Consider the following 57671-nt stretch of genomic DNA (forward strand, 5'->3'; position numbering starts at 1 on the left):
CTTGCAAAATTGTAACCTAACGCACAATCACGGACGCGTGAATGGCAGCGACAGGTCGCAGATTTGGCACAAATGCAGCGCCGACTTTGGTGTTTTGCCGCAATCCGGGCCGATGACTGGAATAAAAGCAGAACATGCTCTATGGCCTTGTCCTCCCGGAATCATTAGATTGACCTGATGACGAACAGTTTCGACGACATTCCGTTCTTCGATGAAGAACCGGATCACGCTCCGCGCATGAAGCCCGGCCAGGTACCTGCGGCTGCGACCCAACCTGCGCCTTCCGGGCTTGGTATTGCCGCCCGCGCCATGGCCGCCCGCGACCAGCATCGCGCCCCCGATTATCTCTCCGGCCTCAACCCGGAACAGCGCGACGCCGTGGAAAGCATGGATGGCCCTGTTCTGGTTCTGGCTGGCGCCGGCACCGGCAAGACGCGTGTGCTGACCACCCGCATTGCCCATATTCTGGCAACGAACCGCGCCTTCCCCAGCCAGATCCTGGCGGTGACCTTTACCAACAAGGCAGCCCGCGAGATGAAGGAGCGCATCGGCGTGCTCGTCGGTGGCGCCGTCGAAGGCATGCCCTGGCTCGGCACCTTCCACTCGATCGGCGTCAAGCTTCTGCGCCGCCACGCCGAACTGGTTGGTCTTCGCTCGGATTTCACCATTCTCGACACCGATGACGTGACACGGCTGATCAAGCAGCTGATCCAGGCGGAAGGTCTGGACGACAAGCGCTGGCCCGCCCGCCAGTTCGCCGGCATGATCGACACCTGGAAGAACAAGGGGCTAACGCCGAAGGACATTCCCGAAGGCGATGCCCGTGCCTTTGCCAATGGCAAGGGTCGCGAGCTTTACGCCGCCTATCAGGCACGGCTAAAAAGCCTCAATGCCTGCGATTTCGGCGACCTACTTCTCCACCCGATAGACCTCTTCCGTCGCCACCCGGATATCCTGCGCGATTACCACCAGAAGTTCCGCTATATTCTCGTGGACGAATATCAGGACACAAATACCGCACAGTATATGTGGCTGCGGCTTCTGGCCCAGCGGCCGAAGGATGTGCCGCAGAATGTCTGTTGTGTGGGCGATGACGACCAGTCGATCTATGGCTGGCGCGGCGCAGAAGTCGACAATATCCTTCGATTTGAAAAAGATTTCGTCGGCGCCAAGGTCATTCGGCTGGAGCGCAACTACCGCTCGACCGAGCATATTCTGGGAACCGCAGGCCACCTCATTGCCCATAATGAAGGACGCCTGGGCAAGACGCTGTTTACCGAACGCCGTGAACCGGATGACGAAAAGGTGATCGTGCATGCCGCCTGGGATTCCGAAGAGGAAGCCCGCGCGGTGGGCGAGGAAATCGAACAGCTACAGCGCAAGGAGCACAAGCTGAACGATATGGCGATCCTCGTGCGCGCCTCCTTCCAGATGCGCGAGTTCGAGGATCGCTTCGTGACGCTCGGCCTTAACTACCGCGTCGTCGGTGGTCCACGATTCTACGAGCGGCTCGAAATACGCGATGCGATGGCTTACTTCCGCCTCACCTGCCAGGCGGCCGACGATCTCGCCTTCGAGCGGATCGTCAATACGCCAAAGCGCGGCCTTGGCGATACGACCGTGCGTGCGCTGCATGACTATGCCCGCGCCCGCAACATACCGATGCTGGCGGCCTCCTCCGACATCATCGAGACCGACGAGTTGAAGCCCAAGGCCCGCAAGGCGCTGTTTGACGTGGTGCAAAATTTCCGGCGCTGGAGCGAGCTGCTGGAGACCACACCGCATACCGAGCTTGCCGAACAGATCCTCGAGGAGTCCGGCTATACGGACATGTGGAAGAACGACAAATCGGCGGAAGCGCCGGGCCGGCTGGAAAACCTGAAGGAACTCATCCGCTCCATGGAGGCGTTCGAGTCCCTGCGTGGCTTCCTTGAACATGTGTCGCTGGTCATGGATGCCGAGCAGAACGAAAATATGGACGCCGTGTCGATCATGACGCTGCATTCCGCCAAGGGCCTGGAATTCGAAACCGTGTTCCTGCCCGGCTGGGAGGAAGGCCTGTTTCCGCACCAGCGGGCGCTGGATGAAGGCGGCCGCTCCGGCCTTGAGGAAGAACGCCGGCTCGCCTATGTCGGCATTACCCGCGCAAAGCGGCGCTGCCATATCTGGTTCGTCTCCAACCGGCGTATCCATGGGCTCTGGCAATCCACCATGCCGTCGCGCTTCCTCGAAGAGCTGCCGCCGGCCCATGTGGATGTCGCAGCCTCCGACCAGGGATATGGCGGCTATGGCGGGCGCGGCGGTTATGGCCAGTCGCGCTTCGACAAGACCGAACCCTTCCAGAACTCCTATTCGACGCCCGGCTGGAAACGTGCCCAGGCCAACAAGACCGATGCGACCCGCGACAACTGGGGCACCCGTTCCGGCCATGCGGTGGACCGCATCGGCTATGGCGAAAGCGGGCCGAAGAGCCGCACCATCGATGGGGAGCTGGTGGCGAAATCCGTGGCTGACACGCCCTCGAAATTCACGCTGGGTGAGCGCGTCTTCCACATCAAATTCGGCAATGGCAAAATCGCCTCCATCGAAGGCAACAAGCTGACCATAGACTTCGACAAGGCGGGCCAGAAACGCGTGCTCGACGGTTTCGTCGAGAAGACATGAGGGACTTGCGCAGCCACGAGCGCCTGCCTGACGCTGCGCAGCCCTCGCCGCCAAATTCCACTGCGCCTTATCTTGCCGGAACCATCGAAATTGAATAAACCCATGCACATTGACGTCCGGACCAAGATCTTATCGTGCTTCATGAATTGTAAGCATGTGTAGTTTTATCGGCGTCGCAAACATGTTTACATGGCGACTTCGATGAACAACACAGTTGACCACATCAAAACACTGCAACAGGCCCGGCCAAGTGACGAAATATACGATACGTCACTTCCGCAAGGCATACATCTCTCGGGTGCACGTCGCGCTAAACTTCAAGTCTATCTGATCAATCTCGATCGTGCGGAGCGACGTCTGGAACTGATGGCGGCAAAATTGAACGCCCTGGGCATAGCCTATCAGCGCATTGCCGGCGTCGATGGGCAGAAGTTGACCTTTCCCGTCCCGGAATTCAGCGAAATCTCCTATCGCATGCTGCATGGCCGGCGCTTTCTGCCTGCCGAGGTCGGCTGTTATCTCAGCCACATCAACTGTGCGAAGCAGTTGCTGGATACGGACGCCGATTTTGCGCTCATTCTCGAAGACGACGTCACCTTTGCAGAGGATGCGATGGACAGTATCGGCCGAGCCATCGACCAGTCTGATTGCTGGGACATCCTGCGTCTGACGACCGTGAATTCGGGCCACAAATTCGCGATCCGCCCGCTCGGCAACGGGCGCAATCTTGCCATGTGCCTGACGCGCGAAAAGGGTGCCGGCGCCTATGTCGTCAACAGGAAGGCTGCCAAGTGGATGATCCAGCGGCTTTTACCCATCCGACTTGCCTATGACATCGCCTTCGATCTGGAATTCATGAATGGCCTGAACGCCGCCTTCATCCATCCGCTGATCGCCTCGCAGTTCACGCGCGAACCAACCCAGATCCAGACGACCATCCACAAACTACCCACCTGGCGCTATTTTTCAGTCCTGCCCTATCGCAGCTATCTGGAAGTGGCGCGGGTGGTGCTGCGCACCGCAAAGCTTGCACGCCATCTGCTGCAACGCTCAATGAGAGATCTCAACCACACAACGGCTAAGAGACAGAGATAAGGTCGAGCACCGCGCCCATAGCCGAGGATGATCCTTAGCCGTCGTTCTTCAGATAGTCCACCAGTGTACGGCGGCCCTCGTTTTCAGCCGTCACCGGTGTGGACTGAGACCCGGAAGAGCCACCGCCACGCGGATTGATCTTGCGAAGCGCCATGGCAGGAATACTGCCCGTGTGGCGTTCGACGATGATCATATGGGTGATATCGCCACGCTGGAAGGCTTTCAGGAAGCGGTCATATTCGGCAAAGGCCACGCAGCCATGCGAATCGCCGCGCACCCGCAAGAGATAGCTATGCGCCAGAAGACCGGTGCGGCCGAGCGGCGCCACGCCGTCGGTCGGCGTCAGACGAATGGCAGCAACCCCATGGAACAGTTTCTCGCGCATGGATAGTTTGTAAGTGCCGGGAGGCGTTGGGCCGCGCATCTTCACATGAGTGTATTTCGGATTGTCGCGCATTTCGCCGATGCCCGAATGGGCTTCGAGCTTCTCGCCGTTCGGCATGTGAACCACGCCATTGGTGATGTCATAGACAGCGATCTTGGTACCACGGTCAGGCCACGGAACCGAAGGCGTCATGCTCTTCATCGGGTTTTCGGGACGGGCAAAGGCAAGCGCCTTGGGTGCCTCTTCCTCTTCGTCTTCGGCAATCACAGGCGCCGATGCGCGTGCAGCGGGCTTTGACACAACAGGCCTGGCGGCAGATGGCGCAAGGGCAAGGGCTACTGCATTGGCAGGCGGCCGGCGCATCGGCAAGGGACCGGCTTCCGGCAGGTCATCATCCGTAGAAGGGCCGATGGCTTCGGCCACGGCGAGTTCCGCCGGGCTCTGCAGATCGGCCACTTCCACCTCACCACCCTCGGCATTGCCGGCAAGTGCTGCATCCCATGCGGTTTCGGTGGGCGGGGCAATCAGCACGGTTTCATGCAAAGCGGCCGAAAGCGTCGTCTTCCAGGCATCTTCTGCCGGGCGCTTCTGCGACAGCGCGGCAAACTGGCGATCGATTTCCGCCTGCGCCAGTGCCGCGGAAAGGCTGTCCTTCACATGCGGATCAGCCGGGCGGCGGGTGCTCAGATGCGCAAAATCGGCATCCTCGAGCCGGCCGGACTTTTCGGTGGCGCCGCTGGAAAGGCGCGAGAATTTGGCGATCTTCAAGGATCGTTCAGCGCGGGGAGACACAGCAATCGGTTTCAGATCGAGCGCGGCGCGCATCTGGTAGCCATAATCAAGGGGCTTTGCGCTGCCCATGGTCTGCATGGTGACAAGTGCGCCAAGCATCCAGCCGCCGACGGCCAGTGCGACACCGAGCGCAACGCCGCCCTTCAGAAATCCATGCGACGCGCTGGCTTTTGGCTGGCGCCGGACATTTTTCGAGACGGATGTTTCCGCCGTAAAGACCAGTGCCATGAACGCGTCACCCTTTACCCACTACTCGTACACCCAACGGGAACACAACCGCGCCGGAACACATATGCCGACAGGAGAAGGCTGGCCGCCTTTGCAATTGGCAGGTTCCTGTCGATGAGCAGTCAGGATGACAAATTATGGTAACCAATGTGTTTACAAGCCCCCCTGTTATTTCAGGTGCCCATTATATGCCGATGCCGCCGGAAGTTTAGTGGAAATATGGCAAAGGCGCGACATTGACGGCAAAATGTCGCGCCTTTACACCCAAAAGTAGTCCTTCGGCCTTGCTAGCCGTCCTGGCGACGCGGTGCAGACCGCTCGAAAAAGAACCAGGGACGCAGGCGAACGCCAATCACGTTTCCGGCAAAAGCCGCAACGACCCACAGATAGCCGTGCAGGCTGCCGGAGGCGATACCGGAGAAATAGGCGCCGATATTGCAGCCATAGGCGATGCGGGCGCCATAGCCGAGCAGCAGACCACCGGCAACGGCTGCCAGCACGGAGCGCAGCGGGATATCGAGCGAGGGTGCGAATCGCCCGGCAAGGGAAGCCGCCAGCATGGCGCCGGCAATGATGCCGAAATCCATGATCGAAGTGACATCGGCAAACACACTGCCGGCCAGCGCCTTGGCATTGCCCGGCATCTGCCAATAGGCCCATTGCATGGGATCTATCCCGATCGCCTGCGCGCCCTTGGCGCCCCAGAGCGCAAAGGCCGAGGTGATGCCCCAAGGCCGACCGGCAATGGCCAGCGTCAGGAAATTGAGGATGACCAGGGCGACGGCGCCGGCCACCAGCGGCCAGGGACCGCGCAGATAGCGTTGCAGGCCGGTGCGTGGCGAAGCGAGTTCCTGTTCAAGACTGCCATGCCTGCGCCGTTCGATGACGATGGTGATGGCGGTAATGGCGGCAAAGATGGCGAGCGACACGGCAATGCCGCCCAGCATGCCAAAGCTCTGGTAAAGCGCTATCGGCGGCAGCGCCGGCAGGCTCAGCCACCAGTCGAAATGGATGGTGCCAAGCACGGAGCCAACAATGAAGAAGAACAGCGTGACCAGCATGCGGGCATTGCCGCCGCCGGCGGTAAACAGCGTGCCCGACGCGCATCCGCCCCCCAGCTGCATACCGATACCGAACATGAAGGCGCCCGCAATGACGCCGAGGCCGGCCGGCGAAACATTGCCGCGTACCTCATTGCCAAACAGCGTACCGCTGGACAAAGCCGGGAAAAATAGGATGACGGCAAGCGCCAGAAGCAGCATCTGGACGCGCAGGCCGCGTCCCCTGCCCTCGACGATGAAGACACGCCAGGCGGAAGTAAAGCCGAAGGACGCATGATAGAGCGAAATGCCGAGCGCCCCGCCGACGAGAAACAGAGCACCCTGCGCACTGCCATAGATCGCGCCCAGCGTAAGCGTGCCAAGAACGAGAACCACAAGGGCCGTCACGCCGGACGCTCCCAATGGCGGGATGCTCGACGCACTGCCTGTGGTCGAGGATTGGACAAAGGCCATGATCAATCTCCTAGAGTAATGTTTTTCAAGATAGGGCGCAATACCGGGTCCTTCGAGGCAATCGCTGCCATTTCTGTGGGTTTTATTGGAAACCTGTACTGCCAGCCGGCTTTTCCTGGGCGCTGCGAACGAGGCGGCTTGCCGCAAGGGGCGCAGCTTGGCATCCTGTCACAAAACAAGCCGATAGGTCGAACACCGGAGACACACCATGAAGGCGCTGCTGCTCATCGATATTCAGAACGGCTTTTGCCCCGGCGGCAACCTGCCAGTGCCGGACGGCGACACCGTGGTGCCGGTCATCAACCAGCTGATCGAGGAAGGCTCCTATGATCTGGTGGTCGCCTCGCAGGATTGGCATCCGGCCGATCATGGCAGCTTTGCCTCCCAGCATTTAGGCGCAAAACCCTTTGATATGGGGGAATTGTCCGGCCAGAAGCAGGTTCTCTGGCCCGATCATTGCGTGCAGGGCACGCCCGATGCCGATTTCCATCCGGATCTCAATATCGAAGCCATCGACTATATCCAGCAGAAGGGCGAGAACCCGGCTGTCGACAGCTATTCCGCCTTTCGCGACAATGACCAGGCAGCCGTGACCGGTCTTGCCGGCTATCTGCGCGCCCAGCAGGTGACGGAGCTGGATATCTGCGGCCTGGCCACCGATTATTGCGTCAGGTTTTCTGCGCTCGACGCACGCGACATGCTGCCGGACGTCAAGATCTGCTTTATCGAGGATGCCAGCCGCGGCATTGATCCGCAGGGCGTCAAGGACGCCATTGCCGAGATGCGCGCGCGCGGCGTCGCCATCATCACCAGCGCCGAGATATTCGCCGACTGATAGGGTGTTGCGACCGCAGCCTTGCCGGCGGCGGTCGCAAGACAGGAATCAAAGCGGCTGCGTTGCCTGCTCAAGCCAGGACAGAACATCCGCATCGGTGACCAGCGGCGACAGCTTTTCACGCACTGTCGCATGATAGCGGTCGATCCAATCCTGTTCCTCTACCGTCAGCAGCTCGGTCAGGATCAACCGCCGGTCGATCGGGCACCAGGTCAGCGTCTCGAACCCCATCATCGGCAGGTCGCCGCCCTCGATCATATCGAGCGGCGTCACATAGATCAGGTTTTCGATACGGATGCCGAAGGCGCCGGGCCGGTAATAGCCGGGCTCGTTAGACAGGATCATGCCGGGCAGCAATTCTTGCGTCGAAAGCCGTGCAATGCGCTGCGGCCCCTCATGCACAGAAAGATAAGAGCCGACGCCGTGGCCTGTACCATGCGCAAAGTCGGCACCGGCCTTCCACAGCGCAATGCGCGCCAGCGGATCGAGATCGCAGCCGCGTGATCCCTTGGGAAAACGCGCGGTGGAAATGGCAATCATGCCCTTCAGCACCAGCGTAAAGAACCGCTTCTGCTCTTGCGGTACAGAACCGATCGCCACCGTGCGGGTGATATCCGTCGTGCCATTCACATATTGCGCGCCCGAATCGATGAGGAAGAGTTCGCCCGGCTGCAGCAGCCGGTCGCTCTCGGTGGTCACGCGGTAATGCATGATGGCGCCATGCTCGCCGGCGCCCGAGATCGTATCGAAAGAAACATCCTTCAGCGGGTTCTGCAGGCTCTGGCCGATCCGCGCCCGGCAGGCTTCCAGCACCTTCACCGCTGCGATTTCCGTCAGGCTGCCCGGCGGCTGCGCATCGAGCCAGGCAAGGAAGGTGACCATGGCAACGCCATCCTGCACATGCGCCTCGGCAGAGCCGCGCAGTTCGACGGCATTCTTCACCGCACGCGGCAGGCGGGCCGGATCGGTCGCCTCGACAACAACACCGCCGGCATCCTCGATCACCTTGGTGAGCGCAACCGACGTGGCATCGGCATCGACAAGGATCCTTGCACCATCGGCTGCATGGTGCGCCAGGCGCGCAAGCAGGCTTTCCGGCGCATGGATCGTGCAGAGCGGCGCCAGATGCGCTGCCGCATCCGCGCCGACCTTGCCCTGGTGGAGAAAGAGTTCAGCCCGCCCATCGGCCGTCAGAATGGCGCGTGCCAGCGGATGCGGCGTGTGCGGCACATCGGCGCCGCGAATATTGAAGATCCAGGCAATGGAAGACGGATCGGCGATCAGCACGGCGGCGGCCTTTTTCTGCGCAAGGCCTTCGGCAATCTCGGCAATTTTGTCGGATGCCGCTTTGCCCGCATGGCTCTCCAACTGCACGACCACCTGCCCCATGGGTTCGGCAGGACGATCCTGCCACAGTGCATCGAGCGGATTGGCATCAAGCATTACCAGGCTTCCGCCGCGCGCTGACACGGCCGCCGCGAGACGCTTCACCTCGGCGCCGCTATGCAGCCAGGGATCAAGGCCCAGCTTGAAGCCGCTCGGGCCGTGGGCCGCAATCCAACTATGCGGCGGCTCGCCCACAAGATCGCCCGGCGTGAAGGTTTGCGCATCCACCTGCTGCACAAGCTGCGTCGTATAGCGTCCATCGACGAAGACCACGGCTTGCGACTGCGTCACCAGCGCCATGCCGGCCGAACCGGTAAAGCCGGTCAGCCAGGACAGCCGCTCGGCAGACGCCGGCACATACTCCCCCTGGAATTCGTCAGCGCGCGGCACGAGGAAGCCATCAATCCCAAGCGCGTCGAACTGGGCTCGCAGCTGCGCCACGCGTGACGGGCCAAACTGCGGGGTTGAGGTGGTCTCGAAGGATTGGAACATAGGCATGCTTTCGATGAGGACGATTCCGATGACCGGCATTGTGACCGGAAAAATGCTGCCGGACCAGATTGACAGAGAAATGATATCAGATTGTGCAACTGCGAAAGCACGCTGACCCACGTTGAGCCACCCATGCAATGAATGCATGACACCCGTGTAGCAGAGCCTCTGACTGAACAGCAAATGAGCGACTATATTCAACTCATCGGGTGAGTGGACAAACGCTCACCACACAAAAGGACCGCACCGATGGCAAATTCCTTCTTCCGCAATGCCTTTGATCGCGTCGTCGCCGCTCGCGAGCGTCAGGCCACCCGTTATGTCAACGGCGCCCTGATGTATCTCGATGACGAGCACCTGACGGCGCTCGGCACAAGCCGCGAAGAACTGCGCCGCAAGGGCGCAACCCGCTACGTGTTCTGATGGAAATGGGACGGCGGGTCTCCTCCCAAGCCGCCGTTCCGCTCAGAACACGCGGAAGTCCCGCTTGAGCGCTTTGCCTCCAGGCGCTCGCGGGCTGGATCTGCCGCTTGCGGTATGGTCCTAAAAAAGGCGACACTTTCGGGTGTCGCCTTTTTTTGTTCCGCCCGAACCCATACCTTAAATGCAATGCTGCGCTGCGGGATAAGCAACGCTATCAGCGACCATGGCGCAGGTGGATGGTCACCCAGCCATTGCGCCAAAGCGTGCGCACATGCGAGAGGCCTGCGCCATTATAGGCCGCAATCACCTTCCAGCGCTGTGAAGCCAGAATGCCGGACAGGATGACATCACCGCCGGGGCTCAAATGCGTCGCCAGCTGCGGCGCAATCTTGATCAATGGACGTGCCAGGATATTGGCGATGATGAGGTCGAACGGCCCATGACGGCGAAAGGCGGAGGAATGGAAGCCAGGCGCCGTTTCCAGCGCGATACCGCCGGAAATACGGTTGAGCCGGACATTCTCGGCTGCCACCTTCACCGCGACCGGATCGATATCGGTGGCAAGAACCGGGATTTTCTTCAGCTTGGCCACCGCAATCGCCAAAACGCCGCTGCCCGTGCCCAGGTCCAGCGCATTGCGCGGCGGATGGGCGCGCATCACGCGCTCGATCATTTCCAGGCATCCAGCCGTCGTGCCATGATGTCCGGTACCGAAGGCCTGGCCGGCATCGATCTCGATGGGCACGTCGCCGCTGCGTACCTTGTCGCGATCATGCGATCCGTGCACGAGAAAGCGCCCTGCCCGTACCGGCTTCAGACCTTCCAGGGACTTGGCGATCCAGTCGATGTCCGGCAGAACTTCGCGCTCAATGACGAGATCCGGATAGGCCTCGGCAATGGTTTCGGCAAAGCGAGCGCGCACCTCGTCTTCGTCGGAGAACATCATATAGACGGAGGCTTCCCAGCGGTCTGTCTTCTCGTCCACTTCCGTGGTGCCGATGGCAAAATCCTCTTCGCCGAAGCAGAATGACAGGAGATCGAGAATGTCCTCGGATTCCTGCTCGGTAACGGTGACGTAGAGGCGCATCTCGCTCAAGGCTGTGTTCTTTCTGCGGCTATCTGTGTTGGCGCATGCTTTGCCACAAAACCGAGCGCACCAGCAAGCGCGCAGAGCCGCCATAAAGCGACCCGGTGATCAGCCCTTGATGAGGTTCTGAAGCTTCGTCTTGGCCGTATCGGGGTTTTCGCCATAGGAGATCGTGCCGGCAAATCGACCGCCCTTGTCGAGAAGGAAGACGGATGCCGTGTGGTCCATGGTGTAATCGCCGTTCGGATCCTTTTCGTCCACCGGCACCTTACGGGCATAAACGCGGAAACCCTTGACCATTTCGCCGATCTTGTCCGGCGCACCGGAAATGCCGATGATGCGGTCACTGACATTGGACACATAGCGCCCAAGCAGTTCCGGCGGATCGCGCTCCGGGTCCACCGTCACAAAATAGGCATTCAGCCTGGTGCCATCCGGGTCCACGGTATGCAGCCAGCCGTTCAGCTCGAACAGCGTTGTCGGGCAAACTTCCGGGCAATGGGTAAAGCCGAAGAACAGCGCGGTCGGTTTTTCCTGGAAGGCTTTTTCCGTGATCGGCTGACCGGTCTGGGCAACAAGCTGGAAGGGCACGCCGAACGGAGCTTCGGCAATCTGCTTTTGCGTGCCGGTCACCTCATAGGTGAGCCATCCCAGCACGCCCGCCATGACGGCAACGGCGGCCCAAAGAACGATGCGGACGGTCTTCATGATGGCGTAACAGCTCCTGCAAGGCGATAGATCATCCCATACGCTCTAGGCCGGTGCGCTGCAATTCACGATCACGCCGAAATGACAAGGCGCGCGCATTTGTCCCGCCCCGACAACCACTTGCTCCGCGTGATCCATCACATGCACCAGGCAGCAAGACTATCCTGCATCGCAAGCAACAAGGCCGGGCCATGAACAATCCAGCCATAGAAGGCAAGCACCAGCAATATGGCCGCAAAAAATGCCGCCAGAAGCGAAATAGCCGCGCCGGAGTGCCATCTGGGTAACGTCATAGCAACCTTCTACGCCGACAGTGAAGAAGAACCAAGCTTTCCCTAGAATATCAGGATTAGCGAATGTTTAACACCTGTTTGAGACAGTTTTGACGAGTCGAGGGGCTCCACCCAACATAATGCGGCTATTCATTCGACAGCCGGCGCCAGGTGGAACGACTTTTTGCGTGCATGACAAGCCAAAAGGTTTCAACGGGGTCCGGCAACAATTATGGCGAGCGGTAACGGTAAGACAATGTCGATCGGGAACAGACTCATGACGCTGGGCATCGCTGCCTTTGCGGGCATGGGCACGATCGTGGGCGTGGGTTGGTACCAGCAAACTGAGGCAGAACAGGGGCTCATGAAGGCCATCGCCATTCGCGAGCAGGTCGATCAGTTGAATGCTTTGAAGAGCGCCAACCTGGAAATGATCCTCGCCGCCATGGATACGATCGTCGACAAGGACGAACGCAAGGTCCAGCCCGAACGGCTCGTGATGATTGCCGAAACCGCAAAGGCACTGACCGATGGCGGACCAACCGTTTCAACACTTGCCGCTGCAGTGGGCAATCCAGGCCTTGCGTCCAGCTATCCGGCCGAGGTTGCGACCGTCGCAAAGCTCATCCAGGTGGATCTGAAGACCCTGGTCGAAAGCGGCGGAGCCGACGAACAATTCGACGCCATTGATGACGGCATCGACGGCGGTGGCGAGAAAATCAGCGACACACTGAACAAACTGTCAGAGCTTGGCGGCAAACTGGCGACCGACAGCATCACCCATGCACAGGCTCTGTCGAACGAATCCATCTATATGCAGTTCATCTGCGGACTGGTTGCAATGCTGGTCGTCGCCGTCCTGCAGTTCATTCACGCCGGTACGATCCGCCGCAATATCAAGAATATTCGCAACAGCATGCGTCAGATCGTCGAAGGCGACTATCAGACGCCCGTCCAGGGAACCGAAGCCAGCGACGAGATCGGCGACATGGCGCGTGCCACCGAGATCTTCCGCAAGGCTGGACTAGAAAAGCAGCAGCTGGAACAACAGACCAGCGAAGAACGGAGCCGCAACGAAGAGGAAAACCGCCTGCGTGACGCGACGGCGCGTGCCGATGCAGACGCCGTCAACACCGCAACCAAGGCCCTGGCCGCAGCATTGACCCGCCTTTCCGAAGGCGATCTCAATTCTTCCATAGAGCGCCCCTTCCGCGAGGACCTTGAGCCGGTGCGCGCCGATTTCAATCGTCTGACGGAGAAACTGCGGGTGATCATGCATGAGATCACCGGCAATGCCAGTTCCATCCAGGCCAATGCCCAGCAGATGCGCTCTGCCGCAGACGATCTTGCCAAGCGCACCGAACAGCAGGCCGCATCGCTTGAGGAAACGTCTGCGGCGCTGGAACAGATCACCCGCACCGTGCGCACCGCCACAGACCGCGCCGAGGGTGCGAGCCAGATGGTCAGCAATGCCAAGGATTTTGCCGAAAGCTCGTCCAAGGTGGTCACCGATGCCATGTCGGCCATGGGCCGCATCGAGGCAGCCACTGGCGAGATCGGCAAGATCATCAATGTGGTTGAAGAAATCGCCTTCCAGACCAATCTTCTGGCGCTGAACGCCGGCGTTGAAGCCGCCCGAGCAGGCGAAGCCGGCAAGGGTTTCGCCGTGGTTGCCCAGGAAGTGCGTGAACTGGCCGGCCGTGCCGCCGGTGCCGCCAAGGATATCAAGGCCCTCGTTACGCGCTCCAGCGCCGAAGTCCAGACCGGTGTCGAACTGGTCAAGGCCACCGGCGATGCGCTGCACCGAATCGGCAATGATGTCTTGATGATCAATGATGATGTCAGCGCGATCGTCACCTCGGCACGCGAACAGTTCGTCGGCCTGTCGGAAATCAACTCCGCCATTGGCCAGATGGACCAGACGACCCAGCAGAATGCGGCGATGGTGGAGGAAACCAATGCCTCCAGCCACACGCTAGCCAGCGATGCTGATAATCTGACCCGCCTGATGGGTCAGTTCAACATGGCCGGCAACAGACCCCGCAGCGTGGACATGGCAATGTCTGCACCCGCGGCCCGCCCCTCTCCCGCCCGCAACCTGATGAACAGGGTTGCGAGCGCCGTTACCAGCAGCAGCTCCGCCGCAAGGTCACTTGCGACGGCCACCAATGAAAAATGGGAAGAGTTCTAATATGAGCAACGCAATCAAAAAGACCGGCGCCTATCTCGAAATCGTGTCCTTCCATCTCGGCGAACAGGAATTCTGCATCGACATCATGGCCATCCGCGAAATCCGCGGCTGGGCACCGGTTACGCCGATGCCGCACACCCCACCTTACGTGCTGGGTCTGATCAACCTGCGCGGCGCGGTGATCCCGGTCATCGACATGGCCTGCCGCCTGGGCATGAAGATGACCGAGCCGTCGGAACGCGCCGCCATCATCGTCACCGACATTGCCGGCAAGTTGGTTGGCCTTCTGGTCGAGCAGGTCTCCGACATGATGACGATCAAGAGCGAAGACCTGCAGCCTGCGCCGGAAATCATTCCGGAAGCCCAGCGCGCCTTCTGCCGCGGCATCGTGGCGCTGGAAAAGACGATGGTCTGCTTCCTGAACCTCGACACCGTGATTGCAGACGAGCTCGCCCAGGCCGCCTGATCCATCACCACTGCTGCTGATATTGGCAATTGACCCCGGTTTCCCACCGGGGCTTTTGGCGTTTCTGGCAGGCCGGCGACAATGCCCTGCCTCCTTATTTCGGCGCGCCCTTGGTCCAGGTGACCTTCTGGTTGAACAGCGGCACGGTGGAAATCGCCATCTTGGCAGATCCATCGGTCAGTTCGCGGGTATGAACGAGATAGACCAGCGTGTTGTTCGGCTTGTCGTAGATCCGGTTGACGACCATCTTCTTCCAGATCAGCGACATGCCCTGTTTGAAGACTTCCTCGCCCTCCTTCGATAGATCGATATCACCGATCTCGATATCGCCGGTCTGACGGCAGGCGATGGAATTGTTGGACGGGTCCTCGAACCAGTTGCCGTTCTTCAACCGGTCCAGCACGCCGCGATCAAAATAGGTGACATGGCAGGTGATGCCCTTCACCTTGGGATCATTCAGTGCATCGACGATGATATCATTGCCCATCCAGTCAACGCCGACCTCACCCACGACCTCGGCATGTAAAGTGGATGGCAGGCTGACAGCCAGAAGCGAGGCGGCAAGGGCGGAAAAGGCAAAGGCGCGCATGGAGATCTCCAGTCAACAGAACGTGATCAAGAGATAAGGCCCGCCACCTGTTTTACAAGACGGCCGGGTATACCGGTCAGCGCTTGCGCAGCGTGCAGGCCGTATAGCCGCCGGCATAAAGCCGCCCGACCGTCATTCCGATGCGCTCCGGAATATCGCGGGGATGCGCCGCCCCGACAGCGTGCGCCATGGCAAGCGTGGCTTGCGCGCAGACAGCCGCATCTTCCGCCGCATTGTGATGAACAAACCGCAGGCCAAGATGGGTGGCAAGAACATTGAGCTTGTGCGAAGACAACTGCGGCCAGACATGTCTCGCGATCTTGACGCTGCAGAGATAGGATAATTCCGGATAGGACTGCCGGTAGAGATCAAGGCAGGCACGCCAGACGCTGAAATCAAACGCCGCATTATGGGCGATCATCGTCGCTCCGACAAAATCGTCGATGAACTCGTCCATGACCTCGGGAAACTCGCCGGCATCCTCCACCTGTTCGGGGCGAATGCCATGCACGGCGATGTTGAACGAGGAAAACCGCATGTCACGCGGGCGGATCAGCCGCTCCTCGACCCGCACAACCCGACCGTCCTCGATCCAGGCCAACCCAACCGAACAGGCACTGCCGCGCTGCTCATTGGCGGTCTCGAAATCGATGGCAATGGTCTTCAAGGGCAAGGGTCCTCGGCTGCTGCTGGCATGGCTTCTATCGGGGCCGGGCTGATTCGGCAAAGATGTCTTGACGTCGCAAACCCCATCTGAGACCTTAACTCTATGATCAGTGTGCGCAGCCATCTTGTGATGACCCTTACCATCCGCCCAGCAGGGCGTGTGGATGGTCGGCGCTTGGCCTGATCAATCCACATAACCCTGCCGGAAAAGGCAGGGTTACATCAGGTAGCTCGGCCTCGGCTTTCACTAGAACCCGAGAGAGCATGATGCAAAACGAACCACCAGCACAACGGTTGCAACCCTATCCCGACATTGTCATCCGCGCCGCACGACAATCTGATGCCGAGGCAATTACGACGCTCGTCAACTTGCCGGGCTTCCGCTATGGAACTTTGCGCATGCCCTTTCAGAGCATTGCGGAAACTACCCGCCGCTTCAACGAAGCCAATGCGAGCACGCATTCGCTCGTGGCGGAGTTAAGCGGCGAGATTATCGGCGAAATCGGCCTCATGCGCCAAGGTGGCCGGCGCGCGCATGCAGCATCGATGGGCATGGGCGTTCATGATGCGCATGCCGGGCGGGGCGTCGGATCGGCCCTGATATCAGCCGTTATTGACCTGGCCGACAATTGGCTCAACCTGCGTCGACTGGAATTGACTGTCTATACCGACAACAAGCCAGCGCTGGCGCTCTATCGTAAATTCGGATTCGCGGTGGAAGGGACTTTGCACGACTATGCCTTCCGCGATGGCGTGTTCGTCGATGCCTATGCGATGGCTCGCCTTAGATGACAGCGCCGGTTAAACCAAGGGGGACTTCAGAAAGCCCTCACCCACCAATCAGCGCCAGCCACTCGTCCTCGTCCATGGTCTGCACGCCAAGCTCGCGGGCCTTGTCGAGCTTGGAGCCGGCGCCCGGACCGGCGACCAGAATGTCCGTCTTCTTGGAAACAGAGCCCGCCACCTTGGCGCCAAGTCCTTCGGCGCGCGCCTTTGCCTCGTCGCGGGTGAATTTCTCAAGCGATCCGGTAAACACCACAGTCTTGCCGGCCACCGGGCTGCCGGTTGATGCCACCTGCTCCATTGCCTGCGGTCGAACCTCCGAAAGCAGGCTGTCGATCACCTCGACATTGCGCGGCTCCTTGAAGAATTCAACGATGGCGCGGGCCATGATTTCGCCAATGCCTTCGATGGCGTTCAGGTCCTCCCAGGCCTCGCCGGACAACGACGCCGCGTCCTTCATCGCCGCCTCGAAGGCTCCGTAGCTGCCATAGGCACGCGCCAGAAGCTTGGCCGTCGTTTCGCCCACATGGCGAATGCCGAGTGCGAAGATGAAGCGGTTGAGGGCAATCTCGCGGCGGCCGTCGATCGCGTCATACAGTTTTTTGACGCTGACCTTGCCAAAGCCCTCGATATTCTCGAGCTTGGTCAGCGTCGATGCCTCCTGGCGCGCCTTCAACGTGAAGATATCGGGCGCGGTGCGGATCTGCAGCGACGGATCGTCCGCCTCGAAGAAGAAATCGATCTGCTTGGCGCCCAGCCCTTCGATGTCATAGGCATTGCGCGAGACAAAATGCTTCAGATGCTCCTTGGCCTGCGCCGAACAGGTAAAGCCACCAGTGCAGCGCATGACCGAATCGAGCTTGCCGGTCTTTTCGTTGCGCTCGCGCACCGCATGGCTACCGCAGACCGGGCATTTCGGCTCCAGCACATATTCGCGGCTCTCGGCGCTGCGCTTTTCCAGAACCACGTCCAGAACCTGGGGAATGACATCGCCGGCACGCTGGACGATCACCGTATCGCCAATGCGGATATCATGACCTTCCGGGCGGATGCGCTCTCCGGAATTGCCGATGCCCTTGATGTAATCCTCATTGTGCAGCGTGGCATTGGTGACCACAACGCCGCCCACCGTGATCGGCGTCAGGCGTGCCACGGGTGTCAGCGCGCCGGTGCGGCCGACCTGAATGTCGATATTTTCCACCGTGGTAAAGGCCTGCTCTGCAGGGAATTTATGGGCCGTGGCCCAGCGCGGCGAGCGCGAGCGAAAGCCGAGCCGCTCCTGAAGCGCAAGCTCATCGACCTTATAGACGACGCCATCGATATCGTAATCGAGGTCGGGGCGCTGCAAGCCGATCTCGTGGTAATGCGCGAGGATCTCCTCCACCGAGGAAAGCCGCTTCATCAGCGGATTGACGGGAAAGCCCCAGTCGCGAAACCTCTCCACCATGCCGAATTGGGTATCGGCAGGCATATCCGCCATCTCACCCCAGGCATAGGCAAAGAAGCGCAGCTTGCGGCTGGCCGTCACCTTGGCATCCAGCTGACGCAGCGAACCGGCCGCCGTATTGCGCGGGTTCACATAGGTCGGTCGGCCCTCGGCCTCCATCTGGGCATTCAGCGCCAGAAAATCGCTTTTGGCCATATAGACCTCACCGCGCACTTCAACGACGTCAGGCACGCCCGGTGGCAGCTGCTGCGGAATTTCGGCGATGGTGCGGATATTGGCGGTAACGTTTTCGCCCGTCGTGCCATCGCCGCGCGTTGCCGCACTCACCATGCGGCCGCTTTCGTAGCGGATCGACATGGAGAGACCGTCGATCTTCGGCTCGGCGGTAAAGGCAATCGAATTGTCCGGCAGGCGCCCGAGGAAGCGGTAAACGGCGCCGACGAAATCGCCCACATCTTCGTCGGAAAACGTGTTGTCGAGCGACAGCATGGGTCGGGCATGGGTGATTTGCGAGAACGTCGGCAAGGGCGCAGAGCCAACGCGCAAGGCGGGGCTATCGCTGCGCTGCAGGCCGGGAAAGCGCGCCTCGATCGCGTCATTGCGGCGCTTCAGCGCGTCATAATCTGCGTCGGAAATCTCCGGCCGGTCGCCCTGGTGATAGAGCATGTCGTGACGGGCGATCTCGGCTGCGAGATGCGCCAGTTCGGCCACGGCCTCGTCTTCGGTCAGGGTTTCGACAGGCGTTTGATCGACGGACATGCGGCACGACTCCTGGCACTTCAGGAGTTGGTTTTTAGAGCTTTTTTTCAGGATGAAAAGAGTGTGGTGGAGGCTTGCTCAAACCCCCTCTGGCTGCCGCCATCTCCCCCACAAGGGGGGAGACCCCGAGCCGCCCACGTTCAGCCCCAGGACAAGACCATCCAATACAATCCGGACCGAAGAGAATTCATGCGAGGTATCGAGCAGTCAGTCTCCCCCCTTGTGGGGGAGATGGCGGCAGCCAGAGGGGGACTTTAGAATCACCCACTGCCGGCAAGCAGGCTTGCCGCCGCCGCGCGGGCCTCATCGGTAATCGAGGCGCCAGACAGCATGCGGGCGATCTCTTCGGCCCGGTGTTCCGGCGTCATAGTGGCGACCCGCGTGGCGATCTTGTCGGAGCCATCGCTGGCCGGACCCTTGGAGATGAGCAGATGCGTCGCCGCCCGCGCAGCCACCTGCGGCGCATGGGTGACGGACAGCACCTGCACGGTCGCAGACAGTCGCTTCAGCCGCTGGCCAATGGCATCGGCCACGGCTCCGCCAACGCCCGTATCGATCTCGTCGAAGACCAGCGTCGGGGCAGAACCGCGATCGGCGAGCGCCACTTTCAGCGCCAAAAGGAAGCGCGACAGCTCGCCGCCCGAGGCAACTTTCATGATCGGGCCGGGGCGCGTGCCGGGATTGGTCTGCACATGAAATTCCACCGTATCAATGCCCTCTGCCGTGGCATTGTCCGCATCGGCGGTGACATTCACCATGAAACGGGCGCGCTCCAGCTTTAGCGCCGGAAGCTCGGCCATCACGGCATCCGCCAGCGCCGTTGCCCCCTTGTGGCGCTTGGCTGACAGAGACTTGGCGGCACTGTGAAAGGCAATGCCTGCCGCCTCTGCCGCCGTTTCCAGCTGGCCGAGACGTTCTTCACCGGCATCGAGTTCCGCCAGATCCGCCACCATCTTTTCAGCCAGCGCCGGAAGATTGGCGACAGGCACCGAATATTTGCGCCCCGCTGCCCGAAGCGAAAACAACCGTTCCTCCACCCGCTCCAGCTGGCGCGGATCAAACTCGGTGCGCCTCAGCGCCGCTTCGGCTTCCATCTGCGCATTGGACAGATTGTCGAGCGCCGTATCGAGCAGTTGCACAGTGTCTTCCAAAAGGCCGGGCGCCTCATGGCTCTTGCGCTCCAGCCGGCGCACCAGCGAGGCAATCAGCGGCACTGGCGAGGCATTGCCATTCAGAAACTCGCAGGCCTCGGCGATATCACCGGCAATGCGTTCGGATTTCTGCATGCGCGCCCGCTCGTCGGCAAGCTCGTCCTCCTCGCCATCGCGCGGGCTCAAAGCCTCCAGTTCCTCCACGGAGGCACGCAGGTAATCGGCCTCGCGGGCGGCGGCCTCGACGCGCGCTCTGTGCGTCTTCAGCGCCCGGTCGGCATCGCGCCAGATCTTGTAGAGGCCGGAGACCTTGCCCACCTCGTCGGTGAGACCGGAAAACGCATCAAGCAGCGCCCGATGCGCGTTGATATCCACCAACGCCCGGTCATCATGCTGGCCATGGATTTCGACCAGATACTGGCCCACCTGACGCATCATCTGCACACTGACAGGCTGATCGTTTATGGAGGCCTTGGTGCGGCCATCGGCGGACTGGACGCGACGGAAGATCAGGTCGCCATCGTCATCGAGGCCGTTCTCACGCAAATGCAGCCGTGCCGGGTGCTGGGCGCCAACATCGAACACCGCCGTTACCTGCCCCCTGTCGAGGCCGTGGCGCACAAGACCGCCATCGCCACGGCCGCCAAGCGCCAGCGACAGACTGTCAAGCAGGATGGACTTGCCCGCACCGGTCTCGCCCGTCAGGACCGACAGGCCGCTCTCGAAGGCGAGATCCAGCCGCTCGATCAGGACGATATCGCGGATCGACAACTGGATGAGCATGTGTACCCTTACTCAGGCGCCAATCAGCTTGGCTCCGGCGCGAGAAATCCACGAGCCGCGGTTCTCGCGCGGCTCCAGGCCGCCGCCCTTCAGCAGTTTGTAGGAATCGGCATACCACTGACTGTCGGGATAATTGTGACCCAGAACAGCAGCCGCCGTCTGCGCCTCTTCCGCAACGCCCATGGCATAGTAGGATTCGACCAGTCGCGCGAGCGCTTCCTCGACCTGGTTGGTATTGCCGTAATTTTCAACGACGACGCGGAAGCGCGTCACGGCGGCCAGATATTCCTTGCGCTCGAGATAGTAGCGACCGATCTGCATTTCCTTGCCAGCCAGCTGGTCACGCGCAAAGCGGATCTTGGCCTGCGCGTCCTCGACATATTCCGAGTTCGGATAGTCGCGCACCACAGCGCCCATCGCCTCGATCGTCCGGTTGGCGGATTTCTGGTCCTGCGTCACATCGGCGATCTGCTTGGAATAGGACAGGCCGATCAGATACTGCACATAGGCGCTGTCTTCAGAGCGCGGATACTGCTTCATATAGCGGTTGCCCGTCGCCACCGCCTCATCATAGCGGGCAAGGCGATATTTGGCAAAGGTGCTCATCACCAGGGCCTTGCGGCCCCATTCGGTAAAGGGGTTCTGCTTTTCGATCGCATCGAACTTGCGGCTGGCTTCCTGATTGTTGCCGGCCTTCATATTGGCCAGGCCCTGATTGTAGAGAACTTCCGGTGGATCGGTGGCAAGGCCGAGCTTGGTAATGTCGATATCGGGGTCTGACTGGCAGGCGGACACCAGAACGCTGGTGCCGATCAACAGAAGCGTCACGGCTGCGATGCGCGCCGTCTTCTTCACTCCAACAGACTTAGTGTCAGTCATTCGACAGTTCCCGATTGCCACGCGATGTTCATTGATCGCCCGTGCTTGGCGTTCTAGCCATAAAAGACGCAAGAGAGCAACGCAATGATGGTGCTTTGACGCATTTTTGTGGCATCGCCGCACCATCGCTCAAAAAAGAAAGGCCGCCTCTGGGAGACGGCCTAATTGCACTGGAGCTCTAAAATTTCAACCGACCCAAGGGGCGAATTCCGGCACGTTGACGGCCACAAACTCGCGTGCCCGTACACGCTGGCTGCGCATCGGCGCCTCGACCACCTCATAGGCCGATCGATCGCTGAGCAGCGCCTTCAGGGCATTGGCGTTCAGCTTATGGCCACCGCGATAGGAGCGATAGCAGCCGATGAACTGCGCGCCGGCCAATGCCAGATCGCCAACCGCATCGAGCGTCTTGTGACGCACGAACTCGTCCTTGTAACGCAGGCCTTCGACGTTCACGACCGAATCATCGTCGGAAATGACGACGGAATTTTCAAGCGAGGAACCCAGCGCGAAACCGGCGGCCCACAGGCGCTCCACATCGCGCATGAAGCCGAAGGTGCGGGCACGCGACAGTTCATCGCGGAACACCTTGGCCGTCAGATCACCCTTCCAGGACTGGCGACCGATGAGCGGCGATTCGAAATCGATCTCCACCTCGAACCGGGTGCCATCATACGGGCGAAACTCTGCCCAGGAGGCATTGGCTTCGATGCGCACCGGCTTCAATACGCGGATATAGCGGCGCTTCTCGCCCAGATTGATGATGCCAGTCTGCTCGATGGATTCGATGAAGGGAAAGGACGAACCGTCCATGATCGGCATTTCGGCGCCATCGACATCCACCACGACATTGTCGAGGCCCATCGCATAAAGGGCTGCCATCACATGTTCGATAGTGGCGACCGAGCGCGTCAGCGAAGTACCGAGAACCGTGCAGAGATCGGTATTGCCGACATTCGACGAAACGGCGCGGTATTCCACGATCGTACCATCCTGGAGCGTGCGGCTAAACACGATGCCGGTGCCGGCTTCAGCCGGCTGGAAAGTGATGGACACGGGGGCACCCGAATGCACGCCGATACCCGACAATGTCGTCGGTGCTGCAATCGTTGTTTGGAAACCCAGGAGCCCAATGGTCATTCGTTTTGCCTTTTTTTATCATCCAGACCGGCTTAACCAGCCGATCTGGCTTTCATCCGGTCCGCGTCGAACCCGACTCCAGACCTTCCTTCTGACCTGTACATACGGCGATGCACGCTCCAATCCAAATCACTGTTTCTTTCGGATTGTTACGAACGTGACGATTTCCGCCGATACAACACTTCATGACAAGCAACTGATAAAACGGAAAAACCCGGATTTAGCATCCGGGTTTTCAAAGTTACCGAATTGTAACAGTCAGGTGGACTGGCGGCGCAGGAATGCCGGGATTTCCAATTGATCGTCCTCGTGGTGCGAACCGGATGAGGCAACGGAACGACCGTGGTCGTCCAGGTTACCGCGGCGCGGCGCATAGAGACTGGCCTCGGGCGACAGCGCACGACGCTGCTGCGACGCGGCAGAGGGTGCCTGCGAGGTCATGTCGGCAGAGACCGGATCTTCTTCATCGCGACGACCAAGCGAGTTGGTGATGCGCTTCAGGAGACCCATGGGGCCACGCTCTTCCGGTGCATGCTGCACCGGTTGTGCGCGCTGCTCCATCTCGGCCTTCACCACCGGCGAAAAGTCTTCCACCTTCGGCATGCGAACCTGCTCGGCGGCATGACGGATGACCGGCGCGGCCATCTCGATCGGCTGCGGTGCCATGCGCGGTGCCGGCGCAGGCGCAGTCATTACAGGCTGCTGCGGCTGCGGCGCAACATAGGCCGGAGCCGGAGCATGCTGCACCGGAGCCTGGACCTGTACCGGTGCCTGCATGATGGGAGGCATCGGGGCCGGGGCCGGACGCTGCATCACCGGCTCGACCGGAGCGGCTGCCTGGAACAGGCGGCTTGCCGGGCGAAACTCTTCAGGAGCCGCTGCGACCGGCTGCGGAGCCACCGGCTGGGGCGCAGGCGCCATGGCCTGCGGGGCCGGGATGGCCAGTTCACGTTCCATCTGAGCTTCCGCCTGACGGATGGTTTCAGCAATCGGATCAACCGGTACGGTACGGGGTGCCTGCATCATCACAGGCTGAACTGCGGCCGGAGCCGAAGCAACGGCCGCGGAAGGACGGATAATCGGACGCTGGGCTGCACGCATTTCAGCGGCCCGCATTTCGTTGTCAGCCATGGCACGGTCAATGCCCGTGGCAACGACGGAAACGCGGATGACGCCTTCCAGTGCCTCATCGAATGTGGCGCCGAGAATGATATTGGCGTCCGGATCGACTTCCTCGCGAATGCGGGTTGCCGCTTCGTCCACTTCAAACAGCGTCAGGTCGCGACCACCGGTGATGGAGATCAGCAGGCCTTGCGCGCCCTTCATCGAGGTTTCATCGAGCAGCGGGTTTGCAATCGCGGCTTCGGCGGCCTGCATGGCGCGGCCCTGGCCGGATGCTTCGCCAGTGCCCATCATGGCGCGGCCCATTTCGCGCATGACCGAACGGACGTCGGCGAAGTCGAGGTTGATGAGACCTTCCTTCACCATCAGGTCGGTAATGCAGGCAACGCCGGAATAGAGGACCTGGTCGGCCATCGCAAAAGCGTCGGCGAAGGTGGTCTTGTCATTGGCGATGCGGAACAGGTTCTGGTTCGGGATGACGATCAGCGTATCGACCGACTTCTGCAACTCCTGAATGCCCATTTCGGCAAGCCGCATGCGGCGACCGCCTTCGAAGTGGAAGGGCTTGGTGACAACACCAACAGTGAGGATGCCCTTGCTGCGGGCAGCCTGGGCAACCACAGGCGCTGCACCTGTGCCGGTACCGCCGCCCATGCCGGCGGTGACGAAGCACATATGCGTGCTCGACAGGTGATCCATGATCTCGTCGAGGCATTCTTCGGCGGCCGCGCGACCGACCTCAGGCTGCGAACCCGCGCCCAGACCCTCGGTCACCTGAACACCCATCTGGATGATCCGTTCGGCCTTGGACATGGTCAGCGCCTGCGCATCGGTATTTGCGACGACGAAATCGACGCCTTCCAGGCCAGCGGTGATCATGTTGTTGACGGCATTGCCGCCGCCACCGCCAACGCCGAAGACGGTGATCCGCGGCTTCAGCTCGGTGATGTCCGGCTTTTGCAGATTGATGGTCATAGTAACCGTTCCTTCTTTCTCTGGCCGCCTCGCCAAGCGAGCCAATTCTCAAATCTAAGCTGACTGCCTTGCCTGAGGCTAAAGCGTCAGAAACTCTCCTTCAGCCACTGCCCGACACGGGCTATCCGGCTATTTCCGTGGCCAAGCGAGGACAAAAGACCTCCCTGCCCTGCATGTGTTTCCATATCCGCCACCTGCGGATAGATCATCAGACCGACCGCGGTGGAAAAGGCGGGGCCCTTGGCCGCTGTGGGCAGGCCGGAAACACCCATAGGGCGACCGATCCGCACATTGCGGGCCAGAATTCGGCGCGCCGTTTCCGGCAGGCCGGTCAACTGGGCAGCACCACCGGTCAGAACCACGCGCTTGCCGACAATCGGGCTGAAGCCCGATTTCTGGATGCGGTCGCGGATCAGTTCCAGCGTCTCTTCCAGACGCGCCCGCACGATGCGCGCCACAAGCGCGCGCGGCACCTGGGTCGGCTGGTCACGGTCATCCTCGCCAATCGGCGGAACCGAAATCAGGTCACGTTCATCAGCCGCCGAAGCAATCGCAGAGCCATGCACGACCTTCATCCGTTCGGCATCCTCGATGCGGGTCGAAAGACCACGCGCCAGATCGGTCGTCACGTGGTGGCCGCCGATGCCGATCGCATCGGTATGCACCAGCTTGCCTTCGGCAAAGACAGAGATCGTCGTCGTGCCGCCGCCCATGTCGATGGCCGCACAGCCGAGTTCGACTTCGTCATCGACCAGAGCCGCCAGACCGCTGGCGTAAGGGGTCGCAACGATACCCTCGACCGACAGATGCGCACGGTTGACGCAGAGTTCGATGTTACGAAGTGCCGCCCGCTCCGCCGTCACCACATGCATATCGACGCCCAGAAGGTCGCCATACATGGCCAGCGGATCACGTATGCCGCGCTCGCCATCCAGCGAGAAACCCGTCGGCAGGGAATGCAGAACCGCACGGTCCTGGCGCAGCGACTGCTGGCTTGCCGCCATCAAAACCTTGCGCAGGTCAGCCGATTCGACCTCCTGTCCGCCCAGATCGATGGTTGCAGTATAGACATCACTGGTGAGACGCCCGGCCGAGACATTGACGATGAGGCTATCGACGGTCAGCCCCGCCATGCGCTCGGCTGCATCGACGGCCAACCGCACCACGCTTTCGACCGCATCGAGATCCGAAATAACGCCAGACTTCACGCCGCGTGACCGCTGATGGCCGATGCCAATGACTTCGACATTATGTGTGCGGTTGGGCAGGATCTGGCTTTCCTTGCGCGGCGTCAGCCGGCCGATCATGCACACAACCTTGCTGGATCCGATATCGAGCACCGAGACCACATGCGAGCGCTTGGATGACAGGGGCTTCAGGCGTGGCAGACCAAAACCGGAGGAACTGAACAGGCTCATGTCTGGCCTCCTGACTTCTTCAACGCCTTGGTGCGAGCCTCGACGGCTAGCGCACGGCGCTCGGCCGCACCCTGCGTCAAGCGCACCGTTGTGCGATCGGAGAGACGCAGATCAACAGCAGCGATATCGCGCTCCAGCACACCCTGTTCCTGCTCGAACCGGGCCAGCCGCTCCAGAGCCTGATCGACATCCTCTTCCGGCAACTTGATAACGACACCGCTTGCCAGATGCAGATCCCAGCGGCGACCGGCAACCCGCACATAGGCACGCACGCGGTCGCGCATTTCCGGCCATTTTGCCATTTCAGCTTCGAAATCGGCCGCTGCCGTCTCAGCATCGCGTCCAACGAAAAGCGGCAGGGCCGCAAACTTGTTGTCGCGCAGCGGCGCAATCACGCTGCCATTCCGCTCGATCAGGGCCAGATCGGTCCCATGCTGCCAGATCCCGAAAGCCTCACGCTCCTTGAGCGTCACTTCGATCGTCTTGGGATAGACCTTGCGGACTTCTGCATATTCAACCCAGGGCAGTTCGGAGAGCTTGCGGCGGGCGGCATCCACATCGAGCGAGACGAGCGACGTCGTGCCATCCAGGCCGAGAAGCTGGAGAATATCGATTTCAGACGTCTCGACATTGCCGGACACCTGAACCTTTTCGATCGCAAAGCCAGCGGCCGCCGTCGTAGCCTGCGCGACATCCGTCGTGTGACCGCCCAGAGACATGCCATAAAAACCGACAGCACCAAACAGCGCAAAGACGGATGCCGTGCCGGTATGGCGCGGAATATGAATACGGCCGGTTGCCAAACTTACACAGAAGCGAACCACACGACGCACAGGACGCGGCAGCACCAGGCGCTCATCGGCCGAAGCCGAAAGCTGCGCGGCGCGCCCGCGTGGTGCAGAAACCCTTTTACCAATCAGCGCGAACACGAAGCGTCCTCCACCATCCAGCGGACGAGATCCCCAAAGGAACGACCGGCATATGCGGCCATTTCAGGCACCAGGGAAGTCGGGGTCATGCCGGGCTGCGTATTGATTTCGAGCCAGATCAGTTCGCCGTCTCCAGACCCACGGTCGTCAAAGCGGAAGTCTGAGCGACTCACACCGCGACATCCCATCGCCTGATGCGCCTTAACCGCCAGTGTTTGAACTTTTTGGTAAATATTTGGTAAAATTTGAGCGGGAATCACATGACGTGATCCACCATCGGCATATTTCGCATCATAATCGTAGAAGCTGTTCGACAGCGGCACGATTTCCGTAACACCCAGCGCCTCACCATCCATGACACCACAGGTGAGTTCACGACCGGGAATATAGCGCTCGACCATGACGCGATCGCCATACAGCCACTCGGAGGAACCGAGAACCTGCGGCGGATGCGATTGGCCTTCCTTGACGATGACAACCCCGAAGGACGACCCTTCACAGACAGGCTTGACCACATAGGGCGGCTGCATGGGATGGGCAGAGCCGATCTCATGACGATCCAGAACCACGCCCTGCGCAACAGGAATACCGGCCGCCGCCGCAACCGACTTGGCGCGAGCCTTATCCATGGCAAGCGCCGAGGCAAGCACACCGGAATGTGTATAGGGGATTTGCAGATACTCCAAAATCCCCTGAATGGCACCATCTTCGCCATAAGGACCATGCAACGCATTGAAGGCAACGTCAGGGCGCAGGTCCGAGAGGACGGAGGCGACATCACGCCCGACATCCACGCGCGTCACTCGGAAACCTTCCGATTCAAGTGCGCTCGCACAGGCATTGCCAGAGGACAGGCTGACAGGCCGCTCGGAGGAAAACCCTCCCATCAGAACTGCCACATGCTTGTCACTCATTAAACACCCCCTGAAAAGTAGCTGGGATTAAGCCATCACGCTTGCGCCAAACTGATTCTTGACCCGCCCTCATTAGACCCTGACATGGTTAATGAATCGTTTACTTTCGTTAACCGGGAGGGGAAAAAGCCTGTCTGTGCAAGGCATTCAGGCCTGCGAGCTGAACCGGAAGCTGACCTGCCTGACTCAGAATCTGAACAACAAAAAAGCCTTCCAAGCTATTGAGCCTGCAGGCTTATTCCGGAATGAGCGGAAATTATTCACCGGGATGAAGGCGGGATTTACGATCATTAACACGCTCATTCACCAGCACGGCGATCCAGCCGGCGCCGGCAATGACGAATGGCAGCATATAGAGGAAAAAGAATGTTGCGGAATTCACGACACCAGCCCTCCAAGAGCACGTCTCGCTGCCAAATTTAATATGACCGCCCCTAAAAAGCCAAGCAGCCGTCGACATTCATCAGTGCGGGCGTCAATTGAAAGGCCGCACCATTCATCAGCGAGCTGGCGGTTGCGATAAAACCAACTGCGACACTGGCCGTCGATAACCGGTCGAGTGCGTTGGCCAAAAGCTTGGTCCGCTCATTGTGTACAAGAGACAAAAACCATCTCCATCAGTGAGCGGACCTTTATCCATTAAGCTCGGAACTATTCCGTCGCTATCCCCTGAAACGGCTTGACCTCACGGCCGGGCATGAAAATGCCGAGACGCTTGATTTCCCATTCCAGCTTGATGCCGGAGGTTTCGAACACGCGTTGGCGCACAATTTCCCCGAGATATTCCAGATCATAGCCGGTGGCATGGCCGATATTGATCATGAAATTGCAATGCAGCGACGACATCTGCGCGCCACCATTCATCAGGCCGCGGCAGCCAGCCTGGTCGATCAGTTCCCAGGCGGAATGGCCCGGAGGGTTCTTGAAGGTCGAGCCCCCGGTCTTTTCCTTGACCGGCTGAACGGTCTCGCGGTGATGGCGCACGGCATCCATCTCGGCGCGGATCTTGGCGCGGTCATCCGCAAAGCCTTCGAAAATGGCATGGGTGAAGATGACATCAGACGGTATGGAGGCGTGGCGATAGCTGTAGCCCATGTCTGCGCAACTGAAGACATGCTTTTCGCCCTTGCGATCCACCGCATGGACTTCCACCACACGCGCTGCAGTCTCGCCGCCATTGGCACCGGCATTCATGCGAAGCGCACCACCGATCGAGCCGGGAATGCCATAGTAGAAGGCAAAGCCACCGATGCCGTTGTCCATCGCCATGGCGGCGATATATTTGTCCGGGCAGATGGCGCCAGCCAGGATGCGGTTTTCGCCGACCAGTTCCAACTGGCCAAAGCCCTTGGCGGACAGACGCAGCACGACACCCGGAATGCCGCCATCACGCACGAGCAGGTTGGAGCCCACGCCCACGACTGTCAGCGGCACTTCATCGGGCAGAAGTTTCAGGAACGTGACCAGATCATCCACATCATGCGGTTGGAACATCAATTCCGCCAGACCCCCGGCCTGAAACCAGGTGACGCGATCCATCGGCGCGTCCGGCGTCAACCGGCCCCGCAATTCACTCACTCCCGACCCCAGCGAGGCCAGCAGCTTTTCCCCATTCACCTGCTTCATGAAGACTGTCCCGAAATACTTTCCAATTCCCCAGGCAGCGATGCCGCCCACTGCGTGATATTGCCAGCCCCAAGAAGAACCACGAAATCACCCGGCTTTGCAATGCCGGCGATGATACCGGCAAGCGTCGAGGGTGTGGCCATGTAGCGCGCATCACGATGTCCGCCGGCACGAATGCGCGCCACCAGCGCTTCGGAGTTGGCACCTTCGATCTCATCTTCACCCGCCGCATAGACGGGAGCAAGCACGATACTGTCGGCATCGTTGAAGCAGGTGACGAAATCCTCAAACAGGCTCGACAGGCGCGAATAGCGATGCGGTTGGTGGACCGCTATGACACGCCCCTGGCAGCTTTCGCGGGCAGCCTTGAGCACCGCCCTGATCTCCACCGGATGGTGGCCGTAGTCATCGAACACCGACACGCCGTTCCAGGTGCCGGTCAGGGTGAAGCGGCGCTTCACGCCACCGAACGAGGCAAGCCCCTTGCGGATCGCCTCTTCCGAGATCCCAAGCCGGTTGGCAACCGCAATGGCAGCCGTGGCATTGGAGATATTGTGGCGGCCGGGCATGGGCAGCGAAAGCTCGGTGAAATTGAAGACGCGGCCGGTGCGGCGACGGCGGATCTCCACATCGAAGATGGCGCGGGTGCCCTCCATGCGCACGTTGAAGAACCGCGCATCGGCCTGCGGATTTTCACCATAGGTGATGATCTTGCGGTCTTCGATCTTGCCGACCAGCGACTGCACTTCCGGGTGATCGAGGCAGAGAACCCCGAAACCATAGAATGGCACGTTTTCGACGAACTGGCGGAAGGCCGCCCGCACGGCATCGAAATTGCCGTAATGATCCAGATGTTCAGGGTCGATATTGGTGACGACCGCAACATCGGCAGGAAGCTTCAGGAAGGTGCCGTCTGATTCGTCGGCCTCCACCACCATCCACTCCCCCTCACCCATGCGGGCATTGGTGCCATAGGCATTGATGATGCCGCCATTGATGACAGTCGGGTCCAGCCCGCCGGCCTCCAGCAGTGTGGCGACCATGGATGTCGTCGTGGTCTTGCCATGCGTTCCGCCGATGGCAATCGCATTGCGGAAGCGCATCAGTTCCGCCAGCATTTCGGCGCGGCGCACGATCGGCAGCGACTTGTCGCGGGCGGCAATCAACTCGGGATTGTTCTTCTTGATGGCGGTAGACACGACGACCACCTCGGCATCGCCGATATTCTCCGCCTGATGGCCGACAAATACCGGAATGCCCTTGTCGCGCAACCGCTGGACATTGGCACCATCCGACTGGTCGGAGCCCTGAACCTTGTGACCGAGATTGTGCAGCACTTCGGCAATCCCGCTCATGCCGATGCCGCCAATGCCGATGAAATGGACGAGGCCGATGGCCTTCGGCATCTTCATGGCTGTACTCCTTTGAATTGTGCAATCGTCTTGCCGCTTGCCATAGCCTCTACCAGACCGGCGAGCAACACAGTCGCATCGGTGCGCGCGCGTCCGCGTGCTGATGCGGCCATCTCGGTAAGGCGGGCCGGATCCTTGAGCAAGGATGCGAGATCCGCCGAAAGGCTTTCGGCTGTGATCGCCGGCTGCCGGCGCATGAGGGCTGCCCCTGCGCCGACAAGCACCTGGGCATTGTGCCCCTGATCGTCATCCAGCGAATGCGGCAGCGGAACCAGGATGGACGGCCGGCCGATCACCGCCAGTTCCAGCACCGTCGAGGCGCCCGAGCGCGACAGGACCAGATGCGCATCGGCCATGCGCTGCGGCAGGTTGGAAAAGAAGGGGGCAACATCGGCCTTTACGCCGAGGCGGGCATATTCGGCTTTCAGCGCGGTCTCATCCTCCGGACGGGCCTGCTGCGTCAGCACGAGCCGATTGCGCAGGTGCTGGTCGAGCCTGGCAATGGCCTGTGGAACCATTTCGGAAAAGAAGCGGGCGCCCTGACTGCCGCCGAAGACGACAAGGCGCAGCGCGCCACTCTCACCCGGCACGGGATAGGGCGTCTCGGCAGCCGCCAGCACGGCCGGGCGCACCGGATTGCCGGTCTCATAGATCTTGGCGGCATGCGGTCCGGCAACCGGCAAAAAGCCACCGGCAATGGCCTGCACCCGTGTCGCCAGCGCCTTGTTGGCGCGGCCGATAATGGCATTCTGCTCATGCACGATGGACGGAACGCCAAGGCCGGTGGACGCAAGCAAAGGCGGCACGGTCGGATAGCCGCCGAAGCCGACAACGGCGAGCGGCCGAAGCCGGGTCACGAGGCGGCGCGCCATGCGCAGCCCTTTCCAGAGCGTCCAGAGCGCGCGCGCAACCGCGACCGGGTTTTTCGAGCCGAAGGTCGCCGACGGCACGACATGAATTTCGTCTGCAGGAAACTTGCCGGCAAAGCGTTCCGCCCGCGCATCCGTCACCAGATGCACGGCATAGCCGCGCGCGTGCAATTCGTGGCCCAATGCTTCAGCGGGAAACAAATGGCCGCCGGTCCCGCCGGCGGCTAGAAGAATGATGCCTTTGGTCATTTTTTGTCTCTACTCCGCCGGCACACCATGCGTGACACGGAACAGGCTGCGCTCCTGGGCGCGCTTTTCCGGCCGGTGACGCGTCAGTGCCAGGATGAAGCCCGCCGTCACGCAGATCGCGATCATCGACGACCCACCATAGGAAATGAGCGGCAGCGTCATGCCCTTGGCCGGCATCAGTTCGAGATTCACGCCAATATTGATCATAGACTGGATACCGATCTGCAGCACGAGGCCGGCAACGGCGAAACGATTGAAGTCATTGCGCTCGCGATAGGCATGGCTGAGGCCACGGATGACGATGAAGGCAAAGATCGCCACCAGTACCATGCAGAAGATGATGCCGAATTCTTCGGCCGCCACCGAGAAGATGAAGTCAGTATGGCTGTCCGGCAGGATGCGCTTGACGATGCCCTCGCCCGGTCCCTGACCGAACCAGTTGCCGCGGATGATTGCTTCGCGGGCCGTATCCACCTGGAATGTGTCGCCCTCGCCGGTCATGAAGCGGTCGATACGCCCCGCCACGTGCGGAAAGATATAATAGGCGGAGACGAGACCGCCTGCCCCCAACCCACCCAGCATGATGATCCAGATCCATGGCATGCCAGCCATGAAGAACATCGAACCCCAGACGGCACTGGTCAGAATGGTCTGACCAAGGTCAGGCTGCGCCACCAGCAGTGCACCGACAATGCCGAACAGGATGATGGCAAACAGATTACCCGGAATTTCCGGCTGGCGCGCATGCTCGGCAAACAACCAGGCGCAGACGACGACGAATGCAGGCTTGAGGAATTCGGAAGGCTGCACGGAAATGCCGGCAATCGAGAACCAGCGACGCGAACCCTTGATCTCGACGCCGAAGAACAGCGCCAGCACCATCATGACGATCGACAGAACCAGGATGATCACCGCAGTGCGGCGCACCTGGCGCGGCGTGAGGAAGGAAAGCCCGATCATCACCGCCAGCGATGGAATGAGGAAGATCGCGTGACGCTCGACGAAATGGAAACTGTTGAGTCCTATGCGTTCGGCAACCGCCGGCGAGGCGGCAAAGGACAGCATGAAACCAAGCCCCATCAGGACGATGAAGGTGACAAGGAAATAACGATCAATCGTCCAGAACCAGTCTGCGAGCGGTCCACGGTCGGCGCGACTTACCATCTCATTGTCCCTTTTCCGGCTCGATCAGCATGGTCACGCCATCGAGTTCTGCCACCAGGGAAACGAAGGTGTCGCCCCTGATTTCGAAATTCCTGAACTGGTCGAAGCTTGCACAGGCAGGCGACAGCATCACGGCGACCTCCTGCCCATCTGCAAGGGCGTCCGCCGCCGCATGCAAAAGCGCACGGTCCAGCGAACCAGAGATCTCGTAAGGAACCGTCTCGCCAAGCGTTGCCGCAAACTCCGGAGCGGCCTCTCCGATCAGATAGGCCTTGACGATACGCGGGAAGAGTGGCGCGAGGCTTGCGATGCCGCCGGCCTTGGGCAGACCACCGGCAATCCAGAAAATCCGCGCATAGCTGGACAGCGCCGGCGCGGCCGCATCGGCATTGGTGGCCTTGGAATCATTGACGAAGGTTGCGCGACCGATGCGCGCCACCGGCTGCATGCGATGCTTAAGACCGGGAAAGCTCTTAAGCCCAGCGCAGATTTCTTCGCGCGATACGCCGACGGCAAGACAGGCAGCAATCGCTGCAGCCGCATTCTGCGCATTGTGCGAGCCCTTCAGTGTGTCTATGCCATCAAGATCGGCCAGCATGTCGGTTGCTCCGCCAGATGCCGCGATGATCTGCGAGCCTTGCGCATAAAAACCGTCGGAGAGCACGTTGCGGCGGGAAATACGCTTCACCGAAACGCCAGCCCGCGCGATGCGGTCGGCAATCAGCGTGCAATAGGTGTCGTCCACGCCGACAACAGCCGTATCACTGCCGGCCACCAGACGCTCCTTCACATCGGCATAATGCTGCATGGTGCCGTGGCGATCCAGATGATCGGGCGTCAGGTTGAGCAGGATGCCGGCGGTCGGGTTGATCGTCGGGGCAAGATCGATCTGGTAGGACGAGCATTCGACCACGTAGAACCGCCCGGCCTTGGGCGGATCAAGTGTCAGCACGGCCGTACCGATATTGCCGCCCAATTGCGTATCGCGGCCGCTGCTGCGTAGGATATGCGCAATCAGCGCCGTCGTCGTCGATTTGCCATTGGTGCCGGTAATCGCGATGAAGGGGCAATCTGGCGCATATGCACGACGCTCGCGCACGAAAAGCTCCACATCGCCAATGATTTCGACACCGGCTGCGCGGGCAAGATCAACCGTCCAGTGAGGCTTGGGATGCGTGAGCGGCACGCCCGGCGACAGCACAAAGGCTGCCTGGAGGCTCCAATCGATGCCATGCAGGTCGCAGGTAGAGATGCCCTCGGCCTTCGCCTTGGCCACGCTGTCGGGATTGTCGTCCCAGGCGGTGACATCTGCACCGCCGGCCACCAGCGCCTTGGCCGTTGCCAGACCGGAGCCACCGAGACCGAACAGCGCCACCGGCCTGCCCGCAAATGTCGTTACCGGGATCATGATCTTACCGCAGCTTCAGGGTCGACAGGCCAAGCATGGCAAGACCGACGGCGATGATCCAGAAGCGGATCACAACCTGGCTTTCGGTCCAGCCCAGTTTCTCGAAGTGATGATGGATCGGCGCCATCAGGAAGACGCGTCGCCCGGTCATCTTGAAAAATCCGACCTGGATGATAACCGACAGCGTCTCCATGACGAACAAGCCGCCAATGATGGCCATGACAATCTCGTGCTTGGTGGCCACTGCTACCGAGCCGATGAGACCGCCCAGCGCCAGCGAGCCGGTATCCCCCATGAAGATGGCCGCCGGCGGCGCATTGAACCACAGGAAACCAAGCCCTGCGCCGATCACAGCACCCAGAATGACGGCGAGTTCGCCGGTGCCGGGCACGAAATTGATCTGCAGATAATTGGCAAACACGGCATTGCCGGCGAGATAGGCGATGATGCCGAAGGATGCGGCGGCAATCATCACCGGCACGATGGCAAGACCGTCAAGACCATCCGTCAGATTGACCGCATTGCCGGCCGCCACGATGACGAAACCACCGAACAGAACAAAGAAGATGCCGAGATTGAGCAGCAGGTCCTTGAAGAAGGGAAAGGCAACCGAGGTGCCGAGCACCGAGCCCGAGGGACTGTTGGCAATCGAGACCCGCATCATGAAATAGACCGCGATGCCGGCAATCAGGAATTCGATGGCCAGGCGCGCCTTGCCGGAAAAGCCCTTGTCCGTCTGCTTCGTCACCTTCAGGTAATCGTCGTAAAAGCCGATGGCGCCAAAGCCCAGCGTCACCAGCAGCGTTGCCACGACATAGACATTGGAAAGATCCGCCCACAGCAGCGAGCCGCCGACGATACCGGCAAGAATCATCAACCCGCCCATGGTCGGCGTGCCGGCCTTCTTGAAATGGGTCTGCGGCCCGTCAGCGCGGATGGGTTGCCCCTTGCCCTGCCGGATGCGCAGCGAAGCGATCATGGTCGGCCCGAAGAGAAACACGATCAGCGCAGACGTCAGACCCGCCGCGCCCGTGCGGAAGGTGATGTAGCGAAACAGGTTGAAGATTTGGAAACTGCCCGCGAGCTCCACTAGCCAGATCAGCATGCTGGATCTTTCTCGATACTGTTCAAAGGTGGCGCTCCCTGTCGGGCAATGCCGGATGCTTGTCAATAAGTGCAGCGACGATCTTGCCGAAGCCGATACCGAGCGAGGATTTGACCATCAGCACGTCGCCAGGCTGGATATTCGCCAGCACATGCGCCTGAAGTTCACCCGTCGTCGGCCGGTATTCCACGGCAACCGTATCGGGCAAGGCATCGCGCAGCGCCGCCATTTCTGTGCCGGCCAACCAGACATGTTCAATGCCGGCAGACAGAAGCGGACCCGCCAGTTCCTCATGCACTTTCGCCGAAAACGCGCCCATTTCCAGCATGTCGCCCAAAACCGCAATGCGCCGGCCGGCCCCTTCGGGCTCGGTGACGGCGAGAAGCGCAATGGCGGCACGCATGGACGCCGGATTGGCATTGTAGCTTTCGTCGATCAGGGTCATCTGCCCCTCGCCGATTGCCAGACGATGACGCTCGCCGCGCCCCTTGACGGCCCGCAAAGCGGCAAGCGCCTGTTTGGCAGCCTCCATATCGGCACCAAAGAGTGCAACGACAGCAAGCGCCGCCATGGCATTTTCAGCAATGTGACGGCCCGGTGCGCCGATATGCACTTCCATCGTATCGGCGCCGAGAACCGCCCATATGGTCGAGCCATCGGCCCTGCCCTCGAAATCCGCCAGACGGAAATCGGCTTTTGCATGCTGCCCGAAGGTCAGCACGTTCTGGACACCGACTTCCAACGCCCGCTGTTCGAGAAATGCATATTGCTTGTTGTCGCGGTTGAGCAGCGCCACCCCACCCGGCTCCAGACCCTCAAAGATCTCGGCCTTGGCGCTGGCAATCTCCTCAAGGTTCTTGAAGTGGCCAAGATGTGCAGCGCCGATCGTCGTGATGACCGCCACATGCGGACGCACCATCTTCACCAGTGGACGGATTTCATCCGGATGGTTCATGCCGATCTCGAAAACGCCGAACACGGCATCTTCCGGCATGCGCGCCAGTGTCAGCGGTACGCCCCAGTGATTGTTGAACGAGGCGACAGCCGCATGCACCTTGCCCGACGGCGCCAGCACATCGCGCAGCATTTCCTTCGTCGTCGTCTTGCCGACGGAACCGGTGACGGCGACGATCTGCGCACGGCTTCTCGCACGGGCTGCCCTTGCGAGCTTGACGAGTGCTGCCAGCACATCTTCCACGACGATCATCGGCACGGTCAGCCGTCCGAGCGCCGGAAGCTTGGCTTCGCTCACCACCAGAAGGGCGGCACCATTGGCCACCGCAAGGGTCGCGAAGTCATGGCCATCGACCCGGTCACCCTTGATGGCGAAGAAGGCCTCGCCCGGCGCAAGCGACCGGCTGTCGATCGAAATGCCGGTAATGCCCGCCGGCAGCGAACCGACCGGCCGCCCGCCCATGGCGGCCACCATATCCGCAGTGCTCCACAACCAACTCACCCCTTGAACTCCTCCAATGCCTTGCGAACCTCGACATGATCGGAGAACGGCAACACCGTCGTCCCGATCGTCTGTCCCTCCTCATGCCCCTTGCCGGCAACGATCAGCGTATCGCCGGCTCCAAGCAGCGATACCGCATGGCGGATGGCTGCGGCTCGATCGGCAATTTCAAGCGCACCGGGTGCAGCAGCCAAGATTTCAGCGCGGATGGTCGCCGGCTCCTCCGAACGCGGATTGTCATCGGTGACGACAACGATATCGGCAAGCCGGCAGGCGATCTCGCCCATCAGCGGCCGCTTGCCCTTGTCGCGATCACCGCCACATCCGAACACGACGATCACGCGGCCGGTGGTAAAGGGGCGCACGGAACCGAGTACGTTTTCGAGAGCATCGGGCTTATGCGCATAATCGACATAGGCAAGCGCGCCTTTGCCCGTCTGGCCGACCAGTTCCAGCCGTCCAGCTGCACCGATCAGTTTTTCAAGCGCCGCCATGGCAAGCTTTGGCGCAACCCCGGTCGAGATCGCAAGGCCGGCTGCCACCAGCGCATTGGCCACCTGGAAATCGCCGGCGAGCGGAATATCCACCTCGAAGATCTCGCGGCCCACATGCACCTCGATCATCTGGCGATGGCGGAAATGCTCGACGCGCTTCAGCGCCAGGAAATCGCCGGCGCGCCCCACGGTGCGCACGTCATGACCGGCAAGCGTAGCGACCCGGATGGCTTCACCCGACCAGGCGTCATCTGAAAAGATCACAGCCGGCCGGCCCTTGGGCAGAAGCGTTTCGAACAGCCGCATCTTGGCGGCCATGTAGTTCTCGACCGTCGGATGGTAGTCCATGTGGTCACGGCCAAGATTGGTGAAACCGGCAGCCGACAGTTGAACACCATCAAGCCGGCTCTGATCGAGGCCGTGGCTGGAGGCTTCCATGGCGGCGTGGGTGACCCCTTCGCCGGCAAGCTCTGCCAGCAGCGCATGCAGTGCCACCGGATCTGGCGTCGTCAGCGAGCCATAATCGTTGCGGCTGGGTGAAATCACACCTGTGGTGCCGATCTGCGCCGCAGCCAAGCCCGCATGCGCCCAGATCTGGCGGGTGAAGGAGGCAACCGAGGTTTTGCCGGCCGTGCCGGTCACGGCAACGATCGTCTCAGGCTGTGCCTTATAGAATCGGGCAGCTGCTAAGGCCAGAAACCGGCGGGGCTCGGCAACCGTTAGCACGGGAACCGAGGCCTCAAGCGGATGGGCCGAGACCACGGCTGCAGCGCCGCGCGCAATCGCATCGGCCACATACGCGGCACCATCGGCCTTGGTGCCGGCAATCGCCACGAACAGCATGCCGGGCGAAATCTTGCGGCTGTCCGCCGCAAGCCCGGTGATCGGCAGCATGCCGGCTGGTCCAGCCATCACGGGTTCAATTTCCGGAAAGGCCCCTCCGGAAAGCTCTTTCAAATGCATCGGTACCCTTTCTCGCACGGCGGCCTGATCCTTGGCCGCGAATCGTCGGGTCCATTCATTATGACCTAATAGGACACAAGCATGGCGGAGCCATCCTGGCCGAAGCGCGGTTTTACACCGAGAATAGCAGCAGAACGACGGATAATCTCCTTCACCATCGGTGCGGCACTGTTACCGGCCAGCACTGCGCGGTCCGTTTCGCTGCGTGGATCATCAATGAAGGTCAGCACGACATACTGCGGATTACTGATCGGAAAGGCCGCGAGGAAGGCATTGAAGTTGTGGTCATGGTTGTAGCGACCATTGATGACCTTGTCAGCGGTGCCGGTCTTACCACCAACATTGAAGCCCTCGACCAGAGCATTTCGACCGGAACCATTGGTACCGTTCCAATCGAACAGCCAGCGCATATTGTTGCTGGTCGTCGGCTTGATCACCGGCTCGGCAACTGCTGTCGCCTGATCCTTCGTGCGCGGCAGGAAGGTCGGCTCGATGAGATGTCCACCATTGACGAGGGCTGCACCGGCAACGGCCGTCTGCAGCGGCGTGGTAGACACACCATGGCCGAAGGAAATTGTGATGGAATTGATCTTCTTCCATTCGCGCGGCTGGCTCGGCTGGGCCACTTCCGGCAATTCGGTGCGCATCTTCGACAACAGGCCGAGCCGCGTCAGGAATTCCTTGTGGCCATCAATCCCTACAAGATCGGCCATCTTGGCGGTACCGATATTGGAGGAATACTGGAAGACTTCCGGCATCGACAACATTCGGCCCTGACCATGGAAATCCTTGATCGTATAGCCACCGATGCGGATCGGGTAGCGGGCGTCGAAACTGCTGTTCAAGTTAACCTTGCCGGTATCGAGCGCCATGGCCAGTGTGAATGACTTGAAGGTAGAACCCATTTCGAACGTGCCGTTCGACATGCGGTTGAGCCAGCCATCTTCGTTGCCGCCAGCCGGATCATTGGGATCGAAGTCCGGGGCCGACGCCATCGCCAATACCTCGCCGGTATTGGCATCCAGTACGACGCCGCCGGCACCCTTGGCCTTGAACTTGGTGATGTTCGACATCAGCACTTCGCGCAGAATGGCCTGCACCCGAATATCGATGGACAGATGCACGGGCTCCAGCGGCTGGTCGCTGGTCATGCCGACAGCGGCAAGATCCGCAAGGCCCTGACTGTCGATATAGCGCTCCATGCCGGCCACGCCGCGATTGTCGATATTGACATAGCCCACCACATGCGCGGCCGTTGCGCCACCGGGATAGAAGCGACGCTTTTCCGGACGAAAGCCGATACCTGGAATGCCCAGCGCCAGAATCTCGCTCTGCTGCTTGGGTGTCAGTTGGCGGCGCAGCCACTGGAAGCGCGATTTGGACGAGAGCTTGGTATAGATCTGCTTGCTGTCGATATCCGGCAGCACCATGCGCAGCTTTTCGATCACCTCATCGGGATCGACAATCTTGTGCGGCTCGGCAAACAGCGAAACCGTGCGGATGTCGGTAGCCAGAACTTCGCCATTACGGTCGAGAATGTCGGGACGCGAGGCCATCAACCGGTCAGCCGGCATGATGCTGGACGTCGCTTCCGGATGCATCGTTCCATAATAGACAAGACGTCCGCCAATCACGCAGTAGAAGGCAACGAAGCCCGCCATGATCAGGCCGACGCGTGTGCGGGCCTGGGTGGCCTTGCGCTTGCGGGTTCCCTCGATCTTCACGCCATCTTCCGAAATACGCACGCCCCTTGCGCCTGCGGAAAAATGCGCCCTGCTTTTCAAAACCATGACACGGGAAAGGAAGGCCATCAGCGGTTCACCGATCCTGTTGAAATGACGTCGACGCGCGAGCCGCCGCGCGGCAACGGAACCGGCACGCTCGCGGCAGTGGAGGACGCTTTGGCCGATGGCGCAGCCTTGGCAGCGGCAACGCCGCGGATGGCGGCGGCAACTTCCGGATCGGCACCGGCAATCAACTCCTCGATCGTGGTTTCCGGCTGAGGCAATTGCGATTTCGGCATGGGCAGTTCATTGGGCATAGCAAGCTGGGTCGGCTCAGTGGGAACCAGTTCCAGCTCCGAGTGGTAAACGCTGGTCAGACGATGCAGGCGGTTGGGCTGCGTCAGAAGCGCCCAGTCAGCCTTCAGAAGATCGATCGTATCATGCTCCAGCCGAATCTCGGTTTCCAGACGGCGCACTTCTTCAAGCTTCAGCTCGGCGGCATGCTTGATACTGTAGGTCACGACGGCGGTTGCAGTCATGACACCGATCAGGACAAGATCGAAGCTCCTCAACATCGTCAGGCCCCCATCTTTTCAAGGCTGGCGAGGTCGGGCAGGTCGAAAATAGAACAATCGGGGGCAGACGGTGGCGCTGCAGTGCGGAAGGCAGCACGCAGCTTGGCCGAGCGCGAACGTGGATTGATCTCAGCTTCTTCCGGCGTAGCCGACATCATGCCCTTGCCGACCGGCTCGAACACGGCGGCCTTTTCCTCGATCATCGGCATATGCCGCGAACCGGAGGCCTTGCCGGAACGATCGGACAGAAACCGCTTAACGATGCGGTCTTCCAGCGAATGGAAACTCACGACGACCAGACGCCCGCCCGGCTTCAAGGCACGTTCGGCGGCAAATAGCGCACGGGCAAGCTCGCCCAGCTCGTCATTGACGAAGATGCGCAACGCCTGGAATACCCGTGTGGCCGGATGGATCTTGTCTTTCGCCTTGCGGGGATTGACGGTCTCGATGAGGTTGGCGAGATCGCGTGTCGTTGCAAAAAGTTCGGAAGCACGGCGCTTCTCGATGGCGCGGGCGATACGGCCTGCCTGTTTTTCTTCCCCCAGAAAGCCGAAGATCCGCGCCATGTCGCCGGCCTTGGCCCGATTGACGACATCGGCCGCCGAGACACCGGAGGCCGACATCCGCATATCGAGCGGCCCGTTGCGCTGGAAGGAGAAGCCGCGCTCTGCCTCATCGATCTGCATGGAGGAAACGCCGACATCAAGCACGACACCATCCAGCCCGCCTTCAGGTGCATGGTCGGCCAAAGCGGAGAAACGCGAGGAAATCAGCGACAGGCGACCGCTCGCCTCCGTCAACAACGCCTGCCCGCCGGCAATGGCGTTCGGATCGCGATCGAGAGCAATGACATTTGCGCCCTCGGCAAGAATGGCGCGGGTGTATCCACCCGCACCAAAGGTCCCGTCGAGGATCACCTTGCCGGGAGCGGGCGCCAGCATGGCCAGCACTTCCCCGAGCATGACCGGAATGTGGCGAACCGGTCCGCCATCGGCCTCGGAAATTCCGTCGCCAAGATTCGCCGCCATTCCATTCCCCTGTCTTACTGAGGACGCACCGCAAAGCGTGTACGTCCGTCTCTCGCCGCCGCCTGCGCCTCGTGAAACGCCTGCGGCTGCCAAAGCTGAAAATGATCCGAGCGACCGACGAATGTCACATCCGTCGTAATGCCGGTGAAGTCCCGGATAAAACCCGTGACCATCAGCCGGCCCTCCGCATCGAGCCGCATATAGACGCCGCCGCCGTGAACCAGCAACGACATTGCATTGGCTTCCGGCGAAAAGGGATCCGCCGAGGCGATCTGCCGCTCGTACCGCTCGAGCAGGTCTGGACCGCCGACGCTCACCGCCGGAAACACGAAGTCCTGGAGGCAATAGAGCTCCTGAACATTCCGCTGCGCCAAAACCGCACGGAAGGGCGCAGGCACGGAAACCCGCCCCTTCGCATCGATCCGGTTCGTCGCATTGGACAAGAAGCGGCTCATAACGCCAAACACCCGCCTCAGATAATTTGAGAGCAGAAACCTGCTCCGAAATACACGAGCCAAAAGACACAAACGGGAGGCCCAGATGGCGGGTACGCCATCTGCTTCTTCCCGAGGGAAGCGCTCCGAAACTGTCCGATGAAAGGGCACCTGATTGCCCGCTCGCAGTGTGAGTTTGGGATAACATGGGACCATATGGGCGTCAATGGGAAGCCGCCGCACGGAGCGACAGCAGCATGAAATATTTATAACCCGTTAAGTTTAACAAAGGGTTAGCGCCGCAAGTCACATCCAGGCCAGTCAAACGCGACGCAACCGCACCAAATGCTGCGATAAGCCTTTGGAGACAAAGATACATTAGCGTTATTATACCGTGATCTCCCTCTACAGCTTAACAACCTGTGCGGGAACGTACGAGTTTCGCACCGCAACATGGCACCCATATCCGCCCATGGCGGCCCCTGCGGGCGAAACCGCCCGCAGGTTGACCGTGCATCAGAAAGGAAATCGCCAGTTGGCCTGTAAGCCGGGTTCTGTATGGCCCCGGCGCAAGCACCGGAACGTGGCAGCCATTCATCTGGGACGGCGCTTGCGCGCCGCCTCTCGCAACCCACCCGGATGACTGGCCCGGAAACAGGCTGTAGCGCCGCAAGGCACCCGCGTCATCCCTATTCGGTCTTGCTCCCGGTGGGGTTTACCTTGCCGTCCCTGTCACCAGGTCCGCGGTGGGCTCTTACCCCACCCTTTCACCCTTACCCCGGCGCATCTTCCGCTCACGAGGAGAAGAAGAGCAGGCGAGGCGGTTTGCTTTCTGTGGCACTTTCCCTAGGGTCGCCCCCGCCGGACGTTATCCGGCACCGTATTTCCGTGGAGCCCGGACTTTCCTCACCCTACCGCCTTTCGGCATTGGTAAAGCGCGGCTGCCCGGCCAACTGGCAGGCGCTGCATAGACGGTTTGCCCGGCGAATGCCATAGGCACGCGCCGGCAAAAGCAAAGACACAAAGGACAAGGTTCAGGCAAAGCTGGCCGAGAAAGCAATAGCGTAGGACGCATCCTCGATCTGGCCCTTGAACAGGAGTTCGGCCCCCAGACGGCCGATCTCGTCGGAGCTCTTGGCCGCAGCACCGCAGCCGCCGGTCAGGACCGCAATGCGCGGCGATTGCGTATAGGCAATGGCCGGATAGCCGGTGGGCGTGTTCGACACGACGCAGGCGCCGGTCGAGGCGCGGCTGAGATCAAGGTTCGGCACCAGCTTCTCGATGATCGAGACATGATGATCGCGCACGCTGTCGCGTCCGCCGCTGCGGAACCAGGCCCGCATCTCGGCGTCACGCATCACCTGCACATCATCATGATCGCCGCCAATCTTCAGATAGACCTGACCGTCAGGATAGCGCACCGGCGGCAGCATGTAGATGTGCTTTGCCGTATCGCGCGGCTTATAGATCAGCGACGGCATGCCGGCAAATTGCGCCAGTTCCTCGTCGGCTATCGGAAAGAAGGTCACGGTGCGGGCATAGACAGACATCTCGACCGTCGCGGGTAGCAGACCCTCGGCAATCGAGAAGCCGCCGGCTGAAACAAGCGCCTTTTCCGCTGTGAAACATTCGCCCTCCACCGTGCGCACAACGGCAAGACCACCCTCCTCCCGCACGGAAATAACCGTCTGGGCAATCAGGCTTGCGTCCTGGCGGGCAGCCAGCAGCGACTGCGCCTTCACCAGCGCGCGCGGATTGACATAGCCGGCATTCATCGGCTCATGCACGCCCTCGCAGCCGGGCTCGAAACCGAAATAGGGGAAATCCTGCGCCAGAGCCGCATCGTCCAGCAACCGGGTCTGGACGTTCAGCGTCTCGGCAGCGCGCGAAACGTCCGCAACAAGAGGATAGCCGGCGCTGCGCTGCGGCCCGACTACCAGGCAGCCGACGCCGTGATAAAACGCAATGCCGCTGTCGCGGGCGATCTCGTCATAGCGGGCAATCGACCGGTTGGCGAGAAGCGCCCAGGTTGGGTCCGAATCGATCGTGCGGGTAATGCGCGCTTCGTCATAGTGGCTGGCAAACACGCCCTGATGGTTTTTTGTGTCGAGAGGTTCGTCCGGCCCGATCAGCGCCACGCCATCCGTCCATTGCGACAGATGGCGGGCGGCCGCCGCGCCCATCATGCCACGACCGATAATGATATATTTGAAATCCGCCGCCATATCCGCGCCCATTCCCAGGAAAATCTGAATGGATAAGGCCTTTAGCGCGTCCGGTGAAACCGCGTCCAGAGGCAGATCGTCGCGATCTCAGGCGCTGTCGCTGCCGTGATAGTGCGAAAGTCCGGCCAGCAGACGGTGCAGCGTTTCAATCGTCGACATGTCGGCAATGCCATCCACGAGAGCCGGGCGAAAATGCCGCTGGAATGCCTCGACGACACCTTCCGTGCGTTCGCAGAATTCGCCGGTAATCTCGACGCCGTAGCCGTAGAGCGCCAGCATGCCCTGCAGCGCCTCGATCGGCTGACCGCTCTCGCCACGCTGGAAATAGCGCCCTCCCCGGATCGCGCCCGGCTCGACCAAATGCCCGACACCATTATCATGCAGGCGCTTCCAGGGGAACTTCTCGCCCGGATCAACCTTGCGCTTTGGCGCCACATCGGAATGCCCAAGCACCCGCTCTGTCGGGATCGACCAGCGCGCCATGCAATCGCGACAAAGCGCGATGACGGCTTCAATCTGCTCGTCCGGAAATTCCGGCAATCCACCGGGATGACCGGCATTGGCAATCTCGATGCCGATGGAGCGCGAATTGATATCCGTTTCGCCGGCCCAGGAACTCTTACCAGCGTGCCAGGCCCGACGCGCTTCCGGCACCATCTGCACCACGCGGCCATCGGGCCAGACGAAATAATGGCTCGACACCTGGCTCTCGACATTCTTCAGCCAGGACAGCGCCTGGCCGTGATCGGGCATGCCCGTATAGTGGAGAATGAGCATGTCTGGCGCAACGCCATCAACGCGTTCGCCATGATTGGGAGACGGCTCGACGCGCGCTCCGACAAAATCAGGCACCAGTTTCATGCAGCCTTGCGGTCCTTGGCAATCGCAGCATAGGCGGCATTCAGCGCAGCCATGCGTTCATTGGCCGCCGCATGCAGCGCTTCCGGCACGCCACGGGCAATCAGCTTGTCCGGGTGATGCTCGGCCACCAGACGGCGATAACGCTTGCGGATCTCGGTAAAATCATCCGTGGGAGACACGCCGAGCACAAAATAGGGATCGCCGCCTTCCAGGTGCACGTGGCGCGCCAGAATGCGGCGAAAGCGTTCCTCATCAATATGGAAGATTTCAGCGATGCGCGCCAGAAACGCCAGTTCCTTCTCGTGCATCATGCCATCGGCCTTGGCGATGTGAAAAAGACCATCCACGACGCTTTCCAGCATCGGGCAATTGTCATCGCCCGATCCGCAGAGCTTTGCCAACTTTTCCGCATAGGACTCGTAGCCTGCCACATCCTGGCGGGCGAGGTTGTAAAGCCGCGCAACATTGCGGGCCTCTTCCTCTGGAAAATCAAAAATCTGGCGGAATGCATCCACTTCCGATTCGACCACGGCACCATCGGCCTTCGCCATCTTGGCAGACAGCGCAATGATGGCGACCGAGAAGGACACCTGGCGGCGGGTTTCCGGATCGCCTTCGAACAATGTTCGGATTGCCTCGACCATTCGCGCAAGCGCGTCATGAACCGTGTCACCGATGCTGCCGAGCAACCGATCCCACAATGACGACAATTGAAGGCAGGCAAAATCTAAAATCATGCTGTACATGACCAAATTCTGGAACCCTTGGCAAGCGCAAGGAGTTCAGTTGCGGATTAATGTTTGTCCATGATACGCGACCGGCCTGACGACGGATCTGCCGGGTCCCAAACTGTCGCACGCGGCAGGCACGCATCAAGACCTGACCAGTCGGCACCGGCAACCCCGGGCGGCAGCACCGATTTAAGCCTGTGGATTTTGAACCGATTGAATTGCGAAAGGTTCCGAAATCTGCGCGAAATAGCGGATTTTCTTGAGAAATTCACTTTACAGCCGTGACGCCCTGTCGCATCCATTCGCCTGTCCAGGTAGAGGGCGCGAAGGCGCGAAGGAGGTTTCATGGCCAAGCAGAAAGTAGCGTTGTTGACAGCAGGCGGGCTTGCGCCCTGCCTTTCATCCGCCGTCGGCGGCCTGATCGAACGTTACACCGACATTGCCCCGGAACTTGAACTCATCGCCTATCGCTCCGGCTATCAAGGTGTGCTTCTGGGCGACCGAATCGAGATCACCGCCAGCATGCGCGAGCGCGCCCATGTTCTGCACCGCTACGGCGGATCACCGATCGGCAACAGCCGTGTCAAGCTGACCAACACCGCCGATTGCGTGAAGCGCGGTCTGGTGAAAGAAGGCGAAAACCCGCTGAAAGTCGCGGCTGACCGGCTGGCAGCTGATGGCGTCAGCATCCTCCACACCATCGGCGGCGATGACACCAATACCACCGCGGCCGATCTTGCCGCCTATCTCGGCGCCAATGGCTATGATCTGACTGTCGTCGGCCTGCCCAAGACTGTCGACAATGATGTCGTGCCGATCCGCCAGTCGCTCGGCGCCTGGACGGCAGCCGAAGTTGGCGCGCATTTCTTCGACCATGTGAGCAACGAGCAGAGCGCGGCGCCGCGCACGCTGGTCATCCATGAAGTGATGGGACGCCATTGCGGCTGGCTGACGGCTGCCACCGCGCGCGCCTATATTCAGGACACGCGCAACAATGAATATGTCGAAGGCCTGATGATGAACACCCAGATGAAGAACATTGACGGGCTCTACCTGCCCGAGATGGCTTTCGATCTGGACGCAGAAGCAGAGCGCCTGCGCACCGTCATGGATACCTGTGGCTTCGTGACGCTGTTCGTCTCGGAAGGTGCGGGCCTCGATACCATCGTCGCCGAACGGGAAGCCGCCGGAGAAGCGGTCAAGCGCGATGCCTTCGGCCACGTCAAGATCGATACGGTCAATGTCGGGCACTGGTTCCAGAAGCATTTCGCCAGCCTTCTTCATGCAGAACGCTCCATGGTGCAAAAATCTGGCTATTACGCCCGCTCCGCACCGGCCAATGGCGACGACCTGCGCCTTATCCAGAGCATGGTCGATCTGGCCGTCGAAAGCGCCCTCAACAAGGTCTCCGGTGTCACCGGGCACGATGAAGGCCAGAATGGGAAATTGCGCACGATTGAATTCCCGCGTATCAAGGGGGGTAAACATTTCGATCTGTCGACACCTTGGTTCGGCGAAGTCATGGACTTCATCGGCCAGCCCTACAGGCCCGCGTGATCGACAGGCCGAGCGAGATTGAGAGAACTGGAAGGGTAAGACATCCTTCCAGCACAGGAGGGTAATATGGGGCCAGAGAGCTTGCTGATTGTCGCAGCCGCGTCCTTTGCTGTCCTGCTTCTTCCCTCGCCCGCCGGCAAGCTCCTTCGCGACTACACCCTATCGTGCGGCAAAGCGCGCAGCCTTCTGCTATTGCCAAGCCTCTGGTTTGGCTATCTGGCTGCCGGCATCCTGGCGGGTGCCGCCTACTTGATCCTGCGCGCCGTTATGCCGGCCATGACCGGTGCGCTATCCTGGCTGGCGGTCGTCTATATCGTCATCTTTGCCCTGCGTGCCCAGCGCCAGCATCTGGCTTTTCGAATCGCCGACAACGACAACCTTCCCGAGCACGGCCTTTTGCGCATGGCGCTGCGGCTCGTCGTCTCAGCCCCACGCACGACCCTGGTCGTCGCACTGCTTTCAGTGCTTTATCAAGCCACAGACGCCCCCCTTCCGCCTGTTCAGGCAGTGGCCTTTACAGGCCTTTCCTATGCAGCAGCTGCCCTGATTGCCCCGCTTATACAAGTGCTTGCTGCCGAACGTTCAGCCCGGAAAATCCGCCAGTTCCAGCAGCGTAATCCAGCCTCGCGCAAGGCTCCGACGCGATTTATCGCAAGTCGGGCCGTGACGGCCGGCTACCGAAGGATTGCCGCATGACAGATCCATGTCTTGCTGTAACGGCCTTGATGCGTTAATGAATTCTTCAGAGGTAGGACACCGGCGAGGCTGGGGATATTCATCTTCATGAAAGTGAGACGATGGCGATAACCCGATATTTCGGTTGCAACGCGGTTGTAGCGGTTGCCATTTGCGGGGCGGTTTCCGGCTGCTCGAGCGTCCAGACGTCATCCAAGACGGATGCGCCGGCAACGACAACTGTCGCTTCAGCCGCACAATCGGAAGCCTCTCAGAAGACTGGACGCCTCGTTGCGGCCGAATCTGGAGTGCCTTCGGCATCTGCCCCCATCGAACAGGCCAGCGCTGCACTGCCGGCCGGACCTGTCAGCGTTCCACCGGGCATGACCACAGCCGTTCTGCAAAAGGGCGCGCGTATCCACGACCTGGGCCTACCGACCGGTGCCTCGGCAATCCAGGCGCAGAATGCAGCTGTTATTGCAGCCCTGTCCGCTGAACAGGCCGCCCTTCAGCCCGCCCAATCACAGACGACCCAGACCCAGACTGGCCAGATCCAGATGACACAGGGTCAAACAATACCGGCACAGACCGGACAGGCGCAAACCGCCCTGCTTCAGAAAACCCAACCGGTTGCCGTAACCCCGACCGCCTTGCAGCAGACTTCGCTGCAGCAGACAGGCGCGATGCAGGCCATCAATATGGCAACCGCGCCACAGAGCGTGACTAAGCCGCTGACCGATCCGACGGCACTTTCGGCACCTCCGGCTGCAGGCAGCAAGACATCGACTGGCCTGCCCGACGATCTGGCCGCAACCTATGCCGCCATTCCGACACCCCGCCCGAAGATCAGCCCGGCAGGCACCTCGACAATGGTTGCCTATGCCGCACCCGGCACACAGTCGCTCTCGGCATTGTCGCATGATTTCTTCCCGCCTGCTCCGGGTGGTCCGCTGCCTGAGACGGCAGAAGCCAGCACGCCGACGCTGAACAAGCTCATCAAGCGCTATGCAGGCATGTATGGCGTGCCGGAAGCGCTGGTGCATCGCGTGGTTCACCGCGAGAGCAAATACAATCCGCGCGCCTATAACAAGCGCGGCTTCTGGGGCCTCATGCAGATCAAGTATTCCACGGCCAAATCCATGGGCTATGACGGTCCCGCCGAAGGCCTGCTGGATGCCGAAACCAATCTCAAATACGCGATCAAATATCTGCGCGGCGCCTGGCTGGTTGCCGACAACGATTCGTCCAACGCGATCAATCTCTATGCGCGCGGCTATTATTACGACGCCAAGCGCAAGGACATGCTGCACGTCATGCAGTGATGCGCGCCGCACGCTTCAGCGCCTGGCGCCAAGGCATTCAATCGAATAGTCTTTTCTAAACCCGCATGGCCGCCCGCATTACAGGCTGCTTGGGTGTGAGGCATCAGCTTCACAGCCCTGCGGCAGGGGTTTATGACAGGCAATTGTGACGCTTTACGTTTGCACGCAGCCCCATACCTGCCCGCGTCATCATATTGTAGCACACCCCCGCTAGAGCCTTGCGAAACCTATGAAGAGGCGGGAATCGACAATGGCGGAGATGGCACCGGAAGCCAGCTTTCTGAAGAACGGAAAGCTTAAGACTGCACTTTTGCAACACAAGGCCCTGTCGAAGAGCGGGCTTTCCGAGCGCCTCTTCGGCCTCCTGTTCTCCGGTCTCGTCTATCCGCAGATCTGGGAGGACCCGGAGGTCGATATGGCCGCTATGGAGCTTGGCGAAGGCCACAGCATTGTCACCATCGGTTCCGGCGGCTGCAATATGCTGGCTTATCTCTCCTGCCGGCCGCGCTCCATCGATGTGGTCGATCTCAATCCGCACCATATTGCTCTCAACCGCCTGAAACTTGCTGCCTTCCAGACGCTGCCCACCCATAGCGACGTGGTGCGCCTGCTGGCCACCGACAATGCGCCCGGCAATGGCAAGGCCTATGACACGTTCATTGCCCCGTCGCTTGACGGCGCAACCCGCGCCTATTGGGAAAAGCGCACGCTGAGCGGACGTCGGCGCATTTCGGTCTTCGAGCGCAATATCTACCGCACCGGCCTGCTCGGTCGCTTCATTGCCATCGGCCATATTCTGGCGCGTCTGCATGGTGTAAAACTCAGCGAGATGGCTGAAACCCGCTCGCTGCGCGAACAGCGCCAGTTTTTCGACGCGCATATCGCGCCGCTCTTCGACAAGCCGCTCATCCGCCTGATCACCAGCGCCAAAAGCTCGCTGTTCGGGCTTGGCATTCCGCCCCAGCAATATGACGAGCTGGCAAGCCTTGCCGATGACGGCTCGATTGCGCCGGTGCTACGCCAGCGCCTGGAAAAGCTCGCCTGCCACTTTCCGCTGCGCGACAATTACTTCGCCTGGCAGGCCTTCATGCGCCGCTATCCGCAGCCGCACGAAGGCAGCCTGCCCACCTATCTGAAACCGGAGCATTACCGCGCCATCCGCGAGCATGCAGACCGGGTCAGCGTCCATCACGAGACCTTCACCGCCTGTCTGGCGACAAAATCGGCAGCAAGCGTCGATCGCTATGTGCTGCTCGACGCGCAGGACTGGATGAATGACCGGCAGCTGAATGAGCTCTGGGCGGAAATTACCCGCACTGCCGCCCCAGGCGCCCGCGTCATCTTCCGCACGGCGGCCGAGAAGAGCATCATCGAAGGGCGCCTGTCAGACGCCATCCGCGACCAGTGGACCTATCTGGACGCCCGCTCGCAGGAACTCAACCTGCAGGATCGCTCGGCCATCTATGGCGGCTTCCACATCTATACGAGGCCCGCATGACGCAACTGGGTGAGACACAGCCGCTGAACGACGATGCGCATGCGGCGCGCATGGACCGCATGTATCGCTATCAGCGGCATGTCTATGATCTCACCCGCAAATATTACCTTCTGGGTCGTGACAAGGCGATCCGGGATTTGCAGGTGCCGCAAGGTGGATCGCTGCTGGAAGTCGGCTGCGGCACAGGCCGCAACCTCGTGCTGGCCCACAGGCGCTACCCGACAGCAAAACTATACGGACTGGATATTTCGGCAGAAATGCTCACAAGTACCCGCGCCAAGTTCATCGGCCTACCGGCAGCGCCGGTCCTGAGGGTCGCCGACGCGACGGATTTTTCCGCCGCGGAGTTCGGCGCGCAGGGTTTCGACCGCATCCTCATTTCCTATGCCCTGTCGATGATCCCGGATTGGCGCGGCGCAATCACCGCAAGCCTTAAGGCCCTCAATCCGGGCGGCTCGCTGCATATCGTCGATTTCGGCCAGCAGGAAGATCTGCCACGCTGGTTTCATGCCGGCCTCACCGCCTGGCTGACACGCTTTCACGTCACGCCGCGCGCCGATCTGGAACAGGCGCTGTCTGAACGGCTTGCCGAATTTCAGGCCGATATGCTGTTCCAGCCCATCGGACGCGGCTATGCCTGGCATGCGATTGTCCGGCGGGGCAATGACGCTCCCATCGTAAAACCTGCATAGATCCGCTCTCGTTGATGGAACAACAGACCGATTCGGGCTAAAAGAGGCTTGGCGGCCCGCATGCTTCGGTCGCTGCCGGGCTGATTCTGGCCGCAGCAATCGGATCGTTCATGCCGCCATTCCTCATTTCCCTCCTCTTTGGACTTCTCCTTGTTTCCGGCTGCACCTCGACAGGCGACGTGCTTGGATCGGCGGCGATGCGCCAGACTAAATTCCAGGACAGTGATCCGCAGGATTTCGGCGCCCGCCATCCGGGACATCATGATGTTCACGGCATAGACGTGTCCAAGTGGAACGGCCAGATCGACTGGCAAAAGGTCAAACAATCAGGCGTCGCCTTCGCCTTCATCAAGGCAACCGAGGGCACAGACCGGATCGACCCGACCTTTGTGACCAACTGGCGCAATTCCGCAGCAGCCGGCGTGCCGCACGCCCCCTATCACTTCTATTATTTCTGCTCGAGCGCCGATGAGCAGGCCGACTGGTTCATCGCCAATGTGCCGAAGGCCTCGATGCATCTGCCGCCGGTGCTGGATGCGGAATGGAACAGCGCCTCCCCCACCTGCAAGACGCGGCCGGATGCCGAGACCGTGCGCCGAGAGCTGCAACGGTTCCTCGACCGCATCGAAGCCCATTATGGCAAGCGGCCGATCATCTACACATCCGTCGATTTCCATCGCGACAATCTGGTTGGCCATTTCGGCAATTATCACTTCTGGGTCCGCTCCGTCGCGGCTCACCCGGAAAAGGTCTATGTCGCCCGCCGCTGGGCCTTCTGGCAATATACCGCAACCGGCATCGTTCCAGGCATCGAGGGCAAGACGGATATCAACGCCTTTGCCGGAACCGAGAAGAGCTGGCGCCAATGGGTCGCAACCGCTTCCAACTGATCGTCAATACTTGCGCATTTGCCGCCAACCTGTTGTAAAGCGGGCCATTGCGCCAATATGCCCCGCTTAGGTCACAGTTTTCGACAAGAGGTGGCCACTGTCGATAAAGGATTGCTCCATGACCGCTGCCAAAGCCCATGCCTTCGTTCTAGCCCTCACCCTCACCGGCCTGATGGCCTCCACAGCAGCCGCCCAGACAGCCGCGCCCGCCTGTGGTGGCGAACTGTCCAGTTTCCTGTCAGGGGTGAAGGCAGAGGCCATTGCCAAGGGCATTCCGGCAGAGGCCGCCGACAAGGCGCTCTCGGGCGCGGCAATCGATCAGAAAGTGCTGTCACGCGACCGGGCACAGGGCGTGTTCCGCCAGACCTTCCTTGAGTTCTCGCAGCGCACCGTCAGCCAGGGCCGTCTTGATATCGGACGCCAGAAGATGACGCAGCTTGCCGATGTGTTTCGCCGTGCCGAAACGGAATTCGGTGTGGCACCCGGCGTCATCACCGCCTTTTGGGCCATGGAAACCGATTTCGGCGCCGTGCAGGGTGATTTCAATACCCGCAACGCATTGGTGACGCTGGCCCATGATTGCCGCCGGCCGGAACTGTTCCGCCCGCAGCTGATCTCGCTGATCGAAATGGTGCAGCATGGCGATCTGGACCCCACCACCAATACCGGCGCCTGGGCCGGCGAGATCGGCCAGGTGCAGATGCTGCCGCGCGATATCGTCGCCCATGGCATTGATGGCGACGGCGATGGGCATATCAACGTCAAGACAAATTCCGCCGACGCCATTCTGACGGCTGCATCCTTCATCAAGTCGCTCGGGTTCAAGGCCGGCGAGCCGTGGATCCAGGAAGTCGAACTGCCCGCTGAACTGCCTTGGGAAAAATCCGGCCTCGGCAATGAAATGCCGGCCTCGCAGTGGTTTGCCGCAGGCGTAAAGCCGCGCGATGGCAAGACCAGTTTCGGCAACCTGCCGGCAGCGCTTGTACTGCCACAGGGCCGCAAGGGGCCGGCCTTCCTCACTTATCCGAATTTCGCAATCTACCTCGAATGGAACAAGTCCTTCATCTACACGACGTCGGCTGCCTATTTCGCAACCCGCCTGTCAGGCGCCCCCACCTATCTCAAGGGCACGCCCGATGAAGGTCTGGACGATACCGGTATGAAGGCGCTGCAGGCAAAACTCCAGGCGCATGGCCACGATGTCGGCAAGATTGACGGCATTCTGGGTTCCGGCACGCGGGTGGCCGTGCAGGCAGAGCAGAAGCGGCTCGGCATGGCCGCCGATGGCTGGCCAACACCGGCGCTGCTCAACGCGCTGTGACATGAAGCGGGCCGGGCGGGAAATCCCATGCCCGGCACGGCCGGCGGAATCATCGGCCGAAACCATCACTGCCGTGCCGCGATACGGCACAAGCCTCACGAAATGTGACGCGTGTTAACAGTGACAAAAAATTTATTCACAGATTAGAAACTATGTTTGTAAACGAATTTATCGTTTCATAACATGGAGTTATCTATCGAACACCCCGGTTCTGTGGCAATATCACGCCGCAGCGCAGCATATTATTCGCTTTTCATCCGCGCGGAAATAGCCTTACATTTGGGCTGTTAACGCAAGGAGACAGACATGGGACACGCACATTCCTTCAATGTCATGCTCATCGGTGCAGCGTTTATTTTCGTAGCGTCAATGCTCTTCGTCTGAGCTGAGGGGCGCTGAAGGCCAAGCCTTCCACACTGCCCCTATTCCTTGACGGGCTCATAAGCGGGCTCGGGCGGATGTTCTTTCCCGCCCTACCCTTCAAACCGGGCTCAGGCCGCCGCCCCGGCCTGAGCCTTCTCGATGGGACGACGTCCCAATCTTTCCAGAACAGCGGAAACCAGCGGCGCACGGTTCATCGAATAGATGTGGAATTCGTGCGTGCCGCGACGCATCAGATCGTCCATCTGTTCAGCTGCAACATCGGCGGCCACCTTAGCGCGATCCTCCGGCTTGTCATCGTAACCGGCAAATCGCTCATCGAGAAATGCCGGCACGGATGACCCACAACGACCGGCAAAACGCTTCAGCTGGGTGAGGTTCTGGATCGGCATGATGCCGGGAATGACCGGAATGGTGATACCGGCTGCCAGTACTTTTTCCATATAGTCTTCAAAGACATTGTTATCGAAGAAGAACTGCGTCAGCGCCCGGTCAGCGCCGGCATCCGCCTTGCGCTTCAGCATTTCGATATCGGCGCTGACATCCGTGCTTTCCGGATGCTTTTCCGGATAGGCAGACACGGAAATCTCGAAACCGCCGATCGCCTTCAGCGCAGCCACCAGTTCCGCAGCATTGGCATAGCCATCCGGATGCGGAACATAGGCCGTGCCGACGCCGCTCGACGGGTCACCGCGCAGCGCCACGATATGGCGCACACCAAGCCCGGCCAGTTCGTCGATCACCTGATGGGTTTCAGCCCGGTCCGCATCAACGCAGGTCAGATGCGATGCCGTGACTAGCCCGCTTTCGGCAATCAGGCGCTGGACGGTGTTGAATGTCGGTGCCTTGGTCGTACCGCCGGCGCCGTAGGTGACAGACACGAAATCCGGCTCGAATCCCGCCAGGTCCTGCACGGTTTCCCAAAGCTGGTGTTCCATGTCCGGAGACTTCGGGGGGAAGAATTCGAAGGAGACGCGGAAAGCGTTGCGGGCGGGATGTGCGATGGTCATAGGGCGTTTTCCGATACGAGAAGTTTATGCGGAGCCGGCTGGCTTGCCTTGGCAGGCTGGGCAGCGGCGCGGGCGAGCCAGATGCTGACGGTGAGCGCTGGTGTATTGCGCTTGTCGCCGGGCTTGAGGTCGATCACGTCCTCAACCTTCAGACCCGCCTTTTCCAGCCAGTCGGTCATCATCTGGTGCGAGAAGCCAAGACGCAGATGTGCATGCTCCTCGCGCAAATAGTCAAAACCATGCGGCGCAAGATCCACGATGATCAGGCGGCCATCCGGGCGCAGCACACGGACTGCTTCCGCAATCGCCCGTTCCGGCTGCTCAAGGAAATGCAGAACTTGATGAATGGTAACGAGGTCGAAATCACCCGCCTCCACCGGAAGGTTGAAAATGTCGCCATGGCGCACCGAAGCCTTCAGGATGCTGTCACGGTCGAGATTGGCACGCGCCACCGACAGCATGTCGCGGCTGGCATCGATGCCGACAGCCCGCCGGTATTGGCTCTGGAACAGTTGCAATATCCAGCCGGTACCGGTACCGAGATCAAGCAGCGAATCGACCATATCGTCGCCCACCAGACCTAGGAGCGCAGCCTCCACCTGCTCGTCGCTGACATGAAGTCGGCGCAACTCGTCCCATTCGGTGGCGTTGCGGCTGAAATAGGCCTGCGCCCGTTCCGCCCGCACACGCTTCACCTCTTGAAGACGCTCATCATCACGCAAAAGCACCGGATCGGCAGGATCGGCAGAGGCCAGAAGCATGCGGGCAAGACCTGACGTCTCCCCCTCCTGCTGAAGACGAAAATAGGCCCAGGCGCCTTCCTGATAGCGCTCGATCAGGCCTTCTTCGGAAAGAAGCTTCAGATGGCGGGAGATACGCGGCTGGGACTGACCGAGAATATCCGTCATGTCGCTGACGGTCAGGTCACCGGCCGACAGAAGCACCAGCAGGCGAAAGCGCGTCGGCTCACCTGCTGTCTTCAAGACGTCCACGACTTTGTCGAGCGAAAGGGGCATGCAGCGGATCCATCATAATCAAGATATAAAGATATCTTTATATGAATGATCCGCCTCTCGCAAGCAGAAACTCGCCTGACCCAGTTCAGGCGGCTTCTTCGCCCACCTCTTCCGCAGCCTCGGCAGCTGTCGGTACGTAGTTCAGCACCGGACCCAGCCAGCGCTCGATCTCTTCCACGTCCATGCCCTTGCGGCGTGAGTAATCCTCCACCTGGTCGCGCTCCACCTTGGCGACGCCGAAATAATAGCTGTCGGGGTGGCCGATATAGAGGCCGGAGACGGAGGAGCCGGGCCACATGGCATAACTTTCCGTCAGCACCACGCCGGTCGTTTCTTCCGCCTTCAAAAGATCAAACAGCGTGCGCTTTTCCGTGTGGTCGGGCTGGGCCGGATAGCCGGGGGCCGGGCGAATGCCGGCATAGGTTTCCGAGATCATGTCTTCGGGCGTCAGCGTTTCGTCGGCGGCATATCCCCAGTAGTCGCGGCGCACCTGCTCGTGCATGCGCTCGGCAAAGGCTTCGGCAAAACGATCGGCAAGCGCCTTGACCAGAATGGACGAATAATCGTCATTGGCGCGCTCGAAACGTTCGGCAATCGCCACTTCCTCGATGCCGGCCGTCACCACGAAACCACCAACGTAGTCGGCTTTTCCGCTATCCACCGGCGCCACGAAATCGGAGAGCGCCACATTGGGGCGACCATCGCGCTTTGACAATTGCTGACGCAGCGTGAAGAAGGTCGCGAGATCGTCGCTGCGGCTCTCGTCGGTGAACAGGCGAATATCGTCACCCACCGCATTGGCCGGCCAGAAGCCGATCACGGCGCGCGGGCGGAACCACTTTTCCTCGACGATCTTTTTCAGCATCGCCTGCGCATCCGCATAAAGCTGCCG

At 60.5% G+C, this 57671-nt stretch carries 49 protein-coding genes and 1 other RNA gene (1 of these 50 running past the window's edge); 15 read left to right on the top strand and 35 right to left on the bottom strand.

What is annotated here, in order from left to right; genetic code table 11:
- Window positions 1-177 precede the first annotated feature (177 nt).
- Both E8M77_RS08525 and E8M77_RS08530 read left to right on the top strand, forming a co-directional pair.
- Complete coding sequence (locus E8M77_RS08525; RefSeq protein WP_137130198.1) at window positions 178-2664, top strand: UvrD-helicase domain-containing protein; 2487 nt, start codon at window positions 178-180, stop codon at window positions 2662-2664.
- Window positions 2665-2865: 201 nt separating this feature from the next.
- Window positions 2866-3759 carry a glycosyltransferase family 25 protein gene (locus E8M77_RS08530; RefSeq protein ID WP_137130199.1) on the top strand — a complete coding sequence of 298 codons (894 nt, stop codon included), beginning with the start codon at window positions 2866-2868 and terminating at the stop codon, window positions 3757-3759.
- A gap of 34 nt (window positions 3760-3793) precedes the next feature.
- Here the strand turns inward: E8M77_RS08530 and E8M77_RS08535 are convergent, their stop codons facing one another.
- On the bottom strand, window positions 3794-5164 hold the full coding sequence (locus E8M77_RS08535; RefSeq protein WP_137130200.1) for a DUF2778 domain-containing protein: 1371 nt from the start codon (window positions 5162-5164) through the stop codon (window positions 3794-3796).
- 287 nt (window positions 5165-5451) lie between these two features.
- The gene (locus E8M77_RS08540; protein WP_137130201.1) at window positions 5452-6678 is read right to left on the bottom strand and encodes a YeeE/YedE family protein; all 1227 of its coding nucleotides are present in this window, start codon (window positions 6676-6678) and stop codon (window positions 5452-5454) included.
- A gap of 208 nt (window positions 6679-6886) precedes the next feature.
- Between E8M77_RS08540 and pncA the strand changes: the two genes are divergently transcribed.
- Window positions 6887-7513, top strand: a complete 627-nt coding sequence (gene pncA, locus E8M77_RS08545) for a bifunctional nicotinamidase/pyrazinamidase (protein WP_137130202.1) — start codon at window positions 6887-6889, stop codon at window positions 7511-7513.
- A gap of 48 nt (window positions 7514-7561) precedes the next feature.
- On the opposite strand, the gene E8M77_RS08550 is transcribed toward pncA, so the two are convergent.
- Window positions 7562-9391, bottom strand: coding sequence for an aminopeptidase P family protein (locus E8M77_RS08550; protein ID WP_137130203.1), 1830 nt, complete (start codon window positions 9389-9391; stop codon window positions 7562-7564).
- Between the two features lie 249 nt (window positions 9392-9640).
- Here E8M77_RS08550 and E8M77_RS23870 point away from each other — a divergent pair, with 249 nt between their 5' ends.
- Window positions 9641-9814, top strand: a complete 174-nt coding sequence (locus tag E8M77_RS23870) for a hypothetical protein (RefSeq protein WP_170975790.1) — start codon at window positions 9641-9643, stop codon at window positions 9812-9814.
- Between the two features lie 214 nt (window positions 9815-10028).
- On the opposite strand, the gene E8M77_RS08555 is transcribed toward E8M77_RS23870, so the two are convergent.
- From E8M77_RS08555 to E8M77_RS23875, 3 genes are all read right to left on the bottom strand, one after another.
- Complete coding sequence (locus E8M77_RS08555) at window positions 10029-10910, bottom strand: 50S ribosomal protein L11 methyltransferase (RefSeq protein WP_137130204.1); 882 nt, start codon at window positions 10908-10910, stop codon at window positions 10029-10031.
- A gap of 99 nt (window positions 10911-11009) precedes the next feature.
- Window positions 11010-11609 (bottom strand): SCO family protein, encoded by a 600-nt coding sequence (locus E8M77_RS08560; RefSeq protein WP_137130205.1) that lies wholly within the window; start codon window positions 11607-11609, stop codon window positions 11010-11012.
- A gap of 137 nt (window positions 11610-11746) precedes the next feature.
- Window positions 11747-11902 (bottom strand): hypothetical protein, encoded by a 156-nt coding sequence (locus E8M77_RS23875; RefSeq protein ID WP_170975791.1) that lies wholly within the window; start codon window positions 11900-11902, stop codon window positions 11747-11749.
- Window positions 11903-12158: 256 nt separating this feature from the next.
- On the opposite strand from E8M77_RS23875, the gene E8M77_RS08565 reads away from it, so the two are divergent.
- Both E8M77_RS08565 and E8M77_RS08570 read left to right on the top strand, forming a co-directional pair.
- The gene (locus E8M77_RS08565) at window positions 12159-14072 is read left to right on the top strand and encodes a methyl-accepting chemotaxis protein (protein WP_246659177.1); all 1914 of its coding nucleotides are present in this window, start codon (window positions 12159-12161) and stop codon (window positions 14070-14072) included.
- 1 nt (window position 14073) lies between these two features.
- Entirely contained in the window at window positions 14074-14538 is a 465-nt protein-coding gene (locus tag E8M77_RS08570; protein ID WP_137130207.1) for a chemotaxis protein CheW, read from the top strand.
- A gap of 94 nt (window positions 14539-14632) precedes the next feature.
- Here the strand turns inward: E8M77_RS08570 and E8M77_RS08575 are convergent, their stop codons facing one another.
- Both E8M77_RS08575 and E8M77_RS08580 read right to left on the bottom strand, forming a co-directional pair.
- A complete protein-coding gene (locus E8M77_RS08575) occupies window positions 14633-15127 on the bottom strand; it encodes a CreA family protein (RefSeq protein WP_137130208.1) in 495 nt (164 codons plus the stop codon).
- A gap of 76 nt (window positions 15128-15203) precedes the next feature.
- Window positions 15204-15794 carry a 3'-5' exonuclease gene (locus E8M77_RS08580; RefSeq protein WP_137130209.1) on the bottom strand — a complete coding sequence of 197 codons (591 nt, stop codon included), beginning with the start codon at window positions 15792-15794 and terminating at the stop codon, window positions 15204-15206.
- A 266-nt stretch (window positions 15795-16060) separates the two neighbouring features.
- On the opposite strand from E8M77_RS08580, the gene E8M77_RS08585 reads away from it, so the two are divergent.
- Window positions 16061-16585: a GNAT family N-acetyltransferase gene (locus E8M77_RS08585; RefSeq protein ID WP_137130210.1), complete on the top strand. Its 525-nt coding sequence runs from the start codon at window positions 16061-16063 to the stop codon at window positions 16583-16585.
- 37 nt (window positions 16586-16622) lie between these two features.
- On the opposite strand, the gene ligA is transcribed toward E8M77_RS08585, so the two are convergent.
- The 8 genes from ligA to E8M77_RS08625 form a co-directional block, all read right to left on the bottom strand.
- Complete coding sequence (gene ligA, locus E8M77_RS08590; protein WP_137130211.1) at window positions 16623-18782, bottom strand: NAD-dependent DNA ligase LigA; 2160 nt, start codon at window positions 18780-18782, stop codon at window positions 16623-16625.
- 260 nt (window positions 18783-19042) lie between these two features.
- The gene (gene recN / locus E8M77_RS08595; protein WP_137130212.1) at window positions 19043-20716 is read right to left on the bottom strand and encodes a DNA repair protein RecN; all 1674 of its coding nucleotides are present in this window, start codon (window positions 20714-20716) and stop codon (window positions 19043-19045) included.
- Window positions 20717-20728: 12 nt separating this feature from the next.
- Window positions 20729-21595 carry an outer membrane protein assembly factor BamD gene (locus E8M77_RS08600; RefSeq protein WP_137130213.1) on the bottom strand — a complete coding sequence of 289 codons (867 nt, stop codon included), beginning with the start codon at window positions 21593-21595 and terminating at the stop codon, window positions 20729-20731.
- 186 nt (window positions 21596-21781) lie between these two features.
- Window positions 21782-22735, bottom strand: coding sequence for a UDP-3-O-acyl-N-acetylglucosamine deacetylase (gene lpxC / locus E8M77_RS08605; protein WP_137130214.1), 954 nt, complete (start codon window positions 22733-22735; stop codon window positions 21782-21784).
- A 258-nt stretch (window positions 22736-22993) separates the two neighbouring features.
- A complete protein-coding gene (gene ftsZ, locus E8M77_RS08610) occupies window positions 22994-24832 on the bottom strand; it encodes a cell division protein FtsZ (RefSeq protein ID WP_137130215.1) in 1839 nt (612 codons plus the stop codon).
- Between the two features lie 86 nt (window positions 24833-24918).
- Window positions 24919-26250 carry a cell division protein FtsA gene (gene ftsA, locus E8M77_RS08615; RefSeq protein ID WP_137130216.1) on the bottom strand — a complete coding sequence of 444 codons (1332 nt, stop codon included), beginning with the start codon at window positions 26248-26250 and terminating at the stop codon, window positions 24919-24921.
- Entirely contained in the window at window positions 26247-27170 is a 924-nt protein-coding gene (locus tag E8M77_RS08620) for a cell division protein FtsQ/DivIB (RefSeq protein WP_246659193.1), read from the bottom strand. Before E8M77_RS08620 ends, ftsA begins: the two co-directional genes overlap by 4 nt.
- Window positions 27167-28093 (bottom strand): D-alanine--D-alanine ligase, encoded by a 927-nt coding sequence (locus tag E8M77_RS08625; protein WP_137130218.1) that lies wholly within the window; start codon window positions 28091-28093, stop codon window positions 27167-27169. The genes E8M77_RS08620 and E8M77_RS08625 overlap by 4 nt, the downstream gene beginning before the upstream one ends.
- A gap of 91 nt (window positions 28094-28184) precedes the next feature.
- Here E8M77_RS08625 and E8M77_RS23880 point away from each other — a divergent pair, with 91 nt between their 5' ends.
- The gene (locus tag E8M77_RS23880) at window positions 28185-28616 is read left to right on the top strand and encodes a hypothetical protein (RefSeq protein ID WP_170975793.1); all 432 of its coding nucleotides are present in this window, start codon (window positions 28185-28187) and stop codon (window positions 28614-28616) included.
- A 128-nt stretch (window positions 28617-28744) separates the two neighbouring features.
- Here the strand turns inward: E8M77_RS23880 and murB are convergent, their stop codons facing one another.
- The 16 genes from murB to E8M77_RS08710 form a co-directional block, all read right to left on the bottom strand.
- Window positions 28745-29719, bottom strand: a complete 975-nt coding sequence (gene murB, locus E8M77_RS08635) for a UDP-N-acetylmuramate dehydrogenase (protein WP_137130219.1) — start codon at window positions 29717-29719, stop codon at window positions 28745-28747.
- Window positions 29716-31131, bottom strand: coding sequence for a UDP-N-acetylmuramate--L-alanine ligase (gene murC / locus E8M77_RS08640; RefSeq protein ID WP_137130220.1), 1416 nt, complete (start codon window positions 31129-31131; stop codon window positions 29716-29718). Before murC ends, murB begins: the two co-directional genes overlap by 4 nt.
- A complete protein-coding gene (gene murG, locus E8M77_RS08645; protein ID WP_137130221.1) occupies window positions 31128-32249 on the bottom strand; it encodes an undecaprenyldiphospho-muramoylpentapeptide beta-N-acetylglucosaminyltransferase in 1122 nt (373 codons plus the stop codon). The genes murC and murG overlap by 4 nt, the downstream gene beginning before the upstream one ends.
- 9 nt (window positions 32250-32258) lie before the next feature.
- On the bottom strand, window positions 32259-33413 hold the full coding sequence (gene ftsW / locus E8M77_RS08650) for a putative lipid II flippase FtsW (protein WP_137130222.1): 1155 nt from the start codon (window positions 33411-33413) through the stop codon (window positions 32259-32261).
- 1 nt (window position 33414) lies between these two features.
- On the bottom strand, window positions 33415-34821 hold the full coding sequence (murD, locus tag E8M77_RS08655) for a UDP-N-acetylmuramoyl-L-alanine--D-glutamate ligase (RefSeq protein ID WP_137130223.1): 1407 nt from the start codon (window positions 34819-34821) through the stop codon (window positions 33415-33417).
- A gap of 4 nt (window positions 34822-34825) precedes the next feature.
- Window positions 34826-35926 (bottom strand): phospho-N-acetylmuramoyl-pentapeptide-transferase, encoded by a 1101-nt coding sequence (gene mraY, locus E8M77_RS08660; protein WP_137130224.1) that lies wholly within the window; start codon window positions 35924-35926, stop codon window positions 34826-34828.
- 22 nt (window positions 35927-35948) lie between these two features.
- Window positions 35949-37382: a UDP-N-acetylmuramoylalanyl-D-glutamyl-2,6-diaminopimelate--D-alanyl-D-alanine ligase gene (locus E8M77_RS08665; RefSeq protein ID WP_137130225.1), complete on the bottom strand. Its 1434-nt coding sequence runs from the start codon at window positions 37380-37382 to the stop codon at window positions 35949-35951.
- Window positions 37379-38839: a UDP-N-acetylmuramoyl-L-alanyl-D-glutamate--2,6-diaminopimelate ligase gene (locus E8M77_RS08670; protein WP_137130226.1), complete on the bottom strand. Its 1461-nt coding sequence runs from the start codon at window positions 38837-38839 to the stop codon at window positions 37379-37381. Before E8M77_RS08670 ends, E8M77_RS08665 begins: the two co-directional genes overlap by 4 nt.
- Before the next feature lie 65 nt (window positions 38840-38904).
- Window positions 38905-40650, bottom strand: a complete 1746-nt coding sequence (locus E8M77_RS08675; RefSeq protein ID WP_137130227.1) for a penicillin-binding protein 2 — start codon at window positions 40648-40650, stop codon at window positions 38905-38907.
- Window positions 40650-41138 (bottom strand): hypothetical protein, encoded by a 489-nt coding sequence (locus E8M77_RS08680; RefSeq protein WP_137130228.1) that lies wholly within the window; start codon window positions 41136-41138, stop codon window positions 40650-40652. Before E8M77_RS08680 ends, E8M77_RS08675 begins: the two co-directional genes overlap by 1 nt.
- Window positions 41139-41140: 2 nt before the next feature.
- Window positions 41141-42166, bottom strand: coding sequence for a 16S rRNA (cytosine(1402)-N(4))-methyltransferase RsmH (rsmH, locus tag E8M77_RS08685; protein WP_137130229.1), 1026 nt, complete (start codon window positions 42164-42166; stop codon window positions 41141-41143).
- A gap of 14 nt (window positions 42167-42180) precedes the next feature.
- On the bottom strand, window positions 42181-42621 hold the full coding sequence (gene mraZ / locus E8M77_RS08690) for a division/cell wall cluster transcriptional repressor MraZ (protein ID WP_137130230.1): 441 nt from the start codon (window positions 42619-42621) through the stop codon (window positions 42181-42183).
- A gap of 506 nt (window positions 42622-43127) precedes the next feature.
- An RNA gene (gene rnpB / locus E8M77_RS08695) (RNase P RNA component class A) lies at window positions 43128-43557 on the bottom strand.
- Between the two features lie 77 nt (window positions 43558-43634).
- Window positions 43635-44825, bottom strand: a complete 1191-nt coding sequence (locus E8M77_RS08700; RefSeq protein ID WP_137130231.1) for an FAD-dependent oxidoreductase — start codon at window positions 44823-44825, stop codon at window positions 43635-43637.
- Between the two features lie 87 nt (window positions 44826-44912).
- A complete protein-coding gene (locus E8M77_RS08705; RefSeq protein WP_137130232.1) occupies window positions 44913-45686 on the bottom strand; it encodes an N-acetylmuramoyl-L-alanine amidase in 774 nt (257 codons plus the stop codon).
- Entirely contained in the window at window positions 45683-46423 is a 741-nt protein-coding gene (locus E8M77_RS08710) for a DnaJ family molecular chaperone (protein ID WP_170975807.1), read from the bottom strand. Before E8M77_RS08710 ends, E8M77_RS08705 begins: the two co-directional genes overlap by 4 nt.
- A gap of 339 nt (window positions 46424-46762) precedes the next feature.
- Between E8M77_RS08710 and E8M77_RS08715 the strand changes: the two genes are divergently transcribed.
- From E8M77_RS08715 to E8M77_RS08745, 7 genes are all read left to right on the top strand, one after another.
- Window positions 46763-47974, top strand: a complete 1212-nt coding sequence (locus E8M77_RS08715) for a pyrophosphate--fructose-6-phosphate 1-phosphotransferase (RefSeq protein ID WP_137130233.1) — start codon at window positions 46763-46765, stop codon at window positions 47972-47974.
- Between the two features lie 66 nt (window positions 47975-48040).
- The gene (locus E8M77_RS08720; protein WP_137130234.1) at window positions 48041-48670 is read left to right on the top strand and encodes a hypothetical protein; all 630 of its coding nucleotides are present in this window, start codon (window positions 48041-48043) and stop codon (window positions 48668-48670) included.
- Between the two features lie 101 nt (window positions 48671-48771).
- A complete protein-coding gene (locus tag E8M77_RS08725) occupies window positions 48772-49971 on the top strand; it encodes a transglycosylase SLT domain-containing protein (protein ID WP_246659178.1) in 1200 nt (399 codons plus the stop codon).
- Window positions 49972-50221: 250 nt separating this feature from the next.
- On the top strand, window positions 50222-51469 hold the full coding sequence (locus E8M77_RS08730) for a DUF3419 family protein (RefSeq protein WP_137130235.1): 1248 nt from the start codon (window positions 50222-50224) through the stop codon (window positions 51467-51469).
- The gene (locus tag E8M77_RS08735) at window positions 51466-52161 is read left to right on the top strand and encodes a class I SAM-dependent methyltransferase (protein WP_137130236.1); all 696 of its coding nucleotides are present in this window, start codon (window positions 51466-51468) and stop codon (window positions 52159-52161) included. The genes E8M77_RS08730 and E8M77_RS08735 overlap by 4 nt, the downstream gene beginning before the upstream one ends.
- A 110-nt stretch (window positions 52162-52271) precedes the next feature.
- On the top strand, window positions 52272-53051 hold the full coding sequence (locus E8M77_RS08740; protein ID WP_137130237.1) for a GH25 family lysozyme: 780 nt from the start codon (window positions 52272-52274) through the stop codon (window positions 53049-53051).
- A 118-nt stretch (window positions 53052-53169) separates the two neighbouring features.
- A complete protein-coding gene (locus E8M77_RS08745) occupies window positions 53170-54372 on the top strand; it encodes a lytic murein transglycosylase (RefSeq protein ID WP_137130238.1) in 1203 nt (400 codons plus the stop codon).
- A gap of 491 nt (window positions 54373-54863) precedes the next feature.
- Here E8M77_RS08745 and metF read toward each other — a convergent pair whose 3' ends face one another.
- The 3 genes from metF to metH all read right to left on the bottom strand — a co-directional run.
- A complete protein-coding gene (gene metF / locus E8M77_RS08750) occupies window positions 54864-55763 on the bottom strand; it encodes a methylenetetrahydrofolate reductase [NAD(P)H] (RefSeq protein ID WP_137130239.1) in 900 nt (299 codons plus the stop codon).
- Window positions 55760-56779, bottom strand: a complete 1020-nt coding sequence (locus E8M77_RS08755) for a metalloregulator ArsR/SmtB family transcription factor (RefSeq protein ID WP_137130240.1) — start codon at window positions 56777-56779, stop codon at window positions 55760-55762. The genes metF and E8M77_RS08755 overlap by 4 nt, the downstream gene beginning before the upstream one ends.
- A gap of 85 nt (window positions 56780-56864) precedes the next feature.
- Window positions 56865-57671: the 3' end of a methionine synthase gene (gene metH, locus E8M77_RS08760; protein ID WP_137130241.1), read on the bottom strand. It continues 2976 nt past the right edge of the window; only the last 807 of its 3783 coding nucleotides appear in the window; its start codon lies off the right edge, out of view; it ends in the stop codon at window positions 56865-56867.

It is taken from the genome of Rhizobium sp. FY34, from assembly GCF_005222845.1.
Classification (GTDB): Bacteria; Pseudomonadota; Alphaproteobacteria; order Rhizobiales; family Rhizobiaceae; genus Neorhizobium.

What these genes read in the sequence shown, in the direction of transcription:
- E8M77_RS08525 (WP_137130198.1), top strand. Translation starts at nt 178, where the DNA reads ATGACGAACAGTTTCGACGACATTCCGTTCTTCGATGAAGAACCGGAT.
- E8M77_RS08530 (WP_137130199.1), top strand. Translation starts at nt 2,866, where the DNA reads ATGAACAACACAGTTGACCACATCAAAACACTGCAACAGGCCCGGCCA.
- E8M77_RS08535 (WP_137130200.1), bottom strand. Translation starts at nt 5,164, where the DNA reads ATGGCACTGGTCTTTACGGCGGAAACATCCGTCTCGAAAAATGTCCGG.
- E8M77_RS08540 (WP_137130201.1), bottom strand. Translation starts at nt 6,678, where the DNA reads ATGGCCTTTGTCCAATCCTCGACCACAGGCAGTGCGTCGAGCATCCCG.
- pncA (WP_137130202.1), top strand. Translation starts at nt 6,887, where the DNA reads ATGAAGGCGCTGCTGCTCATCGATATTCAGAACGGCTTTTGCCCCGGC.
- E8M77_RS08550 (WP_137130203.1), bottom strand. Translation starts at nt 9,391, where the DNA reads ATGTTCCAATCCTTCGAGACCACCTCAACCCCGCAGTTTGGCCCGTCA.
- E8M77_RS23870 (WP_170975790.1), top strand. Translation starts at nt 9,641, where the DNA reads ATGGCAAATTCCTTCTTCCGCAATGCCTTTGATCGCGTCGTCGCCGCT.
- E8M77_RS08560 (WP_137130205.1), bottom strand. Translation starts at nt 11,609, where the DNA reads ATGAAGACCGTCCGCATCGTTCTTTGGGCCGCCGTTGCCGTCATGGCG.
- E8M77_RS23875 (WP_170975791.1), bottom strand. Translation starts at nt 11,902, where the DNA reads ATGACGTTACCCAGATGGCACTCCGGCGCGGCTATTTCGCTTCTGGCG.
- E8M77_RS08565 (WP_246659177.1), top strand. Translation starts at nt 12,159, where the DNA reads ATGACGCTGGGCATCGCTGCCTTTGCGGGCATGGGCACGATCGTGGGC.
- E8M77_RS08570 (WP_137130207.1), top strand. Translation starts at nt 14,074, where the DNA reads ATGAGCAACGCAATCAAAAAGACCGGCGCCTATCTCGAAATCGTGTCC.
- E8M77_RS08575 (WP_137130208.1), bottom strand. Translation starts at nt 15,127, where the DNA reads ATGCGCGCCTTTGCCTTTTCCGCCCTTGCCGCCTCGCTTCTGGCTGTC.
- E8M77_RS08585 (WP_137130210.1), top strand. Translation starts at nt 16,061, where the DNA reads ATGCAAAACGAACCACCAGCACAACGGTTGCAACCCTATCCCGACATT.
- ligA (WP_137130211.1), bottom strand. Translation starts at nt 18,782, where the DNA reads ATGTCCGTCGATCAAACGCCTGTCGAAACCCTGACCGAAGACGAGGCC.
- recN (WP_137130212.1), bottom strand. Translation starts at nt 20,716, where the DNA reads ATGCTCATCCAGTTGTCGATCCGCGATATCGTCCTGATCGAGCGGCTG.
- E8M77_RS08600 (WP_137130213.1), bottom strand. Translation starts at nt 21,595, where the DNA reads ATGACTGACACTAAGTCTGTTGGAGTGAAGAAGACGGCGCGCATCGCA.
- lpxC (WP_137130214.1), bottom strand. Translation starts at nt 22,735, where the DNA reads ATGACCATTGGGCTCCTGGGTTTCCAAACAACGATTGCAGCACCGACG.
- ftsZ (WP_137130215.1), bottom strand. Translation starts at nt 24,832, where the DNA reads ATGACCATCAATCTGCAAAAGCCGGACATCACCGAGCTGAAGCCGCGG.
- ftsA (WP_137130216.1), bottom strand. Translation starts at nt 26,250, where the DNA reads ATGAGCCTGTTCAGTTCCTCCGGTTTTGGTCTGCCACGCCTGAAGCCC.
- E8M77_RS08625 (WP_137130218.1), bottom strand. Translation starts at nt 28,093, where the DNA reads ATGAGTGACAAGCATGTGGCAGTTCTGATGGGAGGGTTTTCCTCCGAG.
- E8M77_RS23880 (WP_170975793.1), top strand. Translation starts at nt 28,185, where the DNA reads ATGAATCGTTTACTTTCGTTAACCGGGAGGGGAAAAAGCCTGTCTGTG.
- murB (WP_137130219.1), bottom strand. Translation starts at nt 29,719, where the DNA reads ATGAAGCAGGTGAATGGGGAAAAGCTGCTGGCCTCGCTGGGGTCGGGA.
- murC (WP_137130220.1), bottom strand. Translation starts at nt 31,131, where the DNA reads ATGAAGATGCCGAAGGCCATCGGCCTCGTCCATTTCATCGGCATTGGC.
- murG (WP_137130221.1), bottom strand. Translation starts at nt 32,249, where the DNA reads ATGACCAAAGGCATCATTCTTCTAGCCGCCGGCGGGACCGGCGGCCAT.
- ftsW (WP_137130222.1), bottom strand. Translation starts at nt 33,413, where the DNA reads ATGGTAAGTCGCGCCGACCGTGGACCGCTCGCAGACTGGTTCTGGACG.
- murD (WP_137130223.1), bottom strand. Translation starts at nt 34,821, where the DNA reads ATGATCCCGGTAACGACATTTGCGGGCAGGCCGGTGGCGCTGTTCGGT.
- mraY (WP_137130224.1), bottom strand. Translation starts at nt 35,926, where the DNA reads ATGCTGATCTGGCTAGTGGAGCTCGCGGGCAGTTTCCAAATCTTCAAC.
- E8M77_RS08670 (WP_137130226.1), bottom strand. Translation starts at nt 38,839, where the DNA reads ATGCATTTGAAAGAGCTTTCCGGAGGGGCCTTTCCGGAAATTGAACCC.
- E8M77_RS08675 (WP_137130227.1), bottom strand. Translation starts at nt 40,650, where the DNA reads ATGGCCTTCCTTTCCCGTGTCATGGTTTTGAAAAGCAGGGCGCATTTT.
- E8M77_RS08680 (WP_137130228.1), bottom strand. Translation starts at nt 41,138, where the DNA reads ATGTTGAGGAGCTTCGATCTTGTCCTGATCGGTGTCATGACTGCAACC.
- rsmH (WP_137130229.1), bottom strand. Translation starts at nt 42,166, where the DNA reads ATGGCGGCGAATCTTGGCGACGGAATTTCCGAGGCCGATGGCGGACCG.
- mraZ (WP_137130230.1), bottom strand. Translation starts at nt 42,621, where the DNA reads ATGAGCCGCTTCTTGTCCAATGCGACGAACCGGATCGATGCGAAGGGG.
- E8M77_RS08700 (WP_137130231.1), bottom strand. Translation starts at nt 44,825, where the DNA reads ATGGCGGCGGATTTCAAATATATCATTATCGGTCGTGGCATGATGGGC.
- E8M77_RS08705 (WP_137130232.1), bottom strand. Translation starts at nt 45,686, where the DNA reads ATGAAACTGGTGCCTGATTTTGTCGGAGCGCGCGTCGAGCCGTCTCCC.
- E8M77_RS08710 (WP_170975807.1), bottom strand. Translation starts at nt 46,423, where the DNA reads ATGATTTTAGATTTTGCCTGCCTTCAATTGTCGTCATTGTGGGATCGG.
- E8M77_RS08715 (WP_137130233.1), top strand. Translation starts at nt 46,763, where the DNA reads ATGGCCAAGCAGAAAGTAGCGTTGTTGACAGCAGGCGGGCTTGCGCCC.
- E8M77_RS08720 (WP_137130234.1), top strand. Translation starts at nt 48,041, where the DNA reads ATGGGGCCAGAGAGCTTGCTGATTGTCGCAGCCGCGTCCTTTGCTGTC.
- E8M77_RS08725 (WP_246659178.1), top strand. Translation starts at nt 48,772, where the DNA reads ATGGCGATAACCCGATATTTCGGTTGCAACGCGGTTGTAGCGGTTGCC.
- E8M77_RS08730 (WP_137130235.1), top strand. Translation starts at nt 50,222, where the DNA reads ATGGCGGAGATGGCACCGGAAGCCAGCTTTCTGAAGAACGGAAAGCTT.
- E8M77_RS08735 (WP_137130236.1), top strand. Translation starts at nt 51,466, where the DNA reads ATGACGCAACTGGGTGAGACACAGCCGCTGAACGACGATGCGCATGCG.
- E8M77_RS08740 (WP_137130237.1), top strand. Translation starts at nt 52,272, where the DNA reads ATGCCGCCATTCCTCATTTCCCTCCTCTTTGGACTTCTCCTTGTTTCC.
- E8M77_RS08745 (WP_137130238.1), top strand. Translation starts at nt 53,170, where the DNA reads ATGACCGCTGCCAAAGCCCATGCCTTCGTTCTAGCCCTCACCCTCACC.
- metF (WP_137130239.1), bottom strand. Translation starts at nt 55,763, where the DNA reads ATGACCATCGCACATCCCGCCCGCAACGCTTTCCGCGTCTCCTTCGAA.
- E8M77_RS08755 (WP_137130240.1), bottom strand. Translation starts at nt 56,779, where the DNA reads ATGCCCCTTTCGCTCGACAAAGTCGTGGACGTCTTGAAGACAGCAGGT.